Raw genomic sequence first — 57671 nt, forward strand, 5'->3', positions numbered from 1 at the left:
GGTATGAAAAAAGGCGGCATGAGAGGTCCAATGTCGCAACTAGACCTAACAGCAACGCAACAAGCGCAAATCAAAGCCATCATGCAAGCACAACACGGTGACCGTAAAGCTGACCGCACAAAAAACAAAGCAGAACGGGCGCAGATGCATCAACAAATGCAAGCACTGACCAATGCTAACACTCTAAATACAGCGGCAGTCAATCGCTTAGCTGATCAGCAAGCAGCTAAAACCAAGCAACGCTTCATTGAGCGCGTACAAACTCAACACGCTATCTCTCAGGTATTGACCGCTGAGCAACGCGCCAAACTTGCTACATTGAAGGCTGAAAAAATGGCGAAAGGTCATAAAGGCTCAGAGCACGGTAAAATGCATGGCAAACCACATCAAGGCATGTAATTCGTCATTAATAGGCTGTTTTGCATTCATGCTAAATGTCCTATAAGACTGATTATGAACACATAAAAAAGCGCATCGTATAAACGGTGCGCTTTTTAGTTTTCAATTTCAATAACGACTAACTAAACTTACCTACGATTAATCCATTTTTAATCAATCGCCCCAAACTTCTCTTTAGCCATCGGCATGACACTAAACATCATCTTTCCTATCGCAGTACCATTGCCATCACGATAATACTGCATCAACTCGCTACCATACTCGCGCACATCAATACTATTACTGGCATTGGGAACTTGCACATTACTTGGTAAGTTCGGAAATGCCATGTCTGTAGCGCTTATAGCGGAGTATTGCTGCAAAACATCTATGACCATGTTTTTATTGGAAGCAGTCTCGCTCGGAAGCTCACTACGCAGATGCTGCCATTTGAGCTGACCACGCTTATCAAACCCATACAACTCCTGCGTCTCTGCATTTGCTAGCATTGCACTTTCTGCCGTCTTTTCCTTTGCCTCTGCTGTTGTTTCCTCTATTGTCTCACTGCCACTATCGAAGCCATTCTTTATCATTGCTAGCATCTGCTGCACTAACGCTTTACTGGTAAATTTATCAGCATCTGCGGTGCTTACCTCGTAAGGCTCACTTTCTTTGACCAGCTCTGGATATCGCTGACTAATCCGCTCGTAAACAATACGCATGTAGTCTTGATAAAACTGCTCATAACTCTCAGCACTTTGTACGCGGCGAATAACTTGGTTACTTGCCAGCATTGCTGGTAGCTGATGCGCGGGTAACTTGGGAGAGAGCGAAGCTAGCATATTAGGGGCGACATAATCAAACTGGCTAACAGGTGCAGCCTCAAATGTGGCATCTAACGCTGCAAAATTACTTTTAATCAGCTCACTACCAAAGCCTTTGGGTAAGGTGCCATCATTAATGCCTAGCTTTAGCCACTTGTTGCGCCACTTTGTACCGAGCTTATCATCTAACATTTCTGAATTAAACATCGCAAAATTATCTGCCCACAGATAAATATCACCGTTTTTAAAATCTAAATATATAGGCTGATTGATACTGCTTTGATGATTGCGCGCGTGATACTGAACGCTCGCCAACATCGTCGCCTTACCAGCCATTGGCTGATAGACGCCTTGTGCATTGATAGATAAGGGCTTTAGCACATAAGCATCTAGCAGCTTTGCCTTTTTGACATCTTGCGCTGTCGTTCGGTCATCATAATTGTCAAATAACTGTTGGTAAGACGCTGGCACGGTGATCTCACTATCATAATTGCTATCTACCCATGCCTCATAGGCATCTGTACACTCAAGGTAGCGGTCTTTCAGCGTCGTTCGCTCAGCGTCATAATCTGCCACCAAAATATCTTTATTTTGCGCTACTGCTTGAGCAATTAAGGCGGCATATGCTTGATCGTGTGTGTCTTCGCAGTATTCATCGATATAGCCTGAGGCGACTGGCGCTTTGGCATCTATTTCCATATTTATATCGCTAAACTGCTGCTCGTTACTAATCTCCAGATTGCTATGGTAACTAAAAGACTGGCGGCGCTTTTTTTGTAACGCCGTTGCCAATGCTGTCTTGGCTGCCACTGGCGTTTGCTTGGCAGTCATCGCGTTAGATTGGTTGAGACTGGTAGATTGGCAACCCGTTAACAATAGCGCCCCTGTGACCAATGCACCAACAAATAAATGATTGCCATTAAAAACGGACGCAGCGCTCGCTGACGGAAGATGATTTGCAATGATTTGATGTACTGTTTTCATTTTTTATCCTTAATAAATATGGGCTTGAACATGACAAGATAGCGTTATTGATCGTCTACCCTGTTGCCAGCATCATCTGCGGCATCGTCTTCGATATCATTATCATCTTGACGATCAACACTGTCATATTCTGCTGCCTCATAGCTGCTATCACCATCCGCATAATCGCTACCATAATCATCATCGTAATCACCACTGCGACCACTATAACCATAGCGGGCATAACGTGCCGTTTGCAGCCTGTCTTTTTGTTGCCGTTGCTCTGCCATCCATGCATTGCCATCGATAGCTGCTTTAGCATTTGCACCAAAAGACTCAGCTAATAAAGGCGTTAGTGCATGTTTATTAAAGCTGCTTTTATCGTAGCGTATTTGGTTTAGCACGCTGGTCGTAGAGCCCATCAAATCGCCACCGATATTTATCCGCTGCTGCTTGGCAAGCAGGCGATCGGCACTGTCTAAATAGTAGTAATTTATCTGATTAAAAGAGATCGGACCAATGGCTTCGATTAGCTGCAACAGCGAACCTACATCCGCACTTTGGTAGCCTTTATTGTATAGCTGCACTTTCGCCAGCGCGGTTTTTAGCATAGCGCCATCAGGATATTTCTGTGGATTGGCATCGACATAATCCTGTAGCGACTTTGTCATGTATTTTAAAGTCTTGCCGATCATCTCACCGCTTTGCTTACTGCCAAAATAGACTTTTACCGCACGACTCGCCCCGACTTCTTTGGCAAAGGCATCGTTGCGAATATCTACCGCGCTAAAGTGCTCGGGCGCAAGCTCTGACATGCTGCTCTGTATGGCAGCGATGGCGGCATCATACAGCACTGCTGGCGGTAGCTGCGTCGTAATACTATCGGGCAAACCAAAACTGATGGTATGTGAGGTCATTTGGTTAGGTAAAGGGGTGTTTTCAGGATTGACAAGCGCTACGATAGGCATAATTGCCGATGGATCTACCGTGATGCTGCTGTTATTAAAATCGAACGCTAACGGTATCTGTACGGATGAGCTAATCGTCGGCGTCACATAATCATAGCTATAGACGCTTTGCAGTTGTCGCTGTTTGGGTCTGTACTGACTGACACTATTGAACGTTAAATTTTGATATTGATAAGCATTTGACGCGGCTATCTGTTCAGGCGTGCGATGGAACATACTCAGCATTTGACCAATGACGCCCGTAGATGGCATTGATGATTGGCTACCTTCTACAGCCTCTGATTGTTGTTTTGCCATTTGTATGGCTTCATAGTTTTTTAACAGATTTTTAGACTTTAAGTTCGAGACCCCTGAGAGAATACCCCCCTCTGCATTGCCATATTCATTATAGCCATCTCTGTCGTAACCCTCTCGATTGTAGCCATATTCGTTGTAACCGTCTTCATCGTAGTTATACTCATCATCAACAGCTTCATCGGCATCGATGACATCATAATCGCCATATTCACTAACCTCTTCTACAGCTGTCGCCTCGACAGCTTCAGCTAGCTCTAGATAGTCAGCACTCTCATCATTATCATTCGACCCGCTTTCGTTATCATCTTTATATAAAGAGTCGCTGTCTAAACTGTCAGGCTCATAAGCATAAGCCTCTATAATCGTTCTAAGCAAGCTACTAGAGCCTGCATCGATGCTATCTGGATCAATAAAAGGTGCGGCTTGATAATTGGCTTGCGCAACTGCTACGTGTTCTGTTGCCAGATGCTGACGAATAGCCGCCAGTAAATGCGATTTGGCTTGATTGTCGGTATTGGGGTGTTTTTCTTGGTTAAATAATTGTTGATAACGCTCAGATTTGGTAGTAAGGCTGGCATTAAACGCGCGTCCTTGGGCTTGGCTCTGCGCGCTATCAGCGGTACTAAAATCAATCATACTTTTCGATGCCGTAGACGATGATGCCGCCGGGCTTGATTGACAGCCTGCCAACCCAAACGCACTGCCAAGCAGTAATGCGCAGCCTGCAATAGAGGTTAATTTGCGCGACTGATATGAATGCTTGTTATGGTTATGGGCAGATGACTGATGATGAGCCATGCCAGAGTGACGCTGTTGGTCGCGTTTATGAGTATGGTTGGATGACATAGTAATTTCTTCTTATAAATAGACAGACAATAATGAATAAATTCTAGCACTATTATTTATATCACAATGAGTTACAATTTAGTAAGATTAGAACGTATTTCTTAAAAATTTTCAGCATTTTTGATAGGACTGTTTGTCTAAAAAACGTGGCACTAATCATTATGTCAATTAGGACACGCCTTAACATTCAAGCCTCTTTATTTTTACAGTCTTATTTTTACAGACCAAACGTGTCATCACTTGCTCAAAAAGGAATTTACAATGCAAAATCCAATATCAAAAGATGGAATTAACGCTTCTCAAAATAACCTTAAAAACAGAGCAAAAATCAAAACCGCTATTCTATTAATCAGTAGTACCTTTTTAGTATCGCTATCTGCTCATGCGGCTGAGCCAACCACCAATCAATCAACTACCATCAACCCAACAGCGATTAACACCAGCGCCATCAATCTCGCTATTATGGCTGATAATCCTACTGTATTGTCTGAAACCAAACGTGTTACACGAGCCAAAACCAATACGCTCACTTCCACGATTAACAACGCCAATGCCGATCAAGCCATCTATTCTGAAGATGCGATTCATCATCCGGTTTGGGCAAAGAACGGTATGGTCGCCACCCAAGAAGCACTTGCCTCTGATATTGGACTCAAGATTTTAAAAGACGGTGGTAATGCCGTTGATGCTGGGGTCGCGGTTGGCTTTGCCTTAGCAGTGACTTTGCCGCGTGCTGGGAATATTGGTGGCGGTGGTTTTATGATGATTTATGACGCCAAGCAAGGCAAAACGGTGGCACTCGATTACCGTGAAAAAGCGCCGAGTAGCGCCTCGCGTGATATGTATCTTGATGAAGATGGTAAGGCAGTCAGCGACTTGTCTCGTTATCATGGTTTAGCCATCGGTGTGCCAGGGACGGTCGCAGGATTGCTTAAAGCGTTAGAAGATCATGGCACCATGAGTCGCGGGCAAGTGATGGCACCTGCGATTGCACTGGCTGAGGACGGTATAGAAGTCACGGCTGGCTTATCCGAGTCGCTCACTGCCTTGAGCGATCGTTTACAAAAATGGCCAAGCACCAAAAAGATATTCTTTAAACCTGACGGTAGCGCCTATCAACCCGGTGAGCGTTTAAAACAGCCTGAATTGGCAAAATCACTTAAGCTGATTGCCGCAAAAGGCGCAGATGGATTTTATAAAGGGGAAACCGCGAGTAAGTTGGTCAAAGCGGTCAATGAGGCTGGCGGTAGCATGAGCTTGCAAGACTTGGCCAACTATGAAGCCATCGCTCGCGAGCCGGTCAAAGGCGACTATCGTGGTTATGAGATTGTCTCGATGCCGCCACCGTCTTCTGGTGGTATCCATATCGTGCAAATCTTAAATATCTTAGAAGGCTACCCTTTAAAAGACTACGGTCAAAACAGCGCGCAAACCATTCACCTAATGGCGGAAGCCATGCAGTTGGCTTATGCGGATCGCGCAGAGTATTTAGGTGATTCTGACTTTATCGATGTGCCTGCCAGCGGCTTAACCTCAGAGGCTTATGCGGATAAACTGCGCACTTTAATCAATCCAGACAAAGCCACACCAGCATCTACCATCAAAGCCAACAACCCGCTACCCTACGAGAGCGATCAGACCACACATTTCTCTATCGTGGATAAAGACGGCAATGCGATAGCCAATACTTATACGCTCAACTTCTCTTATGGCACAGGTCTCGTCGCTGAAGGTACGGGGATATTGCTCAATAATGAAATGGATGATTTCTCTGCCAAGCCCGGTGTGCCGAATGGTTATGGCTTATTAGGCGGTGAAGCAAATGCCGTTGAAGCCAATAAGCGCCCGCTATCTTCGATGAGCCCAACGCTAGTCTTTAAAGACAATAAACCTTATATCGTCACGGGTAGCCCCGGTGGTAGTCGCATCATCACCACTGTCACTCAGATTATCTCAAACGTCATCGATCATGATATGAATATCGCTGAGGCCACACATGCACCGCGTATTCATGATCAATGGCTGCCTGATGAAATTCGAGTGGAGAAAGCACTAAATGTTGATACGGTTAAAAAGCTTGAATCAATGGGTCATACGGTCAGTCCAAAAGCAGCCATGGGTTCGACGCAATCGATTATGTTGACTCCAAATGGTGTATACGGCTCGTCTGATCCACGTATCGTCGATGCGGCAGTGGTTGGGTATTGATCTGATTTTTTTATGATAAATGCGTTTGGCGAAATTGGCTGGGCGACAAACCCGTGAATTGTTTGAACTGACGGCTAAAAGCACTGTGATCGCTGTAGCCGCAGTTCAACGATATCTGAGTCACTGACACCTCATGACTAGCCAATAACTTCACCGCATACTCCAAGCGCAGCTTTTGCACAAACTGTAATGGCGACATATTCAGTACGGCCTTAAAGGTACGCTCTAGCTGCGACACGCTCAAATTAGCCAAGTCGGCCAATTGTGCGATATTTATTTTTTGATCAAGATGCGCTCGTACAAACTGAGCGACTTCAGCCAAGCGCGCGTGTTTACGTAAAACGCGCTCGTTATCTTCATCAATATCGACTGAAATCCCAACCATGGCGACCACTTGTTGGCTCTTATTATAGATAGGCAGTTTATTGGTAATACACCATCCTAACTGACCAGACGCATAACTATGCAGCTCTAAGTTATCAACGATAGACTTCCCCTCTCGCAATACCTTCATATCTTGCAAAATATAATCCCTACTCTGTCGATGCGAAAACACCTCTTCTGTGGTGAATCCTACGATATCTTCGTGCTGACTCAACTGACAGCGTTTTAACAAGGTTTTGTTTGCCAGCTGATAACGTGCCTGCTCATCTTTCACAAAAAATACCACATTGGTCAAAGTATTCAGCAGCGGAAGCAGTAATGAGACATTACCGATAAAAGCCTCACGACTGTCAGGACGATAAACAGTCATACTCTGCTGCAATGATGTGGTAAGCATAGCAAGCGCTGTATCTTCTATTATATCTGTTATTACCTCAGTCATCGCATCTCATCCCTGTCATATCAATTTTACATTCAGCCAAACATCCATAACTCGCAGGCTATGTCGCTTATATCTATTATCACCAATTTTTAGGCAAAGACTTCTCTAGTGTACACCGAGCCACTATGCAGAAATACGCATTTATCCATGAAAAAACAGCAAGACGCTCTCTGTAAAAAAGTCCACTCTATATATAGACCTCAGTAAATAACAACCAACTATTGGCTGTTAAATTAAAACCATTAGGTCTTATACATAAAAAACGGAATGTAACTTTTTCACGGATGAATTAGGGCGTCGGTCATGTCTTCTACATTATTTAATTTTAAAATTATTGACTCGCATACGGGCGGTGAGCCCACTCGTATGGTCTATGACGGCTTCCCTGAACTCGTCGGCGACACTCTTCAAGATAAGCTGCAATACTTCAAACAAAACTTCGATCATCTACGCCAAAGTATCATCTTAGAGCCACGCGGTAATGATGTTCTTGTCGGTGCGTTACTCTTCCCTGCTACCAATCCTAAAGCCACAGCGAGCGTTATTTTCTTTAACAATGCTGGTTATTTAGGCATGTGCGGACACGGCACGATTGGCGTTATCGTCTCATTGGCTTATCAACGAAAGATATCGGCAGGCGTGCACTGGCTAGAGACTCCTGTCGGTCTGGTTAAAGCAACCTTACATGATGATGGCAGCTGTAGTGTACAAAACGTCCCCTCCTATCGTTATAAAAAACAAGTCGAAGTTCACGTTCCTGAGTTAGGGCTTATCCGCGGTGATATCGCTTGGGGTGGCAACTGGTTTTTTTTAGTGAGTGAGCATGGACAAGACCTTCAAGCCAGCAATGTTAAACAGCTTACTCAAGTAACCATGCAAATTAAGCAAGCACTGGTCGCTGCTAACATCACTGGCGACAACGGCGGCGAGATTGACCATATTGAGTTATTTGCCGATAGCGATGATGACCAAGTCGATAGTAAAAACTTCGTTTTGTGTCCCGGTTCAGCTTACGATCGCTCCCCTTGTGGTACCGGTACTAGTGCCAAGCTTGCCTGCTTAGCGGCTGACAACCGTCTAGCACCTGAACAACTTTGGCAGCAACAGGGCATAGTCGGCAGCGTATTCACTGGCAGTTATCAGCATGCAACTGAGCTTAATACTGAGTTGAATACCGATCTTAGTACTAAGCTCAATAATGCAGCTGGTACGGCTTATCCTGCACAGACCATTATCCCAACGATTCGTGGTCATGCTTATGTTTGTGCCGAGACCACACTCATTGTGCAAGAAGACGATCCTTTTAAATGGGGCATCCCGTCTTAACGAGGTCGTAGCATTATTTATGAAATGACCTGATTTATGAAGTGGCTTAACTTATTAAGTGGCTTAACTTATGAAGTGACATATTTATTGATAAACGCGTAAACACTATCAAGAGCGCTTAATCAGAAGAACGTAATCGAGAAAAATTATGACTACCTCAAACTTCGACTTACATATCATTGGAGGCGGCATTATCGGTTTAGCGGCTGCGGTGACGTTGCAAGCGCGAGGCGTAAAAGTCGCACTGCTGGACACCAATGAAGTGGGTCAAGGCGCATCATTAGGTAACGCCGGTCATATCGCTACCGAGCAAGTATTCCCCATTGCTGATGCGAGCATGCTCCGTCATGTACCCGCCATGCTATTGAATCCGACTGGACCGCTACGCATAGACTGGCGCTATCTGCCACGCTTGATGCCTTGGGCGATGCAGTTGCTAATGAATATGCGCCCTGAGCCATTTGAGCGGATTCATCAAGCGTTGTTAAGCTTAAATCAAAACAGCCTGCAAGCGTGGCAAGGCTTTGCTGATCAGTGGCAATTGGGCGATTGGATACAAGTAAAAGGTTCGTTATTAACGGTTGAAAAGCCTAGTAGTCTTGAGCTACTAAAAGCACATGGTAAGCGTCTCAATGACATTGATGTGAGCAATGAGCTGCTGAGCAAAGAGGATTTATTAGAGCGTGAGCCTGCCTTACAAGACAACCAATTAGCGGCATTATTTTTCCCAAATACAGGACATATCACCAATTTAAAAGCCGTTATCAATCAGCTTCACGATACCTTTAGACAATTGGGTGGTCATGTCATTGAACATTGTAGCGTCCTTGCAGCGACCAATGATGCAGATGGTATTCATTTGACCACCAGTCAAGGTGACATGACAGCGTCCAAAGTGCTGCTAGCAGCAGGCGCCCACTCTAAAGCCTTGGCCAAGCAATTAACGGGCGTCAACATCCCTTTGGATACCGAACGTGGTTATCACTTAATGCTACCGCATGAAAGCGCGCGCTTACAGATTCCCGTATCGAGTTTGGATCGACGCTTTGTCATGACCCCGATGCAAGACGGCCTACGTTTGGCGGGTACGGTGGAGTACGCAGGACTTGACGCGCCTGCCAATATGCAGCGTGCACATATGCTATTACAACAAGCGCAGCCTATGTTAAAAGCGCCGTTAGATGCTAGCGATAGCGTGTCATGGATGGGGTTTCGTCCATCGACCGCAGACTCCTTACCAGTCATCGACAAAATCGAGCGTGTATTTTTAAGCTTTGGTCATCAGCATTTAGGGTTAACGCAAGCTGTCGTTAGTGCGCAAATGATTGCCGAGTATTATTTTGATGAAGACCATACGATTGATCCAAAACCGTATCAACTTGCCCGCTTTAAATAAGCAGCTTATTAAAAATTTATGAACCAAGCAAAAATCAACCGATTCATCATTGAATCATTACCCATTAAACCACTAACGATATCAACCCCAATAAGGATAGTCTCATGAACATAAATGGAATTTTAGTCCCAATCGTCACCCCTTTCGACAATAACGGTAACGTTGATGCGCAAAAATTAACGACACTGGTCGAAGCTTTTATTGAAAAAGGCGTAGCTGGTATCGTTGCTTGCGGTACTACAGGTGAGTACTATACGTTTTCGGCGGCAGAGCGCGAGCTCGTATTAACCACTATCGCTGAAGCCGCAAAAAATAAAGGCGCTGAGAATAAAGTCACTCTGATTGCTGGTATCAACAGCTTATCGACTGACCACTCTATTGAGCTTGCCGCACAAGCCAAAGCACTAGGTTATGACGGCCTTATGCTGTCTGCCACCCCTTATAGCTTACCTGAGCAAGATGGCATTATCGCGCATTTTGAAAAAGTTGCGGATGCTAGTGAGCTGCCGATTATTATGTACAATTTCCCTGATCGTGTTGGCGTTGCCATTGAATTTGACACCGTCGCTCATCTAGCTAAACACCCTAATATCGTCGGCGTAAAAGAAAGTAGCGGCGACTTTAGTCATGCGCTACGCATGCTGCAAGCTAATTTTGATGACTTTGAGGTGGTTTGTGGCTGTGATGATCAGCCCGTTGATTTCTTCTTTTGGGGTGCAAAAAGCTGGATTGCAGGCGCAGCCAACGTTTTCCCAGCAGAGCAAGTTTCATTATTTAATGCCACTCAGCAAGGGGACTGGGATAAAGCCAAGCAAATCATGAGTGAGATTTATCCTGCTATTCATTCTATGGAGTCTGGCAACTACAACCAAAAAGCCAAAGCGGGATGTTTAAACGGCAGCATGGATGTTGGTTCAGTTCGCGTGCCTCTAACTGATATGCCAAAAGATGAAAAAGCAGAGTTTTTAGCCTTACTATCTAAATAGCACTCACCTCAGCTTAGTAAAAACAATGTTAAGTATAACCCACGCTAAATTTGATGCCGTATTCAAATCTCGAATCGATGGCATCAAATTTAGCAGACAAGGATTAGAAAAATGAGCACTAAAGAACAAGCCACTAAAGAGCAAGTATTTGAGAAAGCAAAACAACAGCAATTATGGGCGGGTCACTTGATAGCAGCGGATGGCTTATCAGAAGCGACTTTAGACAATTACACGCCGATTGATAACAGTATTATCGGGCAGATTGCCTCAGGTACTAACGATGATGTCGATACTGCCGTGCAAGTCGCTCGCGATGCTTTTGAAAACGGTGAATGGCGTCGTCTGGCTCCTGCTGAGCGCAAGGCTATTATGCAGCGCTGGTGTGCACTCATGCATGAGCACGTCGAGGAGCTGGCAGCATTAGATTGTGTGGATGCGGGCAAACCAATTACCGAATGCTTAAACACTGACATGCCAGCGACTATTGAGACTTTTGAATGGTATGCCGAAGCAGCGGACAAGGTATTTGGCAAAATCGCGCCGACAGGTAGCACAGCTTTAGGACTTATCGTGCAAGAGCCCATTGGTGTCGTTGGTGCGGTATTACCTTGGAACTTCCCAGCCCAAATGTACGCTTGGAAAGTCGCCCCTGCTCTTATTATGGGTAACTCCGTTATTGTCAAACCCGCTGAGCTGACCTCTTTATCTGCCTACCGTTTAACTGAGCTTGCCTATGAAGCGGGCGTGCCCAGAGAAGCGCTGCAAATGGTCTGCGGTCTTGGTGAAAATGTCGGCGCGGCGCTTGGTCAACATATGGATGTTGACATGGTATCTTTCACTGGCTCGACTGAGGTCGGACGGCTATTTTTACAATACTCAGCCCAAAGCAATCTAAAAGAAATCGTCTTAGAATGCGGTGGTAAAAGCCCACAAATCGTCTTTGACGATGCCGTACTCGATGATGCTGCGATTAACGATATCTTATCGGCCGCGTTTTGGAATATGAGTGAAAACTGTAGCTGCGGCTCACGCTTATTAGTCCACAGCAGTCAAAAACGAGCGTTACTTGAGCAACTAAAAAACGGTCTGAAAGGTTGGAAAGTCGGCTCACCTTACGATGTCGACACGGCTACTGGTCCTATGATTGAAAAAGCGCATTTTGACAAGGTTTGTCATTATCTGCGAATTGCTAAAGAGGAAGGTGCAACGATCGTTGCAGGTGGCAACATTCGTGAAGATTTAGGCAGTGGCTGGTATATCGAGCCGACTATTTTTGATGATGTTACAGCCGATATGACTTTGTTTAAAGAAGAAGTCTTTGGACCCTTGCTTGCGGTGACAAGCTTTGAGACGGAAGAAGAAGCCATCAAATTAGCCAATGAAACCAACTATGGACTCGCCGCTTCTTTTTATACACAGAACATCAAGCGCGCTTATCGTGTGGCATCGTCCATCAAAGCAGGCACGGTCTCTATTAATGGTTTTTCAGAAGGTGATATCACCACGCCATTTGGCGGCTATAAGCAATCAGGGTTTGGCGGTCGTGACAATGGTTTAGAAGCCTTAGCACAATACGCACAGACCAAAACCATTTGGCTGGTCAATTAACAAACGTATTCAGTCAGCACAGTCATCGATTAAAACAACAGCTTAAATGATTTAAGCCTTTAGTCACATATTTACAGGGAAGTAAGGCCATGGAAGCGATTATTAATACCATCGTCGGCTATATATGGAGCGATGCGTTAGTTTATTTGGCACTCGGTGTCGGCATTTATTTTACCGTGATGACTCGCGGTGTCCAGTTTCGCTATCTCAAAGAGATGGTTAGGCTGTTGTTTGACAAACAAACCTCAACCCAAGGCATTAGCTCATTTCAAGCCTTTTGTATGGCGTTATCAGGTCGCATTGGTGTTGGTAATATTGCAGGGGTAGCCACCGCTATCGCAGCGGGTGGTCCTGGTGCCGTTTTTTGGATGATCGTCATGGGACTGCTGGGTGGTGCCAGTGCTTTTATTGAGTCTACCCTTGCACAGGTTTATAAGCATACGGTTGATGATCAATACCGCGGCGGCTCACCCTTTTATATCGAGCGCGGACTCAAGATGAAACCCTTTGCTATTTTAGTAGCTACGGTGACTTGTCTTTCTTATGGCGTTTTGGTGCCCGGCGTACAAGCCAATACCATCGCTGATTCTTTCGATACCGCCTTTAACATCTCACCTGCTGTGACAGGGTTAATTATCGTCGCTATGCTAGCTGTTATTATCTTTGGTGGTGTGAAACGAATCGCCAGTTTTGCTGGTAAAGTTGTGCCTTTCATGGCCATTGGTTACATCTTGATGATGGTTATCGTCTTAGCCTTCAATGCCTCAAACCTACCTGCTATGTTCGCTCTTATTTTCAAAAGTGCGTTTGGTATGGATGCTGTGTTTGGCGGTATCGTCGGTCTAGCCATATCTTGGGGTGTTCGCCGTGCGGTATTCTCTAACGTTGCTGGTGCAGGCGAAGCCACTTTCAGCTCCGCTGCTGCAGAGGTTTCTCATCCTGCCAAGCAAGGTTTAGTGCAAAGTTTCTCTATCTACATTGACACTGTGCTCGTCTGTACTGCAACCGCCCTAATGATTTTATCGACAGGCATGTACAACGTAATTCCAGAAGAGGGCTTGACTCTGGTCGAAAATATGCCAGGTATCGAAGCGGGTACGGCATTTACCCAAGCCGCTGTCTCGACGGTGTTTAGCCAATATGGAAATGGCTTTGTCGCTATCGCCATCTTCTTGTTTGCCTTTACCTGCTTGATTGCTTATTACTATATTGCTGAGACCACGCTAGTATATTTAGACAGTAAATTGCGCTACCCTGTTTTAAAACCCTTATTAAAAATAATATTCTTAATAGTTTGCTTTACCGGTAGCATGCAGTCTGTTGGCGTAATGTGGGCGCTAGGTGATATTGGTTTTGGCAGTATGTGTTACCTTAACTTCATCGCCATCGTATTACTCAGTAAAACGGCGCTAAAAGTGCTAAAAGACTACGACGAGCAAATGAAGCTGGGACTCGATCCGGTCTTTGACCCTAGAAAAGCAGGCGTTGAAAACGCAGACTTCTGGATAGCCTATAGTGATAAATATGATAAGCGTTAATTAAACTATCAGTGCTATCTTATACAAAAAACCCTTCTATATCACCATGATATAGAAGGGTTTTTTGTATAATGAAACCCATTGTCAAAAACACTCAATTCAATTTGATACCCCTGAATCAGTGGTTGTCTGTGCCAAACAATGCTATTATTAACAGCTAAATCTAAAATGAATAAATATGGCTATCGACGTCTTATTCTCTTCCAAAAGTCAACATAAAGCATTGATAATAATAAATTTATTTTCTTAGTAGCTAATTCCCCTTTGATCGTACTAGTAAGAGTCCTCTATGGCATTTGTACACCTTGGCATTCACAGCGAATATTCGATTACCGATTCTATCGTGCGCATCAAGCCGCTAGTGAAAGCCGCTGCGGCTGATAATCAGCGCGCGCTCGCATTAACTGATTTGTCCAACCTATATGCCACGGTAAAGTTCTATCGTGCCTGCCTAGGTGCTGGTATCAAGCCAATTATCGGCAGCGAAGTCATCATGGAAAATGAAGACACACGGCTCACCCTGCTCGCAATGGACAACGAGGGCTATCAAAACATCACTCGTATCGTCTCGCTCGGCTTTACCGAAGGGCGCGCCGACGATGCCAATCATGGGGTGCCGGTCGTTAAGCGTAGTCATATCTTAGAGCATGCCGCTGGCGTGATCGTGCTCCTCACCGAAAAGTCAGATGTGGGTCAGGCATTGGTCGGCTCCATGCCAGAAAAAGCCGACGAGCTGCTGACAGAGTGGCAAGCAAAGTTTGGTAATCGCTTATATTTTGCCATCAAGCGCACCAATCGCTCAGGCGAAGACACTTTTATTCAGGCGGCTATTCACTCAGGTGCTAAGCACAATATCCCTATTATTGCGCATAATGACGTGCGCTTCTTAAAGCAAGATGATTTTGATGCCCACGAAGCACGTGTCTGTATCGCAGGCTCCTACGTGCTTGCTGACCAAAATCGTCCGCAAACTTATTCCGATGCACAGTACCTAAAAACCCAAGCGCAGATGGCGCAATTGTTTGCTGATATTCCGCAGGTGATTGATAACACCTTACGCTTAGCAACTCGCTGTAATGTGACCTTGACGCTGGGTATTAATGTCCTGCCCGACTTTCCTGTGCCTGAAGATGAGACGATTGAAACGTTTTTCCGCGCGGAGTCAGTACGTGGCCTTAATAATCGATTAGATAAGCTCTTCCCTGTCGCCGAGCGTACTGAACATTGGAGCGACTTCCGCCAAAAGTATGATGAACGCTTAGAATACGAGCTGGAAGTTATCTTATCGATGGGCTTCCCCGGTTACTTCCTGATCGTAATGGACTTTATCCGTTGGGCAAAAGCCAATGGTGTACCCGTTGGACCCGGTCGTGGTTCTGGTGCAGGATCCTTGGTCGCTTATGCGTTAAATATTACCGACCTTGACCCTATCCATTACGATCTACTATTTGAGCGCTTCTTAAATCCTGAACGTGTCTCAATGCCCGATTTCGATATTGACTTTTGTATTGAAGGTCGTGACCGCGTTATTGATTATGTCGCGCAAACTTATGGGCGTGAAGCGGTTTCGCAGATTATCACTTTTGGTACTATGGCGGCAAAAGCAGTGGTACGAGATGTGGCACGCGCGCAAAGTAAATCCTACTTTCTTGCCAGTAAAATGTCTAAACTTATTCCCAAAACACCGGGGATCACACTCAGTCAAGCGCTTGAGCAAGAGCCGCAGCTGAAAGACTTAATTTCCAATCCTGATAATATGGATTATGAAGATGCCATCGAAGTATGGGAGATGGCTATCAAGCTTGAAGGTATTTGCCGGAACGTGGGTAAACATGCCGGCGGCGTATTGATTGCACCGCACAGAATCACGGATTTTAGCGCCATTTATTGTGATGATGAAGGTCACCGCGTCAGCCAATTTGATAAAGATGACGTTGAAGCCGTTGGGCTGGTAAAGTTTGACTTTTTGGGTCTACGTAACTTGACCGTGATTGATGCTGCTGTCAGAAATATCAACCTGCGCCGTGCAAAAGAAGGCAAAGATGCGTTGGTGTTAGAAGACCTGCCGTTAGATGATGCTAAAGCCTACAAGCTCTTGCAAGATGCCAAGACCACTGCTGTCTTTCAGTTAGAAAGTATGGGTATGAAAAAGTATCTGGCGAAATTACAACCGACCAACATCGAAGATGTGATCGCCATGTGTGCGCTCTATCGTCCGGGTCCGCTCGATGCAGGCATGGTAGAGATGTATATCGACCGTAAGCATGGTCGTGAGGAAGTCATTTATGACCATCCCAACCTTGAGCCAATTTTAGAAAACACCAATGGCGTTATTGTCTATCAAGAACAGGTCATGCAAATCTCACAGGTGATGGCAGGCTATAGCTTGGGCGGTGCAGATATGTTACGCCGCGCCATGGGTAAAAAGAAACCTGAAGAGATGGCCAAACAGCGCGATATTTTCATTACTGGTGCCACCGCACAAGGTATTGATGAAGTCACATCAGGCGGCGTGTTTGACTTGATGGAAAAGTTCGCCGGTTATGGTTTCAACCGCTCGCATTCTGCGGCATATGGCGTGCTTGCTTATCAGACCGCGTATCTAAAACAGTACTATCCTGCCGAATTTATGGCGGCGGTATTGACCTCAGATATGAACAACACCGATAACGTCGTGTTCTTTATCAATGACTGCCGTGAAAACTTTGAGTTAACCGTCGTTAATCCATCGGTGAATCGCAGTGAATGGCATTTCGTCGCTGATACCCCGACCAATATCATTTATGGTTTGGGGGCTATTAAAGGCGTTGGCGAAGGTGCGGTTGAATCTATCGTTGATGCACGAAGACGTGAAGGCCCATTCAAAGACTTGTATGACTTTTGCCGCCGCGTCGACATCAAAAAGGTCAACAAGCGCACCCTTGAAGGACTGATAAACGCTGGCTGTTTTGATGATTTCGCGGCAACTTTGCGACCTGACTTGCCAGCCGATGAAGCTTACGAGATTCGCGGTGCGTTAATGAGTCAGTTGCCAAGCGCCGTGCAAGCCGCCGAGCAAGACCGTCAAAATCGTGAAATCGGTATGATGGATTTGTTTGGTGAAATGGATGGTGTCGTCGCGGCGCCGCCGTTGGTGATGACCCCAGAGCTGATCTGGGGTGACAAGCACCGCCTAAAAGCGGAAAAGAACACGTTAGGATTGTACTTAACTGGACACCCAATCAATGAATACTTAGAGGAAATTAAACGCTATACCTCAGGTGCACGTCTCGACAAGCTAACGGATACCGGCTATAACGGCAGCTGCTATTTTGCAGGCTTAATTATCGATATCGCCAACTTTGGCAATCGTAATGTAATTATCTTAGATGATGGAACCTCAAGACTGGAAGTCAGCTGCTATGCAGAGCGCTTTAATCGTGTCAAAGAACAGTTGAAAATCGATGAAGTCGTCATCATTAAAGGTAGCATCCGTGAGCGTGATGGACGCCTGTTTGCGCGCCTTGATAATGCGATGAGTATGGTAGATGCCCGTTTAAGATGGATGAAGAAGATCAGTATTAAGATTCATGGTAGCGATATTAATTTGCTGACACGTCTGCAACCGTTACTTAAGTCTGCACAAGCCAGTATTATTCCAGCACCAAAAATGTCTTATGACAACGAGCAAGACGAGCAAAGTGGCAGCTTCAATGGCAATAGTGGTTACGATGCTGCAATGGGCGGAAGTCTGTTTGATGAAAATGGCAATGATTTATTGGCGCTAGAAAATGACATGAACCAAGATGTGCTTCAGAACGGTATCCATCAAAACCATGCTGGTCAAAGTTATGCCAATAATGCTTTGAGCAATACCGACGCCTCCATTAATGATAATTGTCTGCCACTGGGACTGAGCATTTATGAGGAATTTGGCATCGCTAATGTGGGGCTATCCGAACATTGGCGCGTCTACCCTAACGATGATAATTTGCAGCAGTTAAAGAACATGCTAAGCGAAGACAACTTACATTTCCATTACAGCTAAGACGTACCTTACTTTTCGAAACTTCATTATAGTAATCTTATTGCTTTAACTTTTAAAAATTGGACAGTAACCATGGACAAAACCACAAATAATAATATGATTGGACAAATTGACGAAGAGATTATCAATCACGAACAGTTCGAAGACATGCGTGACTTGTTAGAAGAAGATTTTGCCGACTTGATACAGGTTTATATCACTGATAGTAAACAGCGCATCACAAACTTGCGAACGGCTCAACAACAAAACGATGATGTCGCTGGCTTTGAGATAGCTCACGCTCTAAAAGGAGCTAGTGCTAACTTAGGTACCACTCAACTGATAAATTTGAGCTGTCAATTACAAGAGCGCTGCCGTGAACGCCGTGTCGGTGAGCAAGCTGTGCTTATTGAAGAGATTGCCATTGCATTACACCGTGCTGAACAAGAAATTAATCAGAGATTGGGACAATAATGAGTAACGACTCTGCACGAGCAGTAGCATCCGCCCATACAGTAAATGACTACCTTGATTGCCTACAAGTGGTTATGGTCAATACGACTTTGCCTGCCAATATTGGCTCGGCAGCACGGGCAATGCATACTATGGGTCTGTCGCGTTTAACCGTTGTAGATCCCAAGCTGCCAATCGATGAAACCAGCGTTTCTCATTCAGCAGGCGGCAGTGAGGTACTGTCATCAGCTTTGATAGCGCCCACACTAGAGTCTGCTATTGGAGACTGTCAGTTGGTATTCGCTGCCAGCAGTCGCAGCCGTCACTTGCCGCGCCCTGTGGTGACACCCACGCAAGCCGCCAAAATCATGTTCGATTTTCTTGATAAACAATCTGCTTTTACTACAAGCAACCATACCGACGATAACCAAAGCGCTCATAGCAACGGTAAATCAAACATCGCTATCTTGTTTGGACGTGAAGATCGTGGTCTAACCAACGAAGAGTTGGCTTGTGCTGATTATCATATCCAAATCGATGCCAATCCTGCTTATCCTGTTTTAAATGTCGCCTCAGCCGTCCAAGTGATTGCCAGCTTTATTTTTGCTTATGCCCAAACGCACATTCAGACAGCAGATGATTTAGATAATAATTTGAGTGCTACTGCTCAGCCAACGCTTGATGTGCATTTACGTCAGCAATGGGATGAGCCTGCTATTACTCAGCAGCAGTTGCAACAGCTTACTCAGCGTACCACTGACCTGATGGTGCACCGTGATCTAGCAAATAGCGAGCATTTAAAATCGTTACCCTCACGACTGTCTAGACTTGGCTCGCGTTTACAGCTTGATCAAAAAGAGTATCAACTATTGAGCGCGTTGATTGCCAAGCTCTCAAAAGACTAAAACAAGTCATTGTTATTGTTTATCAGCTCGCCTTCATTTGACAGCTTTTTACTATATTTTGCAGTATAAAGCTGTTATAACTTACAGAAGCTTAGCGAAAACATGTATTCCTTATTATCCGAACTTTACGACCACCGATTAGAGGCATCGCTGTTTTAGCAACGACACTCTACCGACGAATAGATAGGACGCTCTATGTCATTGCCAGCCAAACTGTTCAAATCTCTTGCCAGCATCAAAAAAGACCTAACAGAAGATATTGATGCGGTATTTACCCGTGATCCTGCAGCGCGTAATAGCGTAGAAGTATTACTGACTTACCCTGGCATCCATGCACTTATTTTGCATCGCGGTGCGCATTATCTGTGGCAACATGACCAAAAGCTGGCAGCTCGCGTTATTTCTTACGGCTCGCGTATTATTACCGGTATTGAAATCCATCCGGCTGCCAAAATCGGTAAGCGCTTTTTTATTGATCATGGCGTTGGTGTGGTCATTGGTGAAACGGCAGAAATCGGCAATGATGTCACGCTTTATCATGGCGTTACCCTCGGCGGCGTCTCACAAAATAACGGCAAGCGTCACCCGACCCTAGAAGATGGCGTAACGGTCGGTGCTGGGGCAAAAGTATTGGGGCCATTTACTGTTGGCAAAAATGCTAAAATTGGCTCCAATGCCGTGGTCGTCAAACCCGTACCAGCAAACGCCACGATGGTCGGTAGTGCGGCTCGTATGATTTCAGACTATCATGATGAAAAAGGCAATCCTATTGCGACCAAAGTGCAAGATGCCAAACAACAAGAAAAAGCGGCTCAAATAAATCAAGACAATATTGAAAGCAATACAACCAGTGCCGCACGTGCCACAGCCTTTCAAGCTTATGGTATCGACCCTTCTTCACAAGACCCTGTCGCTGAAGCCTTTGCTAAAATGCTCGAACATATTCAGCAATCAGAAAACCGCCTAGACCAATTACAATCAGCAATGTGCCAGATCGATCCTGATTTTTGCAAAAAACAATACGATAAACTGTGCTTAGAAGATTTAGATGTGATTGATCGTGCTGATGTAGATGATATTAATGATGAGAAAAAATAGCTGAGACAGTAGCTGAAAACATAAAAGGTACGGGCGTGTGTTCATGCGCGTCATACATCAAGAAAGGCGCTAAAGTTGTATTAACTGATATGATGTAGGCTGGGCATTTATATTGCCCAGCTTTTATTTTGAGATATTTTGGCGTAATGGATAAAATTCATGCTAAAAAGCAGAAGGTAGTGGCTATATAATTAGCATTCCTTCGTCTATCCTCCTAAATTGTACGAAATTAATTGACCACAGAATTTGATCATAGGAAAAACATGTCGTTCTTTTATTCTAAGGATATCAATTTTATTTCCCTATCGATTTTTCTGAAATAACGTTAGTTATATAATTTTCTATAGGGTATACCCAAATTGCCATTACCTTTTAAAAGAGCTACTCTCCAATATGTTTGGGGCAGTTCATAATCTCTTTGTGGCAAAACTAATGTAATTATCCATAAGTTGCTGATTCGCTTGCCTATCAAGTATTCATTGTCGAAAATTCAAATTAAATAGAACATTTCATTACATTATTCGCGCTAGTATTTAACTAAGTTACAACCAATACAGTTAGCTTGAGATGCGTTAAGCGACGTTTAATACACGTAAAATAATGGATTAGATATGACCGAAAGGGTAACCAACAAAGCAATTTTCAGTAGTAGAATTTTTTCAATTAATTATGTCACCTACCCTACTAACCACAGCGTTATGAAGCACTGTGACCCCGTGCAAAAAGGCCGTTATTACAAATTAAACTTTATCTTAATTCAGCCTAAAGCTGGTGGTGTGTTCAGGTGTTCAAACTGCATTATAAATCTGTTTGACAGAGTTTATTTGTTTCGTCCCGATAAGTATGAGCACAGTGTTTCACGAATTCAGTCTGGTAAACGCGTGCTATTGAGTTTTGCTTTGAATATTTAGCCAAAGCTTATTAAAGCTAGGCAAACTGTCGAATTATTTTCCTTAAGTGAAAGCACCTGATTGGTTTGCCATAGGTATACCCCAAGGGAACCAGTCAAACAGACCTCCAAACCTATTAACAGACCACCTAAAATAGACTGCCATAATGGAACCACCTATATTAGGGCATGTTTGATGATGCATAAGTAGGCATTGAACAACCAAAAAACCAAAGCGACTACTACAGTGGAAAAAAGAAGCGACATATCTCAAAAGCGCCAGTCATTTTACATTGGCAAGCAGGTCTCATACGTGAATAGCATCTCAGCCGCTTCAAACACTAGTCACTGCAAGCTCTTCAATCCCTGCCGCCTCATGTGCTTTAAATGGATAGCGATCTGCCATTACAATCCAATTAGACGTTGATTTAGATATCGATTTATTGCTTAGGCTATTTTCTTCTTCAGCCAACTTGACTAGCAAAATATCAATATCCATTGTCACTCGCCGTACTTGGTTCGAATCAGTCTGTCGACATCTATTACAATCTCCTTCAAGGTTTTTAAAGGTTTGCTGTAGTTGCTGCAGACTCATCGGTGTTGCTAGTATGAGATGTACACATTGATTGGTGTAATCAGGTTTTGGTTGTTCTAAGGTTGCGGTGAAATCAGGGTTTTGAAAAGCAGTAGATAGCCGTATCTGACCTAGCGTTGCCAAACAATTTAGAGCAAGTGGCAGGTATTTTTCGGCTTGATAGTTACTACCCAGCGCTACTATTATCTCCACCACGGGCTGCGCCTGCAAAGTCTCAGGTGCACATTGTGTTAGCATTGCTAAATTCAAATGCATCGATGTGTTATACATCATCGGCTTGGCTATTATTAGCTTCTTTGGCAGCTTCTTTAATAGCTAGCTCGTTGGTTGATGCTGACGCATAGCGCGTGATTTGAACGCCAACTGCATCTGCTTGCCTCATGGCAGTAGGCTTGGCAACGCTTAACGTTATTTTATGACAAGCGTATTTTGCAAGCAGCTTATCAGAAATTTGCCCAGCCAAATGCTCAAGCAGTTTTGCTTGAATCTCTTTGCACCACGCGCTGACATCATCGCAGACCGCTTTATAATTTAGTGCATCATTGACATCATCTGATACAGCAGCACGGCGAATATCGGTTTCAAGCGCAATATCAATCAGCAGCGGCTGCGTGATCGCCCGCTCCCACGCGTAAACACCGATGACGGCTTCGACTTTTAAACCTTTTACAAATACCACATCAGATTCAGTATGAAACATGCTTCCATCCTTGTTTGCTACATTTTTAATTCAGAGATTCAATTCAAACTTTATTTAACTTGCTTCAAAGCCTCTTCACGCAGACGCGCGGCTTTTAACACTTTACTTGGACGATGACGCCATAAGTCAATGCTGAATAACAGCAAACCTAGCCAAATCAAGCCAAAGACTGCCAAGCGTTTTAAATCAAATGGCTCGTTATAATAAAACACTGCCAAGAAGAAAATAAAGGTCGGCGTTAAATAGTTCATAAAGCTTAGAATACTATAAGCGACGAGCTTGGTAGATTTATTAAACAACAATAACGGTATCAAAGTAATCGGCCCTGCGATCATAAGTAGCCAAATGTTTGAACTAAACCAAAAGCTCAGCTGATGACTGACCACATCGGACTGCCAAAACCACCAAAGACATAAAGGTACTAGCATCGCTGTTTCGACAAACATCGCATCGACAGCTGTCAACGGGGTTTGCCGTTGAATAGTGCCATAAGTACTAAAGCTAAATGCCAAAATCAATGATATCCACGGCAGACTGCCAATCATCACCACTTGGATCACGACAGACAAGAGTGCAAATCCAATAGCCACCCACTGCAAAGGTCGTAAGCGCTCTTTAAATAGAATCATCGATAGCGCAACACCTACCAATGGCCCGATAAAGTATCCCAAACTGGCCTCAAGAATACGGTCATGATTGACCGCCCATACATAGGTCAGCCAGTTGGTTGCGATAATCAAACCAGATATCAATGACAGCGCTATCCATCTTGGGTTTTGTTTGAGTGTTTCAATCCATTGCCAGCGCTTAGTGACTACTAGCACAATCAATAGACATAGGAATGTCCATATGATGCGATGACCAATGATCTCAGTCGCATCATAATCGGATAATTGTTTGAAGTATAACGGAAATCCGCCCCAGATAAAAAACGCAATAAGCGCAGTGATAATGCCGCGTCTGGTTGTGGTTATCGGGGCAACGGGTTTTTTGATGACATTTTGGGTAGTCATAATATAGGACAACTTTTTAGAGCAAAGCGCGCCCTCACCTAATTCTGAGTATTATTATCGATTTAGTGGCGAGAACGCAGGGTTACTACAGTGAGATTATAAATTAAAAAGCAATGTACTCATGCCAATAGTGACATGAGTACATTGCTAACGATGTTAGATGAAGTTTTTAGGCTAATGTGGCTATTTGATCAGCTGGCCACCATCTGTTTATATTTTACAGTGCAAATCATAGAAGAATATTAATCAGCACTCAATGATTTATTCAGCGCCAGCATCCACTTGGATAGACATACCAATTTGATTGGCAAGTTCAGCAAATCCTGGGAAGCTGGTATTGACCGTCTCAACCCCTTCGATGGTGATTTGCTTGGAGGCACGCAGACTGGCAACAGAAAAACTCATGGCAATACGATGGTCATGGTGAGACGTAATGTGACCGCCACCGAATACAGGCTGGCTATTATTGACATCACCATTCTCACTTCCAATACCTTGACCTTCGATGATTAGTCCATCATCCGTAACGGTACAGTCGATGCCGAGCGTATGTAGCCCTTCTGCCATCACTGCAATACGATCAGATTCTTTAACGCGCAACTCTTTAGCACCAGTTAATACCGTACGACCTTGCGCACAGCTGGCAGCAATGAACAATACAGGGAATTCATCAATCGCTAGCGGTACGAGATGCTCTGGTATCTCAATACCGACCAAGTTTGAACCACGAATCGTAATGTCAGCGACTGGCTCGCCGCCCACATGCGTCTCATTACTCAAGCTAATATCTGCTTGCATGAGCTTTAAGATATCAATAATACCCGTACGTGTCGGGTTGATACCCACTTGCGTCAAGGTCAGCTCACTACCTTGACTGATAGCAGCGGCTACCATAAAGAAGGCCGCAGAGGATATGTCAGCAGGCACAGCGATATCACCACCAGTTAGCTGACCACCACCTGTGACACTGATACGATTGCCATCAACGGTCACCGGATAACCAAAGGCGGATAGCATACGCTCGGTATGGTCACGGCTGACTTCAGGCTGAGTGACCGTTGTCGTACCCTCTGCCCATAGACCTGCTAACAGCAAGCAAGACTTCACCTGTGCAGACGCGACTGGCATATCATATTCAACGCCTTGGAGTGGCTTACCGACCGTATCACGACCAGTGATACTGAGCGGTGCCGTGCCACTATGACCTGTACTTTGAATCACAGCACCCATATCGCGTAGCGGCGCTGCCACACGCTCCATCGGGCGTTTATTTAAGCTCGTATCACCCGTCAACACACTATCAAATGATTGTGCCGCCAAGATCCCCGACAGCAGGCGCATGCTGGTGCCTGAATTGCCCATATATAAAGGTGTTTTGCTTGGCTTTAAGCCATTCATACCAACACCATGAATGGTTAATCTTCCTTTATCAGGGCCTTCAATGCTCACACCCATATCACGAAATGCCTGCAACGTGGCAAGCGCATCCTCCCCTTCCAAAAATCCTGTAACATTCGTCACGCCTGTGGCAAGACTGCCAAGCATGATGCTGCGATGCGAGATGGATTTGTCACCAGGGATGGCAATGGTGCCAGAGACAGTATTGCTAGGCGTAATAATATAAGAAGCTGACATGGCAGAAGTATCCGTATAAGGGGTGCTGGCTAACATATGGCCAAAATGTCGCCGTGCGGCTTGCGCGCGGCCCAAAAGTCCCATCAGGGCGGTTGAATCTTTATCAATGATAAGCTGGCGCATAGTCTGTAAGTAGACACCATACTCATCAAGGGCGCTCACAATGGCGCTTTGATTGGCAAAAAATATATCGTGCCACATTTTAGGGTCGCTGGCGGCGATACGCGTAAAATCACGAAAGCCACCTGCTGCATAACGAAACATATCTAAATTATCATCATGGCTTGCCAACTGCTCAACCAAATTAAAGGCAAGCAAGTGCGGCAAATGACTGGTGTGCGCCAATATGCGATCATGGTGATTAGCGTCCATCGATATAACATTTGCGCCCACCGCTTCCCATAGTAGCCGCAGCTTGGTGATGGCTACATTGCTTGTGGTAGGTAGCTCACAGATAATCACGCTATGATTGACAAATAAATTGGCGCGGCGAGCATGATACCCTGAATTTTCAGCCCCAGCAATCGGATGCGCGGGTACTAGTCCTATCGGCAGCGAGCCGAACACCGCTTTAGCAGCATCAATGATATTGACCTTAGTACTACAGACATCCGTCATGATGCAATCAGTGGCAAGCTGTCCGTCATCCATTGCCTGTTTAATGTCAAGAAATACTGCTTCGACGGCCTGTACTGGAACTGCAATGATAATTAAATCACTGCCACCAACGACGTCTTGTAAGTTAGCACTACCAGCATCTAACAAACCATGCTCAATGGCTTCAGTAATACTGGGTACATGCCTATCGGCCGCTACCAAACGCTCACTTAAGCCACTGTCTTTAATGGCTTGCGCAAAACTGGCGCCAATAAGACCAAGCCCAATCACACAAACTTGTCTAAACATAGGTAGCTGAATATTTGGAGACGGTTGAATTTTATTTTTTTTCTGACTACTCACGGCTTTTCTCGTTGAACACACTAGGATAAGTTTGGGTAAAGCCAATCTTAGCGTTATAAAATTTAATGGCTAATGAAGATCATTAACTTGACTAAAAAAACATCTATTGATGCGCTTAATCATCGGTCAAGATAGAACGCAAGGTATCAATCAAGCGCATGTTATCTTCTGCGACGCCTACCGTGATGCGCAACCAAGTGGGTAAGCCGTAACCTACCAGTGGCCGTACGATGACCCCTTGCTCGAGCAACGCTTGATTGATCAATAGCGCATCTTCATCATCCATCTCTACCATTATAAAGTTGGCATGTGACTTAATAAAACCCAACCCTAATGCGTCGAACTGCTTCTCTAACCAGCGCATTTGCTCATCATTCATCAGACGAGTTTTTTCGATAAAATCTTGATCAGCAAGTGCCGCCGCTGCTGCCGCCAACCCAATACGACTGACGTTGAATGGCTGACGAATACGGTTTAATAAATCCGCCACTGCTACCGAGCTTAACGCATAGCCAACCCGCAGACCTGCTAGTCCATAAGCCTTAGAGAAAGTACGGACGATGATCACATTGTCAAACTCATCTATGAGCGCCCTATTATTACTTTCAGGGCTGTACTCGATATAGGCTTCATCCAATACCACCAATACCGAGCTTGGCACACTGGCAACAAACTGGCGCAGCTCTTTATGCTCAAGCTGTGTCCCAGTTGGGTTGTTAGGATTGGCAATAAAGACAATCTTAGTGTTAGGGTTGTCTTGAACCGCTTGACTCATGGCCTTTAAATCATGACCGAATCGATGGGCGGGCACTTCGATATCTGTAGCACCTTGCATTTTTGCCAGCATCGAATAGACCACAAAGGCATACTGACTATAAACGATAGCATCATTGGCACCCACAAAACTACGCGCCAAGATATCGAGCAAATCGTCAGAGCCATTGCCCAACGTAATCTGATCGATATTGACATCATTGAAGTCAGCCAGTGCTTGCTTTAGATAATAACCATTGCCATCAGGATAACGTGCCAGCTGACCGAGCTGCTCTGTCACTGCCAACGTCACTCGTGGTGAGCAGCCCATTGGATTCTCGTTGCTAGCAAGCTTCACCACATCTGAGATGCCGTACTCGCGAGTCAACTCTTCAATCGGCTTGCCCGTTTGATAAGGAGCCAGCTCTAAGATACTGTCGTACGCTGGCACGAGTGGTAATAAGCTTGATTCGGTCAATGGCGTTGTCTGCATGTTGTATCCTTAGATGTAATGAACCATCTATTATTAATAATAACAAGAGCTTATGACAGCTATCTGCTATAAATGGTCTAGCTTTTAAAACGCTTACAGTACCGCTTTGGGATATGAGCCCAGTACACGTAAATCTTTTACCAATGGGCGAATATCATTAATGGCTGCGCTAACATTTGGATCATTAACATGACCATCCATATCAATAAAGAACACGTATGCCCACTTATTAGGACGTTCAGGACGCGTCTCGATACTGGTCATCGACACGCCATGATAAGACAATGGTTTTAAGATTTCGATAAGCGCACCCGCTTTGTCATGTGCTGAGACGACGATAGAGGTCTTATCTTGTCCTGATGGCGCGATCGCTTCGTGACCGATGATAAGAAATCGTGTGGTGTTGCTTGGATTGTCTTCAATATTTGAGTAAAGTTTATGCAAATCATACTCTGCGGCAGCGACATCCCCTGCAATCGCAGCCGAATGCCATTCATTCTTGAGTCGACGTGCAGCTTCACCATTGCTAGATACGGCAACGCGCTCCACATTGGGATAATTAACATCGAGCCAATGACGGCACTGGGCAAGCGATTGCTGATGCGAATAAATACGACTGAGACCGTCAAGCTTGGTATGCTCTGCAACCAAGAAATTCTGATGAATCGGTAACTCAACTTCCCCAATTATTTTTAAGGTAGAAGACAAGAAACCGTCTAACGTGTGATTGACCACGCCTTCTGAAGAGTTTTCAACCGGTACGACGCCGTACATCGCTGTACCCGCTTCGACTTCACGGAACACATCAGTGATGGTGGTCATTGGCACGGTATCAGCGGCTTTACCAAAATGCTTGAGGGCAGCGGCGTGAGTAAAAGTACCCACTGGACCCAAAAAGGCAATACGTTGCGGTGCTTCTAGATCTAAGCATACCGACATAATTTCACGAAACAATCGCGCCATTTTTTCGTCAGCGATTGGACCAGTATTACGCGCCATGACCGCTTTTAGGACTTGCGCTTCACGTTCTGGGCGATAAAAAATAGGATTGGTTTTTTCAGCAGTAGGACTTTTTGCGATGTGTTCTTTTTTGACCGTCGCCACTTGCTGAGCCAGTTTGGCACGGTTATTAATCAATGTCTGGATTTCGCAGTCTACGCTATCAATACTATGACGCAGCTGATCTAAAAACTCTTTTTCGTTTGAGTGGTCGCTTACGCTAGTTTGATTTAGATTGTCCATTTTTTGCTCTGGTGACTGCTCACTCATTACCGCCCATCCTTTTTCTAATATTATTGCTGAGTTTTATAACTGTTTGGTGTGACTTTTAGGTTTATCTATACTTGGTTTTATCTATACTTAAGCTTATTTGAGATTAGCTCTGACCATATTACTAGTCACTGTTCAATAAAACAGTTTATCAAAAATATCATGTCCTACTCGCCTACACGATTCTTGGATTCATCAGCCAATACAGCAGACAAGGACACGACCGGCTCTACTATAGCAAAAACTACGCTCAGTGCCCATTCGTAAATGCGTGTAAACTGGCTAACGGCTATAAATATTAGCACAGTTATCTGATATGGCAGCGATAGGCGGCACAACTATGAGAGAACACCGCCTCAAAACTATGTTACAGTTCAAAACTAATGGTCAAAAGCACCTTTCATAAGCATGTTTAAAAATATAAACACGTTTAACAACAGACCCAGTCTTTAGAACATAACCATGTCAATTGATTCACACAAGGATACCTGATGAGCGCATTACAACAGCTTCGCACCATGACCACCATTGTCGCTGATACTGGCGACCTTAGCGCTATTGCCCGCCTAAAACCTGTCGATGCGACCACCAACCCCAGTCTCATTACCAAGGCGCTCATTCACTCTGACAATCAAGCCATGCTCTCAGAAACCATGAGTCGACATCGCGATGACATCGATGCGGTAATTGATGCGTTAACCATAAAAATTGGCTGCGATATTTTATCGTTGATTGAGGGTCGCGTCTCAACTGAAGTCGATGCGCGTTTGTCTTATGACACCCAAGCGACTATCGATAAAGCGCTCAACTTCATGGAAGCTTATCAACAAGCAGGTATCGACTCAGAGCGGGTATTGATTAAGATGGCCGCGACGTGGCAAGGTATCGAAGCCGCACGTTATCTGGAAACCCAAGGTATTCACTGTAATCTAACGCTACTTTTCGGACAACATCAAGCGATTGCCTGTGCCGATGCTGGCGTGACCCTGATATCACCTTTTGTTGGACGCATTTTGGATTGGCAAAAACGCCAGCAAAACCGTCAGAACGTACCAGTCTCTGATGACATGGGCGTGCAGTCGGTCAAGCTTATTTATCAATATTTCAAACAGCATGGCTACAATACGCAAGTAATGGGCGCAAGCTTCCGCTCTACTGAGCAGATATTGGCATTAGCAGGCTGTGATCTGTTGACCATTGCCCCCAACCTCATTGATGAGTTGGCAGCGATGGATATAGAAGTCCCTCGTCAGCTGTCACCAAGTATGTCGATGGCGTTAGATGATATGACCCGAGTGAGTTTGACGCATGAAGAATTTAGTCAAGCTTATCAAAAAGATACCGTCACTCAAGATTTATTACCTAAGGGTATTGATGGCTTTATCGATGCGCGTGATGAGCTTGCTCAGGCATTGGCAGCGATGCGCAATTAATCGTTGCGATAATGGATGGTCAAACACTGTCCAATAAAAGAAATTTGCCTGCTAATAGTAAGTTCGTTATTATAACCCACTTCAAATAACAAGAAGCAAGGCTTGATTATGAGACGGCTATCAGTGGTATTAGCAGGTAGTGCGCTAGCGATTAGTGCACATGCAGTCAGCTGGGTAGAGATATCTGAGACTGATTCTGGTTCGATTTTCACCTTAGATTCAGACTCTATTGAAAGCTCTGACATCAATATCATAGACGAGCATAACGTCGAAAACATTTCGGTATCCATTCGCAGAACCTATCCACCGCAGTTACAACAGACGGATAAAAAAGGCAAAAAGGACAAAAAAGAAAGCTATATTCATCATAGCGATCAGCAGTTATTGATATCTTGCAAAGATGCCAGTTACTATAAAAGAGCCTATGTCAATTATGGCACTGACAACAAGGTCATCAAATCTTGGCAATCCGACAAGCCCATATTGACCACCAAGGATTTTAAGGTTACGATGCCAAAAACAATCGGTCGCAAAGTAGTAGAGCAAACTTGTGAGCGTTATCAACAAGACCAATAAAACACCAAATAAAATACATTGATACCAAAAAAGCGCGCTGAACTATTCAGCGCGCTTTTTTATTATGCTAAAAACCATTTCTCTAAGCTTTTAATACCGTATAAACAGGAACGGGGAATTCACCATGCAACTCAACCAAATCCAGCAGTACCAAAGCACCGACGACCGTATGATCCGCTGACTGGCACAGCTCATAAGCAGTGGTTAGTGTACCGCCCGTCGCCAAAATATCATCGACCAACAATACCCGCTCAGGTGGCAAGTTATTTTGCATCTCAAGCGTGTCTTTACCATATTCTAGCGCATAGGCTTTGTTGGCAACAGGCGGTGGCAACTTACCCGGCTTACGCAGCAAAATCATGCCTTTACCCAAGCGACCTGCCAGCAAGCTTGCAAACACAAAGCCACGCGCCTCTACAGCACCCAAGCAGTCCACTTCATCCATGAGCCCTTCTGGCAAGGTTGCAAGCATTGCATCAATGACCGCATTAATATGACTGCGCAGTAACGGGGTGATATCATAAAAATCAATGCCGACTTTTGGAAAGTCTGGTACTGTGCGGATAACCTGCCAAAACGGGTGGTCAGTATTGAGTATATTAGACAGATCAATTTCGGTATTAGCAGATGTAGCGGCAGCATTAACGCTCATAATAACCCTTATCTCATATGGCTTAGATGGCTTAGATGGCTTAGATGGTAATAAGTGACGGTGATAAATGACAGACATCACCGTGAAATTAGTGGCGATTACTATAACATAATTTGGTGTAATATAGCGGCGAGACGAACAATCATACAATCGCCTGAATCAATAAAATGCCAATCATGGACTTGATAAAAGCTGAGTCATCTCAACATACAAGTGTAAACTTAACTATCAAAACAACGGTTATATGCTAAACTACGGGCGTTTTTACCGTCCAAATATGAGCGGTAATGCTCAGTAGACGCTCTAAAAACACCCTGTAACACTGGTAATGATCGATAGGACTATTTATGAAACGTTATGAATGTATCGTCTGTGGCTGGATATATGATGAAGCGCTTGGCTGTCCTGAAGAAGGGATTGCGCCTGGCACCAAGTGGGAAGACATCCCAGAAGACTGGATTTGCCCAGAGTGCGGTGTTGGCAAGCTTGATTTTGAGATGCTTGAGATTTAGTAGACAACTCTCTAATTAGGACACTTCATGACAAAATCCAATAATATCAATAATGCGGCATTGCTTAAAACCTCTGGAGATACTGGGGTATACCCTACTCCTGACTGGCAACGATTTGGGCAACACCAATGGCGCGAATCAGACCTTAGCGAACACCTCCATCAAGCGATGATAAATATCGGTGATGGCATTGAATTGTGCGTTGAGGCAGGCGGTAATCCCAATCATCCCCCACTGCTGATGATTATGGGACTTGGCTCGCAGATGATATTTTGGCCAAATAATTTTATCAAGCGCCTTATTGATGCAGGATTTTTTGTGATTCGTTTTGACAATCGCGATATTGGCTTGTCTTCCAAAGTACAGATTGACGGCCTACCGCGTATCAGTCAGTTAAAAATGATGATGCGTTTGCAAACAGGATTGTCTAATAAGAGTACACAGGTTGCTTATAATTTGACCGATATGGCAGAAGATACCGCACGTTTGATTAAGGCGTTGCAGCTGGGTAAGACACATCTGCTGGGTGCTTCTATGGGCGGTATGATTGCTCAAATCGTGGCGGCACGCTATCCAAGTTTAGTACAACGTATGGCCTTGATGTTTACCACCACCAATCGGGCTTTTTTAAAGCCACCCAAGCCTAAGCAGTTATACACGCTTATCAATCGCCCTGAGAGTCATTCTGAGCGCGATATTGTGCGCCATAGCGTCTGGTTTATGAAAACAGTCGGTACGCCAGGACACGTCAACGTCCGTATGGTGCGTGAAATTGCCAAGTTACGTTATCAGCGCAATTTCCATCCGCTTGGCACCGTACAACAGCTCAATGCGATCTTGGCCTCTGGCTCTATTAGCCGGTTTAGCAAGCAAGTCAAAGCACCAACTATCGTCCTACATGGCAGTGCAGATGGGCTATTGCCGCCTTCACAAGGACGCGTGGTCGCTAAGACCATTCCCAATGCTAAGTTTCATTTAATCGAAGGCATGGCGCACGATATCCCAGAGTACTATCAGCCTTATATGATTGATTTGATTCGCAATCACCTATCGGCTTAATACGCATTTAACACCGTCAATCATTGGCGATAAAAAAGCGTGCAATGCTATGTATTACTCATAAGCATGGCACGCTTTTTTGTATCTTAGTTTGAGTGAGCGCATCAATCACAACCAACACTGACCCCTTCTTTATCAATGCACATCTTATTGCCATTTTTTAGGTTACCAATCCACGCTTTACCATTTGCAAATGTAAAGGCAGGCTTGCCTTGGTAACTGTCACCACTCGACACACCCATCTTATCAAAGCGAAAAGGAATCACCAGCTCACCGCCCAAATTGATAAAGCCCCAGTTGTCATCAATGCGCACGCCAGCTAGTCCTTCTGAAAAAGGACGAGCATCATCAAATGAATAAGTAATCATCGTCACATTGTTTTCATCGACAAAACCCCATCGACCGTCTTGCTGACGTGGCTGTAACGTCGTAAAACGATTGGGCGCTGCTTGCCTAGATTGTGCTGACGCTGTAGCAGACCTACTATTGGCGGTTTGCTTTGCAGACGACGGCTCATTATTATTACTGTCACTACCATTTGGATTGCTAGTCGCTTTGCCGTTTTTATCCAGCCAACTGGTCGCTTGATTTTTACGTACTTGCGTCACACCGCCACGATAATCATCAATATCACTGATTGACGCAGAAAACGACACGATGGTCTTATTTGCTGTATCGATGACCCCATAGTTGCCGTCTCTTTTGACCACGATACGTCCATCAGATACCGGACGCGCCCAACCCTGACTTTCCTTTAGCATGTCGTAGGTCGCCGGTATCACCTCACGACCCTGCATGTTGAGATAACCGACGTGACTATTGCGCAGCACGGGTAGTAAGCCACCAGCTATCTTATCTGCATCGACTTTTTGATAGCGTGATAAATCAACGACTTTTTTGCCTTTACTATTTAGCAGCGCCACTGGCGCACCGAAGTCCTTGGTTGCCAAAAAATAACCGCTACTCGCGGTACAAGAGACATTCTTATAATAGCTTTTGGGTATTTTACAGCTGGCAGCTTGTGCAGTCGGCATCATAAATAGCGCACTGACGAATAAGCCCATAGGAATGCCATATCGTGCCATTTTTAGTTGCGATCCAAATATCAAAGAAAGCGACTTTTTTGATTGAGTACGTCGATGCATAAATAAACCTAGGCTAAAAGTAGTAGAAACTATGTTGAACACTTTAAGAGAGTAATAAAACACAGATTAGCAAATCGCGACCTTCACGCCAATGCTATTCCTGTAAGGATGCGACTCGATGATATAAGCACTATTATATATAGTCAAAATATCCTAAAAACGCGACGGTATTGCTGATATTAATTTTTTGTAGCCTCTGCCTGCGCAGGCACAGCAAGCAAGAAAAATGGATATCAGCAGTGCGTGATGTACCGATATTACTTTTCACTCACTATAGCTGACGTTAGCTGACTATCAGCGCCCATTTTCCCACACGCTTACCATACTTGGTTCTTTCAAAAATATAATCATCATAAGAATAAATTATATTTCAACCATTTCATTTTAAGTCTAAAACCTCGACAATGTGGGGTGTGTGCATTGTACCGTGAGCACAGTAATGTTAAAGAAAGAACGCAACTCATTTAAACGTGATTAATCTAAGGACAACCTATGGCTATTGCCGCTTCACGCTCTGCACCTATTGGCTTGGTTATTGGTTGCATTATATTTGGTCTGGGCAGTTTAATCGTCGCGCACGTTGATATCGGCGGTTGGGCCATGTCGTTTTGGCGACTCGCCATCTCAGGAGTGGTCTTTGCTATCTTGGCAAAAATCATGGGACAACGTTTGCCACGCTCAAGACGTGCCATTTTTTATGGTTTATTGTCAGGCGCATTTTTGGGGTTCGATTTGGCACTTTGGCACGAGAGTATCTATGCTGTCGGGCCTGGCATTTCAACCTTACTTAATAGCTTACAGATTTTCTTTTTAGCGGCGATTGGGTTTTTATATTTTAATGAACGGCAATCTATATTACAGCTTATCAGTCTATTTCTAGCGATGGCTGGAGTGGCGATGATAGGTAGCCCTGAATTTGCACATAATAGTGCCGCAACTTGGGGGTTTATCTCGGGTATCGTCTCAGGAGCGATGCTGGCAGCATCAATGACATTTATCCGTAAGACGCATGACACCGAGCCAACACCGATATTTATGCTCATGCAATTGATTAGTATCGGCGGTGTGCTGGCGATGATTATTCCGATGTTTTTGTTTGATATGGGCAATATCTTGCCCAACAGTTGGTCTGAGATTGTTTGGGTACTTATTTATGGTACGGTCATGCAGTGCTTGGCTTGGGGTCTGATTGCATACTCTATCCCCAAGCTGTCTTTGGCGCTGACTGGATTACTACTGCTATCTGAACCAATTGCCGCATTGGTCATTGATTATACTTGGTTGGACAAACCGATTAATACTTTGCAATGGAGCGGCGCGCTCTTGACGATGTTTGCCATTTACTTAGGTTCATTAAAACCCAAGCCGCGCGCACTACGTCGCTATCGGTTTTTCTCACGGTTTTATAAGCGTAAATATAAATAGTTATACAGGTACGCTTATTTATATTTACGTTTTATTTGGCGTATAGCTTTAATGAGGGCGTGTCATCATTTAGACCGTGAAGATTAAAATAATGACACGCCCTCATTTGAAACGTGATGCTTAAATGACAATCAATCAGTCTTTTTGACGATTGAATAATGCATTGAGTACGATAGCCGCCAAGGTAGCCGTGCCGATACCGCCCAAATCAAAGCCACCTAAATGCAGGCTAAAGTTACCCGTTCCCATGATGACAGTGACAGCGGCGATGATTAGATTGCTGTTTTTGCTAAAATCAATGTGGCTGTCTATCCAAATTTTGATCCCAGCAACAGTGATAAGTCCGAATACTATAATAGACGCACCGCCCAATAAGGCCGCTGGTATCGTCTGAATGATTGCACCAAATTTTGGTGAAAGCCCCAATATGATAGCCACTAAACCTGCTACGACAAAAATCGTGGTGCTATACACCTTAGTTACCGCCATGACACCGATGTTTTCTGCATAAGTGGTGACACCTGTACCACCAAATCCTGCTGAAAAAGTCGTTGCTAAGCCATCCGCTAAAAATGCTCGACCCATATAAGGGGTAACACGAGCCTTAGTCATGCCTTCTACGGCTTTAAAATGTCCCAGATTTTCGGCGACCAAAATAAACGCCACTGGTGCGATCAAGATAATGGCGCTCATCTCAAAACGAGGCGTATGAATGCTTGGCAACCCAAACCATGAAGCAGCAGACACCCCACTAAAATCAATGGGCGTACCAAAACCCATCACATTGGTCATCACAAAATAAGCGACGTATGACAATATCAAGCCAACCAATAATAAAAGTCGACGTAACATACCGCGCGTGAACACAGCCACACCACTAATCAGCAACACGGTTAAAGTAGCCATCCAAGCATCAAACTGATTCGCAGACACTCCTTGAATGGTCACTGGCGCCAAATTTAGACCAATAATCATCACGATAGCACCAGTGACGATAGGTGGCATCAGACGCTCAATCCAGCCTGTGCCCGTTTTCATCACCAGCAGCCCAATCAAAGCATAAATGATACCGCAGGCCATAATACCGCCCAAGGCGACATTTAAGTTGTCATTGAAGCCTACGCCTGCATATGCAGTCACAGCGATGACGGGGCCAATAAAGGCAAAGCTGGAGCCCAGATAGCTCGGCATGCGCCCACCCGTGATCATAAAGAACATCACAGTACAAATACCTGACATCAAAATAGCGAGGTTAGGGTCAAAACCCATTAACAGTGGCGCAAGCACCGTCGCACCAAACATCGCAAAAGTATGCTGCACACCCAGTAATATGCTTTTTGACGGTGGCAAATACTCATTGATACCGACCGGATCACGATCTAAATCGCCACCATAAGGTCGCCAAGTCGGAAACCAACGACCATTTTCAAAATCTGGATTTTTTGGATAGTTCATGGCTGCTGAAGAAATACCAGCCGCTTCTAATGCATTATGAGCAGGTAATGCTTCAGAACTTTTGTCTGATTGAGAGGAGTTATCGGTGGGAGATGTCATGCATGCTTGTCCTATGTGGGCGGAGCTAATAATAGGCTAAAATAACTGGATGAATAAAAACTGAGATAAAGTTGAACGTCAATAAATAGAAGTAGCTGGCTAAAAATAACGATAAAAGCCGAGACTCAACACCATACCTCTTATAATATGTCACCCAATTCATTCATTTATGTTGTAAGGTAGCAAACCAAAAGTATTATTTGGTATGATAGCTATGTTTTGCTAGATGTATAAGGTCGGATATGTTCTACTTGAACTACCGTCTAAATCATTTTTGCCTGACGTATTTCACAGCGACAACCAACTTACAGGATGTTACATAAACGTTGGCTCCAAGCATCATAACGGAGTTTAATAATAAATAAAAGTTATTATTCACTCGTCACATGTACTTCCATGTTTACATACTTTCATAGACAACACCCCAAACTAAACACTTATCGGTACTTGTTGGTTGGGGCGGTTTATTATATTTTTCATGCCAGTGCTGAAGCCAATCGATAACCTATGCTGATGCACTTAAAATTTTTGGTAGCTTATTATGATTAGTGTTTTTGATTTATTTAAAATTGGTATTGGACCCTCAAGCTCACATACCGTCGGTCCGATGGTAGCGGCGAACTTGTTTTTGGCGTCTTTGCTCAAGCAAGCGGAGCTGACCGCTATAGACAGTATTGAGATTGAGCTTTACGGTTCATTGGCTGCGACCGGTAAAGGGCATGCAACGGATACCGCCATTTTATTAGGGTTACTCGGACATACGCCCAGCACCATCGATACACGTCTGACCAGCAACTACTTGGCACCCATATTTTCAGAAAAAAGTCTGAACATATCAGGTGCTCATACGATTGCTTTTGACACAGAGCGTGATATCTATTGGTACGATGATACCGTCCTACCCTATCATCCTAATGCTCTGACGCTTCGAGCATTATTGGTAGATGGTACTCGTTATCAGCAGACCTACTACTCAGTTGGAGGTGGCTTTGTGATTAATGAAGAGAATGCCACCAATCCAGATGAAGACCATGCTAGCCCCACCATTGATAGTATTCCCTATCCTTTCAATAGCGCCGCCGAGTTATTAGAGCAATGTCGCCAGCATGGGCTGAGTATCAGTGACTTAGTCCTCACGAATGAATGTCATTACCGCGATCAAACAGAGGTTTTTGCCTACTTAGATAGCATTTGGGACGTGATGCAAGACTGCGTCAAACAAGGCTGTGAAAATGGCGGTATTTTGCCTGGCGGCTTAGATGTCAAACGCCGCGCTCAAGATCTATATTCACAACTGTGTGCGGAGAAGAACCAACCCATTACAAAAACCGATAAATTAGCCGCGATGGATTGGGTTGATTTGTATGCGCTCGCCGTCAACGAAGAAAACGCTAATGGCGGTAAAGTGGTGACCGCTCCTACCAATGGTGCCGCTGGCATCATACCGGCAGTCCTACATTACTATCGTGATTTTTTACCAAGCTACAGCCAAAGCGGTGTCTATAAATTTTTGTTAAATGCCACTGCCATCGGTAGCCTTATCAAACAAAATGCTTCAATCTCTGGTGCTGAGGTTGGCTGTCAAGGTGAAGTTGGCTCTGCATGTGCAATGGCCGCGTCTGCATTGGCTGAGATTATGGGCGGAGATCCTGCCAAATGCTTGAATGCTGCTGAAATTGGTATCGAGCATAACTTAGGTCTCACTTGTGACCCTGTTGGCGGCTTAGTTCAAGTCCCTTGTATTGAACGCAATGCGATGGGCGCGGTAAAAGCGATCAACGCGGCACGTCTCGCCTGCCGTGGCAATGGTCAGCACTTTGTCTCTTTAGATAAGGTGATTGAAACGATGAAAGTAACTGGGGCTGATATGCTAGATAAGTATAAAGAAACCTCACGTGGGGGTCTTGCTGTTTATGCTGATAACCGCATACCCACTGCAAGTCATGGTGTCAGTGTAAAATATAGTCAATGCTAATATAATTAATGTCGGTGTAGACTGTCGTGATGTGATTCTCATAAACACTCATGAAAAAAAGACCTCTAATGAATTAGAGGTCTTTTTTATTCTGACTAGGCCGTGTGATCATTTACTCAGCAGTTTTTGAAACCACTTCGTTTAAAATCCAAACTGGCTTAACCATGTTGGTGGTCTCATTCATCATCGCTTCTTGACGTACGTCCAAAACATAGCGGTAATTTGGCTCATAAGTGAAGCCTTGGATGTTACCGTTTAGAGTTGTATAGTTTTTCTGATAAGTTTGGCGATACTGTAAGCACTCTGATTCAACTTTGGTGCCATTCGCAGTCATAAGATCACAAACTGCTTTACGCGGTGCAATCTCTACTTCAAAGCTTGGAATGTTAATAACTTTAACATTCATAGTCTGACCTTCAACGACCATGGTACGCTCATTGTCCATACCCATAGTAGAACAACCTGACAGGGCGAAAGTAGTCATCAATGCGGCAAGTGCTAATTTTTTCATTATTCAATCCTCAGTTAAGTAATATTCATTATTGCCTGTTTGAACTCGTTTTAATCATTTATAGACGCTCAAAACGTAAGGCATTTGTGACCATACTGGCAAAGTCAATTTAGACAACCAAACAAAGCTGATAATTTCTCAGCAGTATCGTCTATTGTTTACTGAGGCTAGTATATGTCGCCAAGCGACTTATCCTCTATGACTGGTTTGTAAAGTAACGTCAGCTTTTGCAACTCATGTTAGTCAAACGTATTAAAAAGCAGACCAATCCAATATATATTTGACATTGCAAAAAAAAATGGCCGAATTAATCATTACTCCGACCATTTAATCGCTTTCGTTCAGATTGAGAGGACGCCTTAATTAACATCCATTTCAATAATTAGCTACGGTAATCGGCATTTATCTTGACGTAATCGTAAGACAAGTCGCAAGTATAAACCGTATCGCTAGCGTCGCCACGTGCCAAATCAATATGAATGGTAATTTCAGGACGGCTCATGACCGTTTTGCCCGCCGCTTCCGTATAGCTAGGCGCAACACCACCATTTTGGCAAATCATGACTTCATCTAGATAGACATCGACTTGCTCGGTATCTAAATCTTCGATACCAGCATAACCTACTGCGGCGAGGATACGACCCCAATTGGCATCACTGGCGAAGAATGCGGTTTTGACTAGCGGTGAATGTGCAACCGCGTATGCCACATCGCAGCATTCTTGCGTCATCTTACCGCCAGTGACTTTGACAGTTATAAACTTGGTAGCGCCTTCCCCATCACGCACGATTAATTGTGCCAGACGAACAAATACTTCGGTTAATGCCTCAAAAACAGGCTGATAATGTGGATGTTCTGGGCTGTCGATAATATTTGAGCTAGCTCTACCTGTGGCGATCAACACACAACAGTCGTTGGTCGACGTATCACCATCGACGGTGATGCGGTTAAAAGACTGCTCATTAATGGCGCTTAACATCTCTTGTAATAAGTCAGCAGCAATGTTGGCATCTGTTGCCACATAGCCCAGCATGGTCGCCATATTTGGTCGTATCATACCTGAGCCTTTTGACATGCCCGTAATATGATAGCTGACACCCGCCACGTCGATTTTTTGACTAGCAAGCTTAGGAATCGTGTCTGTGGTGCGAATACCATTCGCCGCCGCCAGCCAATTATCAGCAGCTAAACTGGCAAGTGCCTCATCTAAACCAGCGATGACCGCCTCACTATTTAAGGGCTCGCCAATCACTCCCGTAGAAAACGGCAATACAGAACTGACAGCCACGCCAGCTTTACTTGCCAGCGCTGTACAGATATCAACAGCGCGCCGCTTGCCATCAGCGCCCGTCCCTGCATTGGCATTGCCAGTATTGGTGACCAAATAACGTGGGCTAGCCTTAGTAAAATGCTCACGTAATACTCGCACTGGCGCGGCACAAAAGGTGTTTTTAGTGGTGACGACCGCACTGGTTGCTTTCTCAGCAATCTCAATCACGACCAAATCATCACGATCTTTGTAGCGTACGCCTGCGGCAGTAGCACTTAACTTGATACCGTCAATTGGGTAAATAGTATTCGGTACTGCAATATTTCCAACAGCCATAGAGACCTCCTTACTTTTCAATTTTCATAGTTATAAACAGAATACTATTAGGGTTTGCTTAAGTTAAATGCCGACCAAATCGGTGCATGGTCAGACGGTTTTTCCATGGCACGTAGCTCATAGCTGATACCAGCATCGACGCAGTCATCGACTAGGTCTGAGGTGCACAAGATATGGTCGATACGTAGACCGCGCTTAGGCTCGTCGTTGAAACCACGACTGCGATAATCAAACCAGCTGTATAACTCTGTACTCTCTGGATAGTACAGACGGTAGGTGTCAGTCAGCTCGCGTGACATCAGGGCTGCATACCATTCGCGCTCTTCTGGTAAAAATGAGGTTTTTCTATTCTTAAGCCAGCGCTTTGCATTGACTTCGCCGATACCAATGTCGATATCTTCTGGGGCAATATTCATATCACCCATGATAATGAGCGAGCGCCCTTCCGCCTTTAAAGCATCAATATACGCCATCAAATCTGCATAATAAGCACGCTTCATGGGAAATTTGGTCGGATGATCTTGGCTTTCTCCTTGTGGAAAATAACCATTGAGTACGTCAATTTCACGACCGTCAAACTCATATCGTGCGTGAATAAAACGCTTCTGCGCCTCGACATCTTCGCCAAGAAAACCTTTTTGCACAAATATTGGCGCAACCTTGGACAAGAGTGCCACGCCATAATGGGCTTTTTGCCCAAAGTACTCTACGTGATAACCAAGGCTTTCTATGTTTTCTAGTGGAAACTGCTCATCATGTACCTTGGTTTCTTGTAGACCCATCACATCAGGATCGATTACCTCACGTACCGCCTCCAGCTGATGTTGACGAGCACGAATACCATTGATATTAAAACTGACAAAACGGGTCATAAATTATCCTATACTAATTGATGAAAATACGCTGCTAATATACAGAGCTGGGATGTGACCATACATAAAATACTATCATAACAGAGGCAGACTGACCTAGCTGTTGCGCGCCCTGATATCTTACGCTAGAGTAGTTGTTATTCGTATGATTGCTATCAAATCTTGTGTATCGGATCATGGCTATCACGGAACACTTATTAAAATAATTATTGAGCATTGTTATGACAACCACTATTAGCAAAACTACCAACGCCTTACCAACGACAGCAAATGAAACTACGCCGTTATTTGCCAAAGACTACAATGTCTATATTAATCATACTGACGCTGGCGGTATAGTCTACCATGCCAATCACTTGGTGTTTTTTGAAAACTGCCGCCGTGACTGGTTTGGTCAACTGGGTTTAAATGGGTATTTCTTGCAGACCGATGATGGTCAAGTACAGCATTTTGTCGTGAGTCAAGCAGATTTGCAATACAAAAGAGCCATTCTTTTAGACGAAATCATCAATGTACGTATCGATAAAGTCGAATTAAAACCTGCCAGCATTATTTTTTATCAGAGCATTCATCGTCATGGCTCAAACAGCTCTTCTACCGATCATACGAATGACAATGCCAACGCTAAAAACAGTTTATTAAGTAGCACCAAAATCGTCATCGCTTGTGTGCAAAATCAAGTCAGGACAGAGCCTGTGTCTTATGATGAGTCGGATACTGCCGTGGCTAGCGCCTCGCCCATGCGACCGATTCGTGTCCCAAAAAAGCTACGTGATGCTTTACAAGAAGCGATTAACCAGCCTATAAATGCACAATGATTCTGACCTATGAGCCTTGATACTGACACGCCTATCGTTGAATTTGAACATCTCTGGGTACATAGCAAACGTATCACGCCAATCAACACTGATGATCAACGACGTACAGTTAAAACGCAAACCCATAACGTATCTGCCATCTACGATAAATGGATGACCAAGTTTAAGAAAATATCGACCCCCGATCAGAGGTTGCCGACGCATAAAAAGGTATTGATAAATGACGTTAGCGGTACACTGTTAGCAGGGCAAATAACCGTTTTGACAGGCGCTTCTGGCAGTGGCAAGTCTTTACTGCTACGTGTGCTTGCAGGACTATTGCCGATGAGCAGCGGTGAGATTTGTTTGCGCAGTCATGATGCATCAAATAGCGACAGTTATAAAAGCATTCATGATACACCGCCGACCCAGTGGCGCACACGCATCGCCCTACTGGCTCAAAACCCACAGCTGCTAGAAGGCCGGGTGCTTGAAAACTTACAGATGCCCTATCGTCTACAAGCGCATCAACATCTTGACTTTGATATCGACTGGCATATCGCTCAGTTGGTCTATTTAGAGCGCAGTGCTGACTTTTTACAGCAAGAGGCAAGTCATCTCTCTGGTGGCGAACGCCAACTGGTCAATACTTTACGTCTTTTGCAACTCAACCCACAGCTATTGTTATTAGATGAGCCTACAGCGGCTTTAGACATCCATACCTCAACCCAGCTAGTGAATCTACTGGTTAACTGGTTGCGCGGCGATGCACAGCGCACCATATTATGGGTGACTCATGATACACAAGATATCATGCCATTAGCCGACAGGCATTGGCACATGCAGGCAGGCGTATTAACCAAAATGCGCTAATCTCATAATCGACTTTTAATCGTGACTGCCCCTAATACTTATTTCCCTCACCTTAACGACATTAATAATGAGCAGCTATGAGCAGTACGGATGATATGCAAATATTCCTCACTTACGGTGATATTGCGCTTGCCAGCAGCTTAATTATTATCGTCCTTATCCTGTCATGGCGACTACGCTTAACATTAACCAAAACACTATTAACGGCGGCTGTTCGTACTATAGTCCAGCTGAGCTTTATCGGTTTGATTCTGGCATGGATTTTTGCTCGTGAGCAATGGTATGAAGTCCTTCTCATACTGACTATCATGACCTTGATTGCAGGAGGCGCAGCCAAAAATCGTGTCAAACGCAGCTACAAAGGTTTATTCATCGACACCCTCCTCGCTGTCAGCCTATCAGCCGTATTGGTCACTAGTATCGCCATCTTTGTGATATTAAGAGTGCAGCCGTGGTATACGCCGCAATTCGTCATCCCTATATTGGGCTTAATACTAGGCAACTCTTTAACCGCCATCTCATTGACCAGCAATCAGTTGATTGAAGCTTTTCATGAGCAGCAAGGACGTATTGAAATGATGCTCAGCCTCTCTGCCAGGCCCTTTGAAGCCGTGCATGAGCAGATACGAGCGGCCATCATCAATGGTATGACCCCAACGCTGAACTCTATGCTGGTGGTTGGTATTGTCAGCTTGCCAGGGATGATGACAGGGCAAATACTGGCGGGTGCAGATCCTACTCAAGCGGTACGCTATCAAATTGTCACGATGTTTTTAATCTGTGTTAGCAGTACTTTAGGATGCACTATTAGCGCGTTGCTTATTTATCGGCGTTTTTTTAACAAACATGAGCAGTTCCTTTCACCGTAATACAAGCGACTGACTTTAGAATTGATACAGTCTACTGTGACAAATTTTCATAGCCTCAATTTTAGTGACACATGTTTATTGACGTATCTATTTTATTGAAAGTCGGCTATAGTTTTGAAATAGCGCTTTGATAGATTATCAACCTCATCATAATTAGACTTGTTTCTCCTACATCACATATCAACTGTATCTCTTAGTATATTTTATGTACTACTCAGTATCACATACTGGTATTGTTTTAAACCATATTCATGCTAATGTATTGTTTAAATATATCGTTCTTTTGATACTTTGGTTGTAAATAACAGATTAAAAATATTCGGAATAAATACTGTTTTTGTTACTCAGCCATTTTTTCATCTCAGTTAATTATTTACCCTAAAAATAATTAAGTAGAACCATATAATAGCGAAAAATTTTACCAACCAGTTGATAAATAAGGATGTTATCGCTCTTAGCGGACACCAGTCCACGTCAGCACTGATTTATTTTGTTGATGCGGATATGACTGCTTTCTCACTAAACTTTAACCTATATTAACTCGCAAGGACGCTGACTATGACGTTAAATAAACCTTGGCTTGCCCAATATCCGGCAGGCGTACCGAAGTCGATCGACCCAGATAAATATAACAGCATAGTAGAGCTATACGAAGAATGCTTTGATCGCTTCCGCATGCATCCAATGAGTATCTGTATGGGCGTTACTCATACGTACGATGACATTGATAAGGCGTCACTAGCCGTTGCTGCATGGTTACAAGCTCAGGACTTACCTCAAGGCACGGTGGTTGCACTGATGATGCCAAACGTCCCGCAATATTTGCCGACGATGATTGGTATCTTGCGTGCCGGTTACGCCTGTACGCCTGTCAATCCACTCTATACGGGTCGTGAGCTGCGCCATCAATTAAATGACTCAGGCGCTAAGGTTATTTTTGTGGTTGATAACTTTGCCCAAGCGCTTGAGCAAGTCATCGACGAGACCAATATTAAGCGTATTGTCCTCTCAAAAATGGGCGATATGATGGGTCTCAAAGGTATCTTAGTGAATACCATCATTCGTCAGGTAAAACGTCTCGTACCTAAATACAAGCTTGATGATCCTAAGCATGAGATAACCAAGTTTCCTGACGTCCTTAAAAAAGGTAGAAACCTGCCATTCCAAAAGCCGAAACTGTCTTTGGATAAAACGGCCTTTTTACAATATACCGGTGGTACAACGGGTCTGTCTAAGGGAACCATTTTAACTCAGCGTAATATTGTAGCCGCTGCTATGCAGTCTGAAGCGTGGTTCCGCCCTATTACCTCAGAAATTAACGAGGTATACATCAATCTGGTTATGGCTTTACCGCTATATCATATTTTTGCCTCTATGCTTAGTATGTTAGGCATGCGCTCGGGCCACACTTTTATCTTGATACCTAACCCGCGAGATATACCAGGTTTTATCAAAACCTTATCAAAACAGCCGTTCCATATATTCCCTGCCGTTAATACTTTATTTAAAGGATTGCTTGATAATCCAAACTTTAAAAATTTAGATTTTAGCACCCTGCACCTCTCACAGGCAGGTGGTATGGCAGCCACTCCGCAAACAGCCGCACGCTGGTTGGAGGTCACAGGTTGTCCAATGATTGAAGGCTGGGGTATGACTGAAGGTGTGGCAGTAGGTACTAATAACTTAGTAACTGACCGCAATTTTAACGGCACTATCGGCTTACCACTTCCTAGTGTCGATGTCATTATGATCGATGATGATGGCAATCGTGTGGGTCTGAACCAAGCTGGCGAGATGTGTGTCAAAGGTCCTAACACAACGTCAGGTTATCTCAACAGAGACAGTAGTGATGACTTTACTAGCGATGGTTATTTCCGTACTGGTGATATCGTCAGCATGGATGAAAAAGGCTATATCACCTTATTAGATCGTAAAAAGGATATGATTTTGGTCTCAGGCTTTAACGTATATCCGAATGAGATTGAGTCTGTGATGCTCGAGTGTGACGGTATTATTGATTGTGCAGTTATTGGTATTCCTGACGAACATCAAGGCGAAGCGGTGAAAATTTATATCGTGCCAGAGGATAACAACGTCACCAAAAGTGTCATCAAAGAGTTTGCACTGGATAATTTGACCGGCTATAAATGTCCACGTCATATCGAATTTGTCAGCGAACTACCAAAGAGTAACGTCGGTAAAGTATTGCGTCAAAAATTGCGTGAAAGGCATGATGCAGATCATCCTCAGTCATAAACAAGCTGAATAGATTTACATATAGCAGTCACATAAATCTAGACATAAAAAGCGCTTCACATAAGTTGTGAAGCGCTTTTTTTCTCAGCTATTCAAAATGAGGACATGCCCTAAACTTAGAGTCTGCTGAACATTTTACTTTTTCTAATGAACAAATTATCCTGACCACCAAAATAGGATTCTGTTCGGAAAAAAACATCAACAGATTGTAACAGTAACTTCAAAGCAAGCTCTTTGAACGCTGCCGTCTAGAACGGCACAGGACATAAAGAAATAAGCCTTAGTTATTTTTTCTGTGATATAGAACAGCTTATCCCAACTTATCTACCACTCATCCTTTTTGATTTACAACACATATGACTTCATTTATCAAATTTATATATGGACTGTGAAGTACGCTTATCATAATATCGAATTCAGTTGTAGTTGTGTTAGTGTGTTGCCAAAATATGTCAGTCAATGTTCTAAAGTTTTAATTGATAAGGTGTTTATTGAAAGTGACTTACAAGGGTTATTGAGGCATGACGATATTTTTTAAGTGACATTTTAATCATCAAATGTACTTATTTACCGTTTAATCTACAAGGCAGATCATTCTTTGTGATTGGACAAAATTGTATAAAGGCCACCGTATGTTAGCAGTCAGTTAATAGTTAGGATAGCACTCAGCACTGCATTGCTTACCATGCAATGATTTATGTTGTTGACAGGGATGTGACTACTTTCTTATAAGACCTTAACTTATATTAATATTTAAGGACGCTAAATATGACCGTGAATAAACCTTGGCTTGCTCAATATCCTGCAAGCGTACCCAAGACAATCGATCCTGATCAGTACGAAAACCTGATAGAACTCTATGAGGAATGCTTTGATCGCTTCCGTCTGCATCCAATGTCTATCTGTATGGGTGTGACACACACTTATGGAGACGTTGATAAAGCCTCACTAGCGGTTGCTGCATGGTTGCAAGCCCAAGGTATTCCCAAAGGCAGCGTGGTCGCCCTCATGATGCCAAACGTGCCGCAGTACTTGCCAACGATGATTGGTATTTTGCGCGCAGGCTATATTTGCACACCTATCAATCCGCTTTACACTGGTCGTGAGCTGCGTCATCAACTGAATGATTCGGGCGCTCAGATTATATTTGTGGTCGATAACTTTGCCCAAGCGCTTGAGCAAGTCATCGATGAGACAGCCATCAAACGTATTGTCCTCTCAAAAATGGGCGATATGATGGGTCTCAAAGGTATCTTGGTCAATACGGTTATTCGTCAAGTAAAACGCCTTGTACCCAAGTACAAGCTTGACGACCCTAAGCACGAGGTAACCAAATTCCCTGACGTTCTAAAAAAAGGCAGAAACTTACCGTTTCAAGCACAAAAGACCTCTTTAGAGCAAAAGGCTATTTTACAGTACACTGGTGGTACCACAGGGCTGTCTAAAGGTGCTGTGCTGTCGCAGCGTAACGTAGTAGCAGCAGCGCTACAGTCAGAGGCGTGGTATCGCCCTGTGACTTCAGACATCAATGAAGTTTATATCAATATGGTTATGGCCCTGCCGCTCTATCATATTTTTGCTTTTATGCTTAGCCTATTGGGTATGCGTTCAGGGTATACCTTTATTTTAGTACCAAATCCGCGTGATATGCCAGGCTTTGTCAAAACACTGTCAAAACAACCCTTCCATATTTTTCCTGCGGTTAATACGCTATTTAAAGGCCTGCTCGATCAACCAAATTTCAAAGATCTCAATTTTAGCTCGTTGCGTATTTCGCAAGCTGGTGGTATGGCTGCTACCGAGCAAACGGCTAAACGCTGGTTAGAAGTGACTGGCTGTCCAATGGTTGAAGGCTGGGGTATGACCGAAGGTGTGGCTGCAGGTACTGCCAACGTCATCACTGACCGTAAGTTTAATGGTACGATTGGCATACCAGTCCCTAGTGTCGATATCATCGTTGTGGACGACAATGGTGAACGTTTGGGACTGCATCAAGCGGGTGAGATGTGCATCAAAGGACCAAATGTCACGTCAGGTTACTTTAATAAAGACAACAGCGATGACTTTACTAGCGATGGTTATTTCCGTACTGGCGATATCATTAGCATGGATGAAAAAGGCTACATTACCTTATTAGATCGCAAAAAAGACATGATTTTGGTCTCAGGCTTTAACGTCTTTCCGAATGAAATTGAATCTGTCATGCTTGATTGTGATGGCATTATTGATTGTGCAGTGATTGGTATTCCTGATGAAAATCAAGGGGAAGCAGTTAAAATTTATATCGTTCCTGTAGACAATAATGTTAGCAAAAGCGATATAAAAGAGTTTGCGCTAGATAATTTGACTGGCTATAAATGTCCGCGTCATATTGAGTTCGTGAGTGAGCTTCCTAAGAGTAATGTGGGTAAAGTACTGCGTCAAAAGTTACGTGAGCAGCATATGCTAGATAATCCACAAACCTTCTCATAATGAAGACAAAGCCTTACCATAAGGTTTATTATTGATGTATCGCTAAATGGATGCATCAGTAATAACTCCATAATAAAAAGCCCTCTACATCATCTGTAAAGGGCTTTTTATTGTCTGAATTTATGTCAATCTAAACAGCATTAACTCAGTTTATTGAGTACTTGTAATGGTAAATGTTTCATTGCATGACTGACCATAGACCAAGGCAAGCTAGGCACGCAAGCTTCTTGAACACCCGCTTCGATTGCAGCAACCATTGCTTTGGTACCCGTATCAACATCTACTTCGAACGGTAACGGCTTGGCATTTTCGTTGATTTCAGTACGAATATAGCCTGGATAAATAGTAGAAACGTTAATCGGCAATTTGGTCAACAGCATATCAGCTCGAATGCCTTCTGCCAAATGAGCCAGCCCGGCTTTAGTCGCACCGTAGGTGGTCAGATGCCTAGGTAGACCGCGCATCGCTGACATACTCGATATCACCACCAAATGACCGCTATTCTGTGCTCGAAAAATACCCATGGCGGCTTCACACTGTGCCAGCGCTGCAATAAAGTTAATCTCAGCAGTGCGGCGATTGGTCTCAAAACGCCCTTTACCGATACGGCGACTCTCACCGACACCAGCATTGACCACAACACGATCGATACCACCAAAGTCAGCGGCAAAAGCATCGAAAACCTCAAAAACTGCATCATAGTCACTGACGTCTAATACTCGATATTCAACGCGAATATTGGGATAAGCTGCCATCAACTCTGACTTCAAACTCTCTAAACGCTCAGTACGACGGGCACAGATAGCGAGGTTGTAGCCAAGCTTGGCAAACAGTCGAGCCATGCCCTCGCCTAAGCCTGAGCTAGCACCAGTGATTAAAATGGTTTTATCACGTCCTACTTGCTGCTTATTTAAGCTTTTAAGATAGCGTGACGGTTGAATCGCACTCAATACCTGTTGCTGACTTTGCTTAGTACCTTTTGTGACTAAGCTCATTAATTGGTTTTTCATAAACAATCCTTTGTATATCGATAACGAAATAGCTTTCACACGCCCTAACCACTAAATCGCGGATATGTATTCAGCGCCTTGTATGTCGCCAAAATAACAGTTTTTTCGTCTATCGCCAAGTGACAAAGCGTTTTCCGTCAGCAAACAAGTGACTATATTCATTAAGAGACATTAGGCGTGTACTCTGATCTTTTAGCGTAATAGACGTCACCCCTGTATTGACCAAGCTTTTATTGAGCTGATAAGCAGTCTGGCTACCTTGCTGCAATAGCTGCGCGGTAATAGCAGCGATCACGCCGCCTGAGGTAAAGACTAATACTGTACTATGGTGATCTAAGCTTAAGCTCGCCACTTGCATACGTATTTGCTCAACTGCTTGTTGGGCACGGCTGCTAAACTGTGACCAACTCTCAAGATAGTCACGGTCATCATCACCCGCATGCCAGCGCTGCATCGCTCGATCGAACAGTTCAGCTAGACGCGTCGCCGGAACATCTGCCTTTGCAAGTTCAATCGCAATGGCTGCTTTACTAGCAAAAGCAGGATTGGATTTGACCAATACATCTTTATGATTAAACTCATCAAACTGTGGAATGATGTAGCTGTCAGGCTCATTTATATCGAGTGCGGCTAAAATGGGTGCCTCGTTGCTGTTATCCATAGAGGACTGGTAGCTCTCCCAAAAATGTCGTGCCGAGTCTTGCTGCCGTACTAAGCTGCCACTAAAGATAGCGTCGATTCTGCGCTGAGTCGTCGCATAATGCTGACCGAGCATTTGCGCTTGAATACTGCCTAGCTCTGAGAGCTGATCATAATTTTCTTGTCCAAATGACGCTTGACCATGACGTGCCAAAAGTATGGTTGTCATAAATAATCCCTTTTGATTGTATTCACTAAATGGCTGCTTTTGAGAAAATTAATTGTCAGAGGCATCCGTACTTTTAGCAAAATAGCCTTTTGGTAAAATACCTTTGACCACTTTTTGTACTGGGCTTGGTAGCTGTTCAATCGTTTGTGCGTCGACACCCATGTCTTTTAGATGCGGCTGTACATGAGTATTGAACAGCATCTCACCTTCATACTGCGCTATCAGCTTAAGACATTTAGCGTGTAATACATGGACGATAAGCCAAAAATTCTTAAAGGCTGGGTTGGTCGTTTGTTTATTATAGTAGCGATAGTAAATTTGCTGGACAATGCCCGCCAGACGGAATAGACCAAACACTTCATAAAAGGTCCAGTTGGCTATCTCTAAGCCCGTTTTTTCAAGATAATAGTCGACCACTTCATCACGGGTCATCATACCTTTTAGATGTGTTGGCTGACGGCGTGACTGCTGCATGACGATGTTGTCATCTGCTTCAATCCAGTAAGCCAAGGCGCTGCCCAAATCCATCAAAGGATCGCCAAGAGTTGCCATTTCCCAATCGAGTACACCAATCACTTTGGTCGGGTCGTCAGCTGCCAAAATCACATTATCAAAGCGCCAATCGTTGTGAATAACGCAAGTTTTGCTATCAGCAGGCGTGTGCTTGCCAAGCCATTGTCGTACCAGCGCAAAGCTCGGTACGTTAGGCGTTTTTGCTTTGACATAACGTTTATCCCAGCCCGTGACTTGACGCTCACAATAACCGTCACCACGACCCAGCGTGACCAAATCAGGATGTTCGGTATAATCCACTTGGTGTAATTCAACCAAAGCGTCAATCACATTGGTACATAATGTACGGGTCTGCGCTTCGTCTAAATCAATGCCTTTGGGTAAATTAGCACGAGGAATGATGCCTTCCATGCGCTCCATGACATAAAAATCGGCACCAATGACAGTTTCATCGGTACATAAGGCGATCATCTTGGGTACATAGGGATAAGCATCTTTTAATGCTTTTTGTACGGTATATTCGCGTACCATATCGTGCGCTGACTTGGCTTTGGTGCCTTTTGGTGGACGACGCAAGATTAAATCTTGGCTCTCGCCTTCACCCTCATATTGCAGACGATACGTCCAGTTTGACGCGCCGCCTGAAAATTGCGTGACCGTTGGCTCGCCTTTTATATCGACACCTTGCTCACGTAGCCAATTGCTGACTGCTTGGGCATCAAGCTCTTCGCCCTCGCGGACATCACCGCCTTTATCAAGTACTTTATTATTAGTTGCGCTGTTTGTCATGCCAGTATTGTTGGCATGGTTATCAGTTGCCATGAGACATTCCTTATCATGTGGTCATTTATTTTTATAACATATATGAGTGATGAAATATGAGTGATGAAAAATTCACTATCAAATATTGATAGTGAATTTTTCATTGGGTTTTACGTCAGGCCTATTGTTAAACGAATGGCGATTGAAGCCAATGACTACGTTGGTTAGCAAGCACAATTATGCTTTGGCAGGTTTAGACGGACGGCTAAAACCTTGGCGCTTGAGCTCTAACTTAGCGATCATGGTTTTGTGCACTTCATCAGGGCCATCCGCTAAACGTAATACACGTGCTTGCGCATAGAAGCTTGGCAGCATCGTATCTTGGCAAACGCCCATTCCACCATGAATTTGAATCGCCATATCAACCACTTCTTGCAACACAGTCGGCGCAACCACTTTAATAGCAGAAATTTCAGTCAATGCTGCTTTTGTACCTTGCGCGTCCATTTTTTGCGCGGCATACAAAGTCAGCAGACGTGCTTGGTCAATCTTGATACGCGCTTCAGCGATACGCTCAAAATTACCACCCAACTGTAATAATGGTTTACCAAAGGCCGTACGCGACATGCCACGCTTAACTGCCAACTCTAAAGATTTTTCAGCAGCGCCAATACAACGCATGCAATGATGAATACGACCTGGCCCTAGACGACCCTGCGCAATCTCAAAGCCCATACCCGGTCCACCGATAAAGTGACTGACCGGCACGCGTACATCATTAAAGCTGACTTCGCCATGACCATGCGGTGCATCATAATCGCCAAATACTTTGAGCATACGCTCGATGTTGACACCCGCTGTTTTCGCTGGCACCAATACCATAGAATGTTGCTGATGACGACCTTTGCTCTCATCAGGGGTGTAAGCCATCACAATCAACACATCGACCGCAGGATCGCCAAGACCAGATGACCACCATTTGCTGCCATTGATAATGATCTCATCACCGTCAACTACGGCTGTGGCTTGCATATTGGTCGCATCGCTTGAAGCAACATCAGGTTCTGTCATACAAAAAACCGAACGGGTTTTACCCTCTAAAATCGGCATCATCCATTTTTCTTGCTGCTCTTGCGAGCCATAGCGCCACAACAATTCCATATTGCCGCTATCAGGAGCATTACAGTTAAATACATAAGGCGCAAGTAAACTGCGACCGGTCAACTCTGCAATGGGTGCGTAATCGGTCACTGAAAGCCCAGCACCTAAAGTATCATCAGGTAAGAATAGATTCCACAAACCCGCTTCGCGTGCTTGTTTACGCAGGCTTTCGTACTTTTCTGGCCACTGCCAGTTTTTCCAATTGCCATCCGGATTTTGCGCATGGCATTCTTGCCAAAACTGCGCTTCGATCGGTTCGATTTGGGTTTCGATAAATGCTTTGACTTTGGCGTGCATGGCTTGACCATGTTCTGTTGCCGTAAACATCAATGTATTGTCAGACATAGGTGACATCCTTTTCTTTGTTGATTATTTTCATCAAGCTTCGATTAAAAAGTTAATGAAATCTCTATAGTGTACGTACGTATACTGTTTTCTGTATGCACTATTTATAACACAGCAATTATTATTAAACAGAAAAAAGGCGCGACCAGCTAGGACACGCCTTTTACAAAATACAAACAATGCATCAATAAGAATTAAAACCTTAAACTACTATTTATTCATTAGTACAATGATATTTAAAGTTATTTTAAGATATTTAGACGGCTATTGAAATCAAAACGCGCTAACGCATTTGGTAGCTTATCGATTGCCAAGCTCACTGTCGCTTCTGCTGCTTGAGCCAAACCTAACTTTTCAGCGAGAGTTGGTTTTTGGCGTGAATGCAGTGCGTATACTTCATGGTCTTCCATACGCCCTAAAATATAGCTGTCTGAGGTTTGTAAGCTATCGATCAAGTTAAGTTTTAATGCATCTTCGCCATACCAATGCTCTCCAGTGGCCACTTTTGCGATATCCAGTGTTGGACGATAGTTATTCACAAAGTGTTTGAAGAGCTCGTGCGTCTGCTCCAGCTCTTCTTGATATTTGGCACGATCTTCAGCATCGTTTTCGCCAAAGACAGTGACTGTGCGCTTGTAATCACCAGCGGTAAACATTTCATAATCGACGTCATGGTTTTTTAGCCATTTATGGAAGTTTGGCAATTGTGATACCACACCGATTGAGCCAATAATGGCAAATGGTGCCGCCACTACCTTATCTGCGACGCACGCCATCATATAGCCACCGCTTGCTGCGACTTTATCGACACAGACAGTTAGCTTTAGACCAGCGTCTTTTAAGCGAACCAATTGCGCTGCCGCTAACCCATAACCATGCACCAAACCACCGCCGGATTCAAGACGCACCACTACCTCATCACCTTTGTTAGCCGCACTGATTAACGTGCTGATTTCTTCGCGCAGATGCTTAACCGCGGTTGCTTTGATATCACCATCAAAATCTAGAACGAAAACTTGTGACTTATCATCGGCATTTTTTTTCTTATTTTTGGTTTTTGCTTTTAATGCCTGTTTGGCTGTTTTAGCCATCGTTTTTCTGAACTGTTTAAGCGCCGCTTTACCTTGAGTGGCTTCCATCAAGTCTTCACGGCGTTGTTCTTGGTTTTTATTCAAATGAATAACCCGCAATTCAACAGGATTTTTGGCAGGATGAAAAAGCATGAGCAGTATTCCTTACATTATTGAGATAACTTTATTGAGATAACTTTATTGAGATAACTTTAATAGGATCAATAGGATTTTATAAGTGAGCTTGATATGTGCACAGTGGCTGATGTTTTCAAGCAAAATGACAATATTTAACCCAATGCAGATGTTACGGGATAAATACCCTCTATACCGAAGCATTCCTGCGTTTTGATTGGACTCAGCTGGTTGTATAACAAGGGCAGATTAGGCATAATATGCGTTTATATCATATTTTCTGCAGCCAACGTGATGACCATTTGTCTTAATCGCGTTGTTTGTGCTTTTTTTTGCGCATCGCTTGAATCGTGCAACAATGGCTGCATTATTGTATTTCGAATTGGGCTGACAACTGGATAATTATATTATGACGCATAGCGAATACCGAGACGAATATTGCGGAGCCGTAACCGAAAGCTTACTTGAGCAAACCATTAATATCGTAGGCTGGGTACATCGTCGTCGCGATCACGGTGGCGTAATTTTCTTAGACATGCGTGACCGCGCGGGCATCTTGCAGGTCGTCATTGACCCTGATACCCCAGAAGCTTTTGCGATTGCTGATGCCGTACGTCCTGAATATGTGCTAAAAATTACTGGCCGTGTACGTCGCCGTTATGAAGGTACTGAAAACAATAGCATGACCAGTGGTCAAATTGAGCTATTGGCTAAAGAAATTGAAGTATTGGCGAAATCTGAAACACCGCCATTCCCATTGAATGATGAAAAAACCACAGTTTCAGAAGACTTGCGTCTAAAATATCGTTACCTTGATATGCGCCGTCCGCAAATGCAAGAGCGTATGGTTTTCCGCGCCAAAGCCACCTCAGCGATTCGTCGTTATTTAGATGATCATGGTTTCTTGGATGTTGAAACCCCTATTCTGACACGTGCGACGCCAGAAGGTGCTCGTGATTATCTTGTGCCTTCACGTACACGCCCAGGTAACTTTTTTGCATTACCGCAGTCGCCACAGCTGTTTAAGCAATTGTTAATGGTGTCAGGTTTTGACCGTTATTATCAAATCGCTAAATGCTTCCGTGATGAAGATTTACGTGCCGATCGTCAGCCTGAATTTACTCAGGTGGATATTGAGACTTCTTTCTTAAATGAAGAAGAAATCATGAACATCAACGAAGGTCTGATCAAGCATTTGTTCAAGACTATGATGGACGTTGAGTTTGAGCAGTTCCCTCGCATGACTTACGCAGAAGCGATGCGTGACTATGCTTCAGACAAACCTGATTTACGTATTCCACTAAAACTGGTCGACGTTGCAGACTTGATGAAAGACGTTGACTTCAAAGTGTTCGCAGGTCCTGCTAACGATCCTAAAGGTCGTGTTGCTGCTCTACGTATCCCTGGTGGTGCTTCGATTAGCCGTAAGCAAATCGATGCCTATACCAAGTTTGTCGGTATCTATGGCGCACGTGGTTTGGCTTATATCAAAGTCAATGACGCTAGCAGCGTCAACAATGGCGTTGACCAAGAATCTGGTCTACAATCTCCCATCATCAAAAACATGACCGATGATGTATTGGTAAGCTTGATTGAGCGTACTGGTGCAGAAGACGGCGATATTATCTTTTTTGGTGCGGATAAAGCCAGTGTCGTCAATGACGCCATCGGCGCTTTACGTCAAAAAATTGGTCTAGACCTTGAGATGACGACTTGTGAATGGGCACCACTTTGGGTCACTGATTTCCCAATGTTTGAAGAGACTGACGATGGTCGTTGGACGTCAATGCATCATCCGTTCACCAAGCCTAAAGGCTCAGTTGAAGAGTTGAAAAACAACCCAGAATCGGCCCTATCTATCGCATATGATATGGTATTAAACGGTACTGAAGTGGGTGGTGGTAGCTTACGTATCAATACCTTTGATATGCAGCAAGCCGTACTTGAAGCTTTAGGTATCGGCGAGCAAGAAGCTGAAGATAAGTTTGGTTTCTTACTTGATGCATTGAAATTTGGTGCGCCACCGCATGGCGGTTTAGCCTTCGGTTTGGATCGCTTAATTATGCTTATGGTAGGCGCTGAGTCTATTCGTGACGTGATTGCCTTCCCAAAAACTAAAACTGCTGAGTGCCCATTAACCCAAGCCCCTGCTGAAGTTGATAGCAAGCAGTTACGTGATCTTGGTATTCGTGTGCGCGAAAAAGCTCAGGCTGATGCCAAATAACCTGCTCAATAATTGGTCTTATGATGCTCAGATCTGTTTTACATTGTTTGTTACATGATTCAT

The 57671-nt window shown here is 44.1% G+C and carries 43 protein-coding genes (1 of these 43 only partly in view); 23 read left to right on the top strand and 20 right to left on the bottom strand.

Annotated elements, in window-relative coordinates:
• Positions 1 to 399, top strand: partial view of a Spy/CpxP family protein refolding chaperone gene (locus J5X94_RS05800; protein ID WP_210540585.1) — the 3' portion only. It extends 138 nt beyond the left edge of the window; the window shows 399 of its 537 coding nt (coding positions 139–537); its start codon lies beyond the left edge, outside the window; it ends in the stop codon at positions 397 to 399.
• A gap of 149 nt (positions 400 to 548) precedes the next feature.
• Here the strand turns inward: J5X94_RS05800 and J5X94_RS05805 are convergent, their stop codons facing one another.
• Entirely contained in the window at positions 549 to 2186 is a 1638-nt protein-coding gene (locus tag J5X94_RS05805) for a hypothetical protein (RefSeq protein ID WP_210540586.1), read from the bottom strand.
• A gap of 44 nt (positions 2187 to 2230) precedes the next feature.
• Positions 2231 to 4276 (bottom strand): hypothetical protein, encoded by a 2046-nt coding sequence (locus J5X94_RS05810; protein WP_210540587.1) that lies wholly within the window; start codon positions 4274 to 4276, stop codon positions 2231 to 2233.
• A gap of 261 nt (positions 4277 to 4537) precedes the next feature.
• On the opposite strand from J5X94_RS05810, the gene ggt reads away from it, so the two are divergent.
• The gene (gene ggt / locus J5X94_RS05815) at positions 4538 to 6484 is read left to right on the top strand and encodes a gamma-glutamyltransferase (protein WP_228293176.1); all 1947 of its coding nucleotides are present in this window, start codon (positions 4538 to 4540) and stop codon (positions 6482 to 6484) included.
• Positions 6485 to 6494: 10 nt separating this feature from the next.
• On the opposite strand, the gene J5X94_RS05820 is transcribed toward ggt, so the two are convergent.
• Positions 6495 to 7310 (bottom strand): AraC family transcriptional regulator, encoded by an 816-nt coding sequence (locus J5X94_RS05820; RefSeq protein ID WP_227679544.1) that lies wholly within the window; start codon positions 7308 to 7310, stop codon positions 6495 to 6497.
• Positions 7311 to 7613: 303 nt separating this feature from the next.
• Between J5X94_RS05820 and J5X94_RS05825 the strand changes: the two genes are divergently transcribed.
• From J5X94_RS05825 to cysE, 9 genes are all read left to right on the top strand, one after another.
• The gene (locus J5X94_RS05825) at positions 7614 to 8636 is read left to right on the top strand and encodes a proline racemase family protein (protein ID WP_210540588.1); all 1023 of its coding nucleotides are present in this window, start codon (positions 7614 to 7616) and stop codon (positions 8634 to 8636) included.
• 148 nt (positions 8637 to 8784) lie between these two features.
• On the top strand, positions 8785 to 10032 hold the full coding sequence (locus tag J5X94_RS05830) for an NAD(P)/FAD-dependent oxidoreductase (protein WP_210540589.1): 1248 nt from the start codon (positions 8785 to 8787) through the stop codon (positions 10030 to 10032).
• 104 nt (positions 10033 to 10136) lie between these two features.
• A complete protein-coding gene (dapA, locus tag J5X94_RS05835; protein WP_210540590.1) occupies positions 10137 to 11018 on the top strand; it encodes a 4-hydroxy-tetrahydrodipicolinate synthase in 882 nt (293 codons plus the stop codon).
• A gap of 111 nt (positions 11019 to 11129) precedes the next feature.
• Positions 11130 to 12626, top strand: coding sequence for an aldehyde dehydrogenase (locus J5X94_RS05840; protein WP_210540591.1), 1497 nt, complete (start codon positions 11130 to 11132; stop codon positions 12624 to 12626).
• An 89-nt stretch (positions 12627 to 12715) separates the two neighbouring features.
• Positions 12716 to 14164: an alanine/glycine:cation symporter family protein gene (locus tag J5X94_RS05845; RefSeq protein WP_210540592.1), complete on the top strand. Its 1449-nt coding sequence runs from the start codon at positions 12716 to 12718 to the stop codon at positions 14162 to 14164.
• Positions 14165 to 14453: 289 nt separating this feature from the next.
• Entirely contained in the window at positions 14454 to 18191 is a 3738-nt protein-coding gene (gene dnaE / locus J5X94_RS05850; protein ID WP_210540593.1) for a DNA polymerase III subunit alpha, read from the top strand.
• A 72-nt stretch (positions 18192 to 18263) separates the two neighbouring features.
• On the top strand, positions 18264 to 18644 hold the full coding sequence (locus tag J5X94_RS05855; protein ID WP_210540594.1) for an Hpt domain-containing protein: 381 nt from the start codon (positions 18264 to 18266) through the stop codon (positions 18642 to 18644).
• Entirely contained in the window at positions 18644 to 19528 is an 885-nt protein-coding gene (locus tag J5X94_RS05860) for an RNA methyltransferase (protein WP_210540595.1), read from the top strand. The genes J5X94_RS05855 and J5X94_RS05860 overlap by 1 nt, the downstream gene beginning before the upstream one ends.
• A 195-nt stretch (positions 19529 to 19723) precedes the next feature.
• Complete coding sequence (gene cysE, locus J5X94_RS05865; RefSeq protein ID WP_210540596.1) at positions 19724 to 20626, top strand: serine O-acetyltransferase; 903 nt, start codon at positions 19724 to 19726, stop codon at positions 20624 to 20626.
• A gap of 1223 nt (positions 20627 to 21849) precedes the next feature.
• Here the strand turns inward: cysE and J5X94_RS05870 are convergent.
• The 6 genes from J5X94_RS05870 to pheA all read right to left on the bottom strand — a co-directional run bounded on the left by J5X94_RS05870 (position 21850) and on the right by pheA (position 28933).
• Entirely contained in the window at positions 21850 to 22383 is a 534-nt protein-coding gene (locus tag J5X94_RS05870) for a 2-amino-4-hydroxy-6-hydroxymethyldihydropteridine diphosphokinase (RefSeq protein ID WP_228293177.1), read from the bottom strand.
• Positions 22373 to 22810: a dihydroneopterin aldolase gene (gene folB, locus J5X94_RS05875; protein WP_210540597.1), complete on the bottom strand. Its 438-nt coding sequence runs from the start codon at positions 22808 to 22810 to the stop codon at positions 22373 to 22375. The genes J5X94_RS05870 and folB overlap by 11 nt, the downstream gene beginning before the upstream one ends.
• A 50-nt stretch (positions 22811 to 22860) precedes the next feature.
• A complete protein-coding gene (gene rarD / locus J5X94_RS05880) occupies positions 22861 to 23823 on the bottom strand; it encodes an EamA family transporter RarD (protein WP_210540598.1) in 963 nt (320 codons plus the stop codon).
• Between the two features lie 261 nt (positions 23824 to 24084).
• The gene (locus J5X94_RS05885; RefSeq protein WP_210540819.1) at positions 24085 to 26364 is read right to left on the bottom strand and encodes a bifunctional prephenate dehydrogenase/3-phosphoshikimate 1-carboxyvinyltransferase; all 2280 of its coding nucleotides are present in this window, start codon (positions 26362 to 26364) and stop codon (positions 24085 to 24087) included.
• A 169-nt stretch (positions 26365 to 26533) separates the two neighbouring features.
• Positions 26534 to 27664 (bottom strand): histidinol-phosphate transaminase, encoded by a 1131-nt coding sequence (hisC, locus tag J5X94_RS05890; protein WP_210540599.1) that lies wholly within the window; start codon positions 27662 to 27664, stop codon positions 26534 to 26536.
• 93 nt (positions 27665 to 27757) lie between these two features.
• Positions 27758 to 28933, bottom strand: coding sequence for a prephenate dehydratase (gene pheA, locus J5X94_RS05895; protein ID WP_201588433.1), 1176 nt, complete (start codon positions 28931 to 28933; stop codon positions 27758 to 27760).
• 491 nt (positions 28934 to 29424) lie between these two features.
• Between pheA and J5X94_RS05900 the strand changes: the two genes are divergently transcribed.
• Complete coding sequence (locus J5X94_RS05900; RefSeq protein WP_210540600.1) at positions 29425 to 30366, top strand: transaldolase; 942 nt, start codon at positions 29425 to 29427, stop codon at positions 30364 to 30366.
• Positions 30367 to 30474: 108 nt separating this feature from the next.
• Positions 30475 to 30942 (top strand): hypothetical protein, encoded by a 468-nt coding sequence (locus J5X94_RS05905; RefSeq protein ID WP_189585060.1) that lies wholly within the window; start codon positions 30475 to 30477, stop codon positions 30940 to 30942.
• A gap of 82 nt (positions 30943 to 31024) precedes the next feature.
• Here the strand turns inward: J5X94_RS05905 and J5X94_RS05910 are convergent, their stop codons facing one another.
• The gene (locus J5X94_RS05910; RefSeq protein ID WP_210540601.1) at positions 31025 to 31594 is read right to left on the bottom strand and encodes an adenine phosphoribosyltransferase; all 570 of its coding nucleotides are present in this window, start codon (positions 31592 to 31594) and stop codon (positions 31025 to 31027) included.
• Between the two features lie 347 nt (positions 31595 to 31941).
• Here J5X94_RS05910 and J5X94_RS05915 point away from each other — a divergent pair, with 347 nt between their 5' ends.
• Together J5X94_RS05915 and J5X94_RS05920 are read left to right on the top strand one after the other, a co-directional pair.
• Positions 31942 to 32106, top strand: coding sequence for a rubredoxin (locus J5X94_RS05915; protein ID WP_010201990.1), 165 nt, complete (start codon positions 31942 to 31944; stop codon positions 32104 to 32106).
• A gap of 27 nt (positions 32107 to 32133) precedes the next feature.
• On the top strand, positions 32134 to 33165 hold the full coding sequence (locus J5X94_RS05920; protein ID WP_210540602.1) for an alpha/beta fold hydrolase: 1032 nt from the start codon (positions 32134 to 32136) through the stop codon (positions 33163 to 33165).
• Positions 33166 to 33269: 104 nt separating this feature from the next.
• Here the strand turns inward: J5X94_RS05920 and J5X94_RS05925 are convergent, their stop codons facing one another.
• Positions 33270 to 34310 (bottom strand): WG repeat-containing protein, encoded by a 1041-nt coding sequence (locus tag J5X94_RS05925; RefSeq protein WP_210540603.1) that lies wholly within the window; start codon positions 34308 to 34310, stop codon positions 33270 to 33272.
• A gap of 492 nt (positions 34311 to 34802) precedes the next feature.
• Here J5X94_RS05925 and J5X94_RS05930 point away from each other — a divergent pair, with 492 nt between their 5' ends.
• Positions 34803 to 35735, top strand: a complete 933-nt coding sequence (locus J5X94_RS05930; protein ID WP_194619777.1) for a DMT family transporter — start codon at positions 34803 to 34805, stop codon at positions 35733 to 35735.
• Positions 35736 to 35870: 135 nt separating this feature from the next.
• Here J5X94_RS05930 and J5X94_RS05935 read toward each other — a convergent pair whose 3' ends face one another.
• The gene (locus tag J5X94_RS05935; RefSeq protein WP_210540604.1) at positions 35871 to 37289 is read right to left on the bottom strand and encodes a solute carrier family 23 protein; all 1419 of its coding nucleotides are present in this window, start codon (positions 37287 to 37289) and stop codon (positions 35871 to 35873) included.
• 541 nt (positions 37290 to 37830) lie between these two features.
• Here J5X94_RS05935 and J5X94_RS05940 point away from each other — a divergent pair.
• Positions 37831 to 39264 (top strand): L-serine ammonia-lyase, encoded by a 1434-nt coding sequence (locus tag J5X94_RS05940; protein WP_010202005.1) that lies wholly within the window; start codon positions 37831 to 37833, stop codon positions 39262 to 39264.
• 112 nt (positions 39265 to 39376) lie between these two features.
• On the opposite strand, the gene J5X94_RS05945 is transcribed toward J5X94_RS05940, so the two are convergent.
• The 3 genes from J5X94_RS05945 to xthA all read right to left on the bottom strand — a co-directional run bounded on the left by J5X94_RS05945 (position 39377) and on the right by xthA (position 42253).
• Positions 39377 to 39775 (bottom strand): DUF4377 domain-containing protein, encoded by a 399-nt coding sequence (locus J5X94_RS05945; RefSeq protein WP_010202007.1) that lies wholly within the window; start codon positions 39773 to 39775, stop codon positions 39377 to 39379.
• 382 nt (positions 39776 to 40157) lie between these two features.
• A complete protein-coding gene (gene argJ, locus J5X94_RS05950; protein ID WP_210540605.1) occupies positions 40158 to 41381 on the bottom strand; it encodes a bifunctional glutamate N-acetyltransferase/amino-acid acetyltransferase ArgJ in 1224 nt (407 codons plus the stop codon).
• 47 nt (positions 41382 to 41428) lie between these two features.
• The gene (gene xthA / locus J5X94_RS05955; protein WP_210540606.1) at positions 41429 to 42253 is read right to left on the bottom strand and encodes an exodeoxyribonuclease III; all 825 of its coding nucleotides are present in this window, start codon (positions 42251 to 42253) and stop codon (positions 41429 to 41431) included.
• Between the two features lie 221 nt (positions 42254 to 42474).
• On the opposite strand from xthA, the gene J5X94_RS05960 reads away from it, so the two are divergent.
• From J5X94_RS05960 to J5X94_RS05980, 5 genes are all read left to right on the top strand, one after another.
• The gene (locus J5X94_RS05960; protein WP_210540607.1) at positions 42475 to 43071 is read left to right on the top strand and encodes a hotdog domain-containing protein; all 597 of its coding nucleotides are present in this window, start codon (positions 42475 to 42477) and stop codon (positions 43069 to 43071) included.
• Positions 43072 to 43080: 9 nt separating this feature from the next.
• Entirely contained in the window at positions 43081 to 43923 is an 843-nt protein-coding gene (locus tag J5X94_RS05965; protein ID WP_210540608.1) for an ABC transporter ATP-binding protein, read from the top strand.
• 77 nt (positions 43924 to 44000) lie between these two features.
• Positions 44001 to 44792 (top strand): ABC transporter permease, encoded by a 792-nt coding sequence (locus J5X94_RS05970; protein WP_210540609.1) that lies wholly within the window; start codon positions 44001 to 44003, stop codon positions 44790 to 44792.
• A 558-nt stretch (positions 44793 to 45350) separates the two neighbouring features.
• Positions 45351 to 47048, top strand: a complete 1698-nt coding sequence (locus J5X94_RS05975) for an AMP-binding protein (RefSeq protein ID WP_189585026.1) — start codon at positions 45351 to 45353, stop codon at positions 47046 to 47048.
• A 768-nt stretch (positions 47049 to 47816) separates the two neighbouring features.
• Positions 47817 to 49520 (top strand): AMP-binding protein, encoded by a 1704-nt coding sequence (locus tag J5X94_RS05980; protein ID WP_194619794.1) that lies wholly within the window; start codon positions 47817 to 47819, stop codon positions 49518 to 49520.
• Positions 49521 to 49660: 140 nt separating this feature from the next.
• Here J5X94_RS05980 and J5X94_RS05985 read toward each other — a convergent pair whose 3' ends face one another.
• From J5X94_RS05985 to sohB, 5 genes are all read right to left on the bottom strand, one after another.
• The gene (locus J5X94_RS05985) at positions 49661 to 50530 is read right to left on the bottom strand and encodes an SDR family oxidoreductase (RefSeq protein WP_228293178.1); all 870 of its coding nucleotides are present in this window, start codon (positions 50528 to 50530) and stop codon (positions 49661 to 49663) included.
• A gap of 109 nt (positions 50531 to 50639) precedes the next feature.
• Complete coding sequence (locus J5X94_RS05990; protein WP_210540610.1) at positions 50640 to 51398, bottom strand: histidine phosphatase family protein; 759 nt, start codon at positions 51396 to 51398, stop codon at positions 50640 to 50642.
• Between the two features lie 48 nt (positions 51399 to 51446).
• Complete coding sequence (locus J5X94_RS05995; RefSeq protein WP_210540611.1) at positions 51447 to 52733, bottom strand: phosphotransferase family protein; 1287 nt, start codon at positions 52731 to 52733, stop codon at positions 51447 to 51449.
• Positions 52734 to 52910: 177 nt separating this feature from the next.
• Positions 52911 to 54161 carry an acyl-CoA dehydrogenase family protein gene (locus J5X94_RS06000; protein ID WP_227669952.1) on the bottom strand — a complete coding sequence of 417 codons (1251 nt, stop codon included), beginning with the start codon at positions 54159 to 54161 and terminating at the stop codon, positions 52911 to 52913.
• Between the two features lie 260 nt (positions 54162 to 54421).
• Positions 54422 to 55402: a protease SohB gene (gene sohB, locus J5X94_RS06005; protein WP_210540612.1), complete on the bottom strand. Its 981-nt coding sequence runs from the start codon at positions 55400 to 55402 to the stop codon at positions 54422 to 54424.
• Between the two features lie 391 nt (positions 55403 to 55793).
• Between sohB and aspS the strand changes: the two genes are divergently transcribed.
• The gene (gene aspS, locus J5X94_RS06010; RefSeq protein WP_194619804.1) at positions 55794 to 57608 is read left to right on the top strand and encodes an aspartate--tRNA ligase; all 1815 of its coding nucleotides are present in this window, start codon (positions 55794 to 55796) and stop codon (positions 57606 to 57608) included.
• Positions 57609 to 57671 lie beyond the last annotated feature (63 nt).

It is taken from the genome of Psychrobacter sp. K31L (assembly GCF_017942195.1).
Taxonomy (GTDB): Bacteria; Pseudomonadota; Gammaproteobacteria; order Pseudomonadales; family Moraxellaceae; genus Psychrobacter; species Psychrobacter glaciei.

Coding starts and splice junctions, on each gene's coding strand:
- J5X94_RS05945 (WP_010202007.1), bottom strand. CDS start 39,775: ATGAAAAAATTAGCACTTGCCGCATTGATGACTACTTTCGCCCTGTCA.
- J5X94_RS05810 (WP_210540587.1), bottom strand. CDS start 4,276: ATGTCATCCAACCATACTCATAAACGCGACCAACAGCGTCACTCTGGC.
- J5X94_RS05970 (WP_210540609.1), top strand. CDS start 44,001: ATGAGCAGTACGGATGATATGCAAATATTCCTCACTTACGGTGATATT.
- J5X94_RS05870 (WP_228293177.1), bottom strand. CDS start 22,383: ATGATGTATAACACATCGATGCATTTGAATTTAGCAATGCTAACACAA.
- J5X94_RS05910 (WP_210540601.1), bottom strand. CDS start 31,594: ATGAGCGTTAATGCTGCCGCTACATCTGCTAATACCGAAATTGATCTG.
- J5X94_RS05830 (WP_210540589.1), top strand. CDS start 8,785: ATGACTACCTCAAACTTCGACTTACATATCATTGGAGGCGGCATTATC.
- J5X94_RS05990 (WP_210540610.1), bottom strand. CDS start 51,398: ATGACAACCATACTTTTGGCACGTCATGGTCAAGCGTCATTTGGACAA.
- J5X94_RS05965 (WP_210540608.1), top strand. CDS start 43,081: ATGAGCCTTGATACTGACACGCCTATCGTTGAATTTGAACATCTCTGG.
- J5X94_RS05960 (WP_210540607.1), top strand. CDS start 42,475: ATGACAACCACTATTAGCAAAACTACCAACGCCTTACCAACGACAGCA.
- cysE (WP_210540596.1), top strand. CDS start 19,724: ATGTCATTGCCAGCCAAACTGTTCAAATCTCTTGCCAGCATCAAAAAA.
- xthA (WP_210540606.1), bottom strand. CDS start 42,253: ATGACCCGTTTTGTCAGTTTTAATATCAATGGTATTCGTGCTCGTCAA.
- argJ (WP_210540605.1), bottom strand. CDS start 41,381: ATGGCTGTTGGAAATATTGCAGTACCGAATACTATTTACCCAATTGAC.
- sohB (WP_210540612.1), bottom strand. CDS start 55,402: ATGCTTTTTCATCCTGCCAAAAATCCTGTTGAATTGCGGGTTATTCAT.
- J5X94_RS05980 (WP_194619794.1), top strand. CDS start 47,817: ATGACCGTGAATAAACCTTGGCTTGCTCAATATCCTGCAAGCGTACCC.
- J5X94_RS06000 (WP_227669952.1), bottom strand. CDS start 54,161: ATGTTTACGGCAACAGAACATGGTCAAGCCATGCACGCCAAAGTCAAA.
- dapA (WP_210540590.1), top strand. CDS start 10,137: ATGAACATAAATGGAATTTTAGTCCCAATCGTCACCCCTTTCGACAAT.
- hisC (WP_210540599.1), bottom strand. CDS start 27,664: ATGCAGACAACGCCATTGACCGAATCAAGCTTATTACCACTCGTGCCA.
- J5X94_RS05900 (WP_210540600.1), top strand. CDS start 29,425: ATGAGCGCATTACAACAGCTTCGCACCATGACCACCATTGTCGCTGAT.
- aspS (WP_194619804.1), top strand. CDS start 55,794: ATGACGCATAGCGAATACCGAGACGAATATTGCGGAGCCGTAACCGAA.
- J5X94_RS05920 (WP_210540602.1), top strand. CDS start 32,134: ATGACAAAATCCAATAATATCAATAATGCGGCATTGCTTAAAACCTCT.
- J5X94_RS05985 (WP_228293178.1), bottom strand. CDS start 50,530: ATGAAAAACCAATTAATGAGCTTAGTCACAAAAGGTACTAAGCAAAGT.
- J5X94_RS05855 (WP_210540594.1), top strand. CDS start 18,264: ATGGACAAAACCACAAATAATAATATGATTGGACAAATTGACGAAGAG.
- folB (WP_210540597.1), bottom strand. CDS start 22,810: ATGTTTCATACTGAATCTGATGTGGTATTTGTAAAAGGTTTAAAAGTC.
- ggt (WP_228293176.1), top strand. CDS start 4,538: ATGCAAAATCCAATATCAAAAGATGGAATTAACGCTTCTCAAAATAAC.
- rarD (WP_210540598.1), bottom strand. CDS start 23,823: ATGACTACCCAAAATGTCATCAAAAAACCCGTTGCCCCGATAACCACA.
- J5X94_RS05905 (WP_189585060.1), top strand. CDS start 30,475: ATGAGACGGCTATCAGTGGTATTAGCAGGTAGTGCGCTAGCGATTAGT.
- J5X94_RS05845 (WP_210540592.1), top strand. CDS start 12,716: ATGGAAGCGATTATTAATACCATCGTCGGCTATATATGGAGCGATGCG.
- J5X94_RS05925 (WP_210540603.1), bottom strand. CDS start 34,310: ATGCATCGACGTACTCAATCAAAAAAGTCGCTTTCTTTGATATTTGGA.
- J5X94_RS05820 (WP_227679544.1), bottom strand. CDS start 7,310: ATGACTGAGGTAATAACAGATATAATAGAAGATACAGCGCTTGCTATG.
- J5X94_RS05935 (WP_210540604.1), bottom strand. CDS start 37,289: ATGACATCTCCCACCGATAACTCCTCTCAATCAGACAAAAGTTCTGAA.
- J5X94_RS05940 (WP_010202005.1), top strand. CDS start 37,831: ATGATTAGTGTTTTTGATTTATTTAAAATTGGTATTGGACCCTCAAGC.
- J5X94_RS05805 (WP_210540586.1), bottom strand. CDS start 2,186: ATGAAAACAGTACATCAAATCATTGCAAATCATCTTCCGTCAGCGAGC.
- J5X94_RS05915 (WP_010201990.1), top strand. CDS start 31,942: ATGAAACGTTATGAATGTATCGTCTGTGGCTGGATATATGATGAAGCG.
- J5X94_RS05930 (WP_194619777.1), top strand. CDS start 34,803: ATGGCTATTGCCGCTTCACGCTCTGCACCTATTGGCTTGGTTATTGGT.
- pheA (WP_201588433.1), bottom strand. CDS start 28,933: ATGAGTGAGCAGTCACCAGAGCAAAAAATGGACAATCTAAATCAAACT.
- J5X94_RS05995 (WP_210540611.1), bottom strand. CDS start 52,733: ATGGCAACTGATAACCATGCCAACAATACTGGCATGACAAACAGCGCA.
- J5X94_RS05840 (WP_210540591.1), top strand. CDS start 11,130: ATGAGCACTAAAGAACAAGCCACTAAAGAGCAAGTATTTGAGAAAGCA.
- J5X94_RS05975 (WP_189585026.1), top strand. CDS start 45,351: ATGACGTTAAATAAACCTTGGCTTGCCCAATATCCGGCAGGCGTACCG.
- J5X94_RS05860 (WP_210540595.1), top strand. CDS start 18,644: ATGAGTAACGACTCTGCACGAGCAGTAGCATCCGCCCATACAGTAAAT.
- J5X94_RS05825 (WP_210540588.1), top strand. CDS start 7,614: ATGTCTTCTACATTATTTAATTTTAAAATTATTGACTCGCATACGGGC.
- J5X94_RS05885 (WP_210540819.1), bottom strand. CDS start 26,364: ATGTTTAGACAAGTTTGTGTGATTGGGCTTGGTCTTATTGGCGCCAGT.
- dnaE (WP_210540593.1), top strand. CDS start 14,454: ATGGCATTTGTACACCTTGGCATTCACAGCGAATATTCGATTACCGAT.